The sequence below is a fragment of the Shewanella sp. SR1 genome, assembly GCF_020447145.1.
In the GTDB taxonomy this organism is placed as follows: domain Bacteria; phylum Pseudomonadota; class Gammaproteobacteria; order Enterobacterales; family Shewanellaceae; genus Shewanella; species Shewanella baltica.
This window is the reverse complement of the sequence record NZ_JAJAEF010000008.1, coordinates 1-57,671: the sequence shown is the minus strand read 5'-3', so window position 1 is coordinate 57,671 and position 57,671 is coordinate 1. Positions and strand designations below refer to the sequence as shown.

Here is a 57,671-nt window from a genome sequence, read left to right as displayed (position 1 = left end):
ACAGCTGTTTAATTGTCTAGTTTTATCTTGTGCATCATTTTCAGCGTTGGCGAGCGTGATAGTGACCGAAGGTCATGTACGCGCCATGCCTGAGACAGTACCAAATACTGCCGCCTACTTTACGCTTGAAAACCACACAGATAAAGCGGTTCGTCTTATCGGCGTCAGTACTACTGTGGCAAAGGATGCCCAATTACACACGATTATCGAAGATCAAGGCATGGTGAAGATGCGCCATGTTGAAGGTTTTGATATCCCATCCCATGGCACATTAACGTTAACGCCGTCAGGGGATCACGTCATGTTGCTAGGCTTAAAAGCGCCATTGGTGTTAGAGCAGCAAGTTGAACTGCAATTAGAGTTTGACGATGGCGAGAAAATGGCGATTACACTGCCTGTTAGTAAAGAAGCAGAAAACGCCGCAGAGCAAGAGCATCATCACCATCATTAAGGAGTCGCTTGATGCAAATTACATGGAAAAAAGTTACCGGTGTCGGTTTATTTTTAGTATTAATCGGTTATGGCCTGAGTGTGTGGTGGAGTATCGAGCCCGATCCTATCAATCCTCAACAATTGACGGCTACCGATAAAAATGTGGTCGGATACGCAACCACCACTTCGCTGATCCTCACGGTCGAAACATTACTGGATAAGCAAGGCGGTTGGTTATCAAACGATGTGATGCCACCTTCCATTTTTATGGATAACATGCCCGCATTTGAATACGGCGCATTAGAACAAGCCCGCGATTTAGCCTTGATTATGCGTAAAGAGTTTAGTCGCTCACAGTCTCAATCTGCAGCGGATAAAGATTTAGGCGAAGCCCAGTCTAAGCTCAATATTGATCACACGAGCTGGTTAGTGCCAAGTGCCGAAAGCGAATACCGCGATGCCATTAAATTGCTGAAGCTTTACCGTGCTCGCATGATGGACCCTAGCAATCAAGATGCACAGTTTTATGCTCGCGCCGACAACCTCAATGAATGGTTGAAAGAAGTGCAGAAACGTCTGGGCAGCATGTCACAACGTTTATCGGCCAGTGTTGGCCAAGAGCGTTTAAATACCGATTTAGCCGGCGATAATGCGGCGCGTCAATCCACGCCTAACTTGGCAAGCCATCAGGTGAAAACCAGCTGGTGGAAAATTGATGATGTTTTCTATGAGAGTCGTGGTGCTTCATGGGCCTTGCTGAACTTTATGCGCGCCGTTGAAGTCGATTTTGCCGATGTCTTAAAGAAGAAAAATGCTGAAGTGAGCCTAAGACAGATCATTCGTGAACTGGAGGCGACTCAGCAAACTGTCTGGAGCCCTGTTGTGCTTAATGGCAGCGGTTTTGGCTTAGTCGCTAATCATTCATTGGTTATGGCTAACTATGTGTCGCGTGCGAATGCCGCGGTGATTGATTTAACGAACTTGCTATCTCAAGGTTAATTATGAAAAAAACTCTCCTCGCCAGTGCGGTATTAGGATTATGCATGGCCACATCAGCCCAAGCGGCCACTGTGGTCGGTTTCACAATAGGCGGTGACTACTGGCGCGCCGATACTAGCGGTACTTTTGCCGATAAAGGTCAACCACAGCAAACATTTGATTACAGTTCATCGGCTCAAGGTAGCTACTGGATTGCGGTTGAGCATCCATTGCCATTTGTCCCTAATATTAAAATTCGTGAAAATAGCTTAGATCAGAAAGGCAGCATGTCTGGTGCTGATTTCAACTTCAATGGTCATGATTTTAAAGGTAATGTGACTGCTTATACCGATTTGAGTAACACAGATTTCGTGCTGTATTACGAAATATTGGATAACGATATAGTGTCATTGGATCTCGGTGCCGCTTACAAGTTAATGAATGGCTCCCTGCGCGTGCAAGATCCTGGTCACCCTGAAGAGAAAGATGTCGATAGCGGCATTGTAATGGGTTATGCCAGTACGCATGTGGGCATGCCTGGCTTAGGTTTATACGGTTTTGCTGATTTGATGCAGGGCGTAAATGAATCAAGCGTTCACGACTATGCGATTGGTTTAGGTTGGCAGTTCGATGGTTTGGCTGTCGATACCCGTGTACGTGTAGGCTACCGTGAGTTTTTATTCGACGTGAGTAACTTCTCGGGTGTGAGTGCCGATACTAAATTTAAAGGTTACTTCGCAGGTGTTGAAATCAACTTCTAATCTGTTGATTTAGCGTTTGAGTATAAAAAACCGCCTATCGGCGGTTTTTTTATCTGACAACTTTTATAGCTGAGAACCGAGAGTGAGATTACTCTGCAATTAAGCCATTGTTGATGGCAATCACGTCATCTTCATTCAATGTACCCGCTGCTTGCTTCAAGGCAATGACCGAGTTGATGTAGCTATAACGTGCATCTGATAATTTACGTTTTGAGTCGTACAAGTCACGAGTACGGTTCAATACGTCAACTATAGTACGCGTACCGACTTCGAAACCCGCTTGAGTGGCTTTCAGTGCACTTTCTGATGAAATAACCGATTGCTCATAGGCTTTGATTGAGCTGATAGAAGCGCCTACGTTGTTGTAGTTATTACGGACGTTTTTCACTACACCGCGGTAAACTTGCTCAAGTTTTTCACTCGCTTCAACATATTGAAATTGCGCTTGATTAACTTGTGAGCTCACTTTAAAGCCTTCGAAAATCGGAATGCTTAAGTTGACACCGACACTGACGTTATCAAAGTCAGGCTCATTGATATTACCGGTTTTTTGCTCAAGACCTTTGTTGTAACCTGCATTCAAGCTTAAAGAAGGCATGTGGCCTGCTTGATAAAGCTTAATGGTTTCTTGAGCGATATCTTTACCGATACGTTGAGTCATCAAATCGACGCTATTGGTTTCAGCAATCTTCAACCATTCGTTTGACGACGTTGGCGCTGGCGTAACGGCCGAGAAACGGTTGGTATCTAACACGTTAATTGTCTTGTGATCGATGCCAGTGATTTCACGTAAGGCTTCATAGCTATTAGCGAGTGTGTTTTCAGCTAAAATTTCAGTGGCTGAGGCTAAGTCATATTGAGCTTGGGCTTCATGCACATCGGTAATTGCGGTTAACCCCACTGCAAAACGTTGTTTAGTTTGTTCAAGTTGGCGTTCGATCGCGCGTTTTTCTGCACCTTGGAACTCGTAGTTGTCTTTCGCCGTTAATACGTTGAAATAGGCTGTAGTGATACGAGTAATCAGGTTTTGTAATGCTGAAGCATACGCAGAATCAGCTTGAGAAGCGGCTTTCTCAGCAAGGCTTAAACCGACCCAAGCACTGTGATCATAGATAACTTGATTTAATTTCAGGCTACCTACTAGACCACTTGAATCATCCTTCGGATCATTCCAAGCTTTGTCGTAACCGACGTTTGCACTAATGGTTGGCAACAGCGGTGCACGGTTTTGTTCAATTTGTTCAAACAAACCATTACGCTGGGCTTGGGCTTGCAATACGAGCGGGTCGCTGGTCAGTGCTTGTTGATAAATTTGCAACAAATCATCTGCTTGCACCGCTGAAGCGGAAGCCGCAAGTGTTAATGCTGCGCATAAATTATGGATCTTAAATTTCATTTGCTGTCCTTATTAGACAAAATCCCCCCACGGAGGAATATTTTAACTTCGTTTAGACTAAGTAATGCCTTTACCAAGGCGGTTTGCGCTTCCCGACGCTTCCCGATACAGCTAAAACTTAATGACCTAGAGTCTAAGAACTCTGACACTTTCAAGTCAAATTCGAAGTGTAACAGATTTTATTTTAAAAATGTGCTCAAATTGCCTTGATTATAAGCGCAAATTCAACTTTTAAGGATAGAGTATGAAACCCCCTGTTTTTTCGCAAACGGATATTGAGATCTTAGAAAAAAAATCCCTTTACCAAGGATTTTTCTCAATGGACGAATACACTTTCAAACATAAATTATTCGCTGGCGGCTGGAGCAAACCTGTTACCCGCGAAGTGTTTGAACGGGGTCATGCCGTGGTTGTTCTGCCCTATGATGCCAGACAAGATAAAGTGGTACTCATCGAACAGGTGCGTTTTCCTGCATTAGCAACCACTAAATCTCCTTGGCTTCTCGAGTTGGTCGCGGGTATGATTGCGCCCGAAGAAACGCCTCTGGACGTTGCGCACCGCGAATTAATGGAAGAAACCGGCTTAGTTGCTAAGCAAATGCACAGCGTGAATAGTTATCTTGCCAGCCCAGGTGGCAGCACAGAACGTTTCTATTTCTATTGGGCCGATGTCGATTCGAACGACGCCCGTGGATTGCATGGATTAGCAGAAGAGCACGAAGATATTCGATTGCATGTCATGAGCCGCGAGCAAGCTTATAATAGTGTGGTTGCGGGCGAGATCGATAATGCGTCGACCGTCATTGGATTACAATGGTTACAATTAAACTATCAACAACTGGTTTAAGTTGGGATGAATTTGGCTACTTCGAGTCTAAAACAGCGCTATAAACCTAACGTCAGTGACTTTTTAGCACTGTGCGGGCGAAATTATGGTTACATGTTGAAATGGTTACCGTTAGAGATAGCTATCGGTGAGTCATGGCGACTCGAAGGTGAGTTTGGTATATTAGTAGTACGAATTTTAGAAAATACCAAATATACTCAATTAGTTGAGATATCTCGTCCCATCGCAATCAAGGAGTTTGTCAATACTCCCAAGGTGTTAGTGAGAATTTATCACGATGCTAAATTAGCAGAAGTGTTAACTGGTCAACAGATTTACCAATTACGCCCAGTGTATGATTATCCCAATGTCCGTATGTATCAAAGTGATGAAAAGTACCAGGTGAATGCATTCCTGGAAGAGTTATTAAAGATTGGTTACCACCATAGTGTCGTGTGCCAGTCTTAGAATTGGGTATTCAATGTGCTGAAAGAGGCTGTCTCTTACTCCATAGCTGAAGGGGAAAGCGTGCGTATCGTGCAAGTCACAGATCCGCATCTTTTTGCTGATCCTGAAGCTCAGCTATTAGGAGTCAATACTGGCAAGAGTTTTGATGCCGTATTAAATACAATTAGAGCTGTGGACTATCCCGCTCATTTGATGCTTGCCACGGGTGACTTAAGTCAAGACTACTCGGCTGAGTCCTATCAGCAATTCGTGAAAGCCGTCACGCCTGTTGGTTTACCTTGTCATTATCTTCCTGGAAATCATGATGATCCGCGGATCATGTATCTGCATATGCAGGGTGAACAGATTTTTGGACAGCAGCGTATTCTGGCGGGAAACTGGCAAATCCTCATGTTGGATTCAACCGTGCGGGGAAAGCCCGGCGGCAATATGGCCGAGACTCAGTTTGAATTAATTGACGAAGCCATTGCCGCACATCCCGAATGCCACACTTTATTGGTGATGCACCACAATCCCATCGTCGTGAATTGCACTTGGCTGGATCAGCATTGCATGGACAATGGCGCTGAGTTTATTGCGCGAGTGGCAAAGTATCCGCAGGTCAAAGGATTGCTCTGGGGCCATGTGCACCAATGTATCGATACCCACCACAACGGCCCCCATGGCAGCATGCAGCTGATGGCGACGCCTTCCACTTGTATTCAATTTAAGCCGTTATCGCCTTATTTTGCCTTGGATAGCGTCCAACCTGGTTATCGTTTGCTGGAGTTGAAAGCCGATGGTAGCATCAACACTAAAGTGTATCGCGTACCGGGTAACCATTTTTCCCCCGACAACAACTCTAGCGGTTATTAACGCGAATAACCGCAGCCTGAGGAAATATGCTGCTTTATATTCACGGATTTAATAGCTCACCCTTTTCAGATAAAGCTGTGATGACGGCTAAGTACATGGCGCAGCATCACCCGAGTGTGCTCTTTCATCAGCCGCAATTGCCCAATACACCCAAGGCAGCCATGGCGCTGTTAACCACTTATGTTGAGGCGGCTCTCGATGCCAAAGAGCCATTAGCTTACATAGGCTCATCGTTAGGCGGATATTTTGCCAGCTATTTAGCCGAAACTTATGGCGGCAAAGCAGTGTTAGTCAATCCAGCGGTAAAACCCTTTGAATTGTTTGATGAGTTTATGGGGCCGCAATTTAATCCCTATACCGAACAGCATTATCTTGTCGTGCCCGAGCATAAGCGGGAAGTTGCTGAATTTAATACGGCTGTTATCCGCAATCCGGATCGTTTTTTGGTATTATTGCAGACGGGTGATGAAGTGCTGGATTATCGAGAAGCGGTCAATAAGTACCATCACTGCCAATTGCGAATTGAAGCGGGAGGCGATCACAGTTTTGTTGGCTACGAATCGCATCTGCAAACTGTAAGCCAATTTTTACACTTACCTTGACAAACAGACATGCCGAGCCGCAACATGGCCGGATATAACAACCTATAGCGTGCCCTATGACGAATCAATACACCTCTGACGCCATTGAAGTTCTCAACGGACTCGATCCTGTTAAACGCCGTCCAGGTATGTATACCGACACCTCCAGACCGAACCATTTGGGCCAAGAGGTCATAGACAACAGTGTCGATGAAGCATTAGCGGGCCACGCGACCAAAATTGAAGTTGTTCTACATACAGATAACTCCCTCGAAGTCACCGATGATGGCCGTGGTATGCCGGTGGATATCCACCCAGAAGAAGGCATTCCTGGGGTCGAGTTAATTCTGACCAAATTGCATGCCGGCGGTAAATTTTCGAATAAAAACTACCAGTTCTCTGGCGGTTTGCATGGTGTGGGGATTTCAGTCGTTAACGCGCTGTCGCGCCGTGTTGAAGTGACAGTTCGCCGTGATGGCCAAGTGTATGATATCGCATTTGAAAATGGCTTTAAGGTTGAAGAGTTACGCCCAACGGGAACTTGTGGTCGTCGCAATACCGGAACACGAGTGCATTTTTGGCCCGACGCCAGCTATTTTGATTCGGCTAACTTCTCAAATTCAAAATTGATTTATCTGCTGCGGGCCAAAGCGGTACTGTGCCCAGGCTTACGGATTAAATTCACCAACAAACAGACAAATGAAGTCCATGAATGGTTCTATGAAAGCGGCCTAACTGATTATTTGAAGGCGGCGATTGGCGACAATTTAAGGTTGCCAGACGAGCCGTTTGTCGGCTGTTTTAAGGGCCAGCTAGAAGCCGCTGATTGGGCAATTACTTGGCTGCCAGAAGGCGGTGAATCCATTGGCGAAAGTTATGTTAACTTAATTCCGACTCCGCTCGGTGGTACCCATGTGAATGGTTTCCGCCAAGGCTTATTGGAGTCAATGCGCGAATTTTGTGAGTTCAGAAACTTAATTCCTCGCGGCATTAAACTTTCACCCGAAGACATTTGGGATCGCGCCGCATTTATTTTGTCGGTGAAGATGCAAGAACCGCAGTTTGCTGGCCAAACCAAAGAAAAGCTTTCGAGCCGTCAATGCGCCGCATTTGTGTCTGGCGTAGTACGTGATGCTTTTTCACTCTGGTTGAACTCAAATACTGAACTCGCTGAATCGTTAGCCGAAATGTGCATTAATAATGCCCAGAGTCGGTTAAAGGCCGCCAAAAAAGTTGCTCGTAAAAAGGTGACTTCAGGGCCTGCTCTGCCGGGTAAGCTAACGGACTGTAGTGGCCAAGATCCAATGCGCGGAGAGTTATTCCTCGTGGAAGGGGATTCTGCGGGTGGCAGTGCGAAACAAGCTCGCGATCGTGAGTTTCAAGCCATCATGCCGCTGCGTGGGAAAATCTTAAACACCTGGGAAGTCGATGCTTCACAAGTATTAGCCTCGCAGGAAGTCCATGATATTTCGGTCGCAATTGGTTGCGATCCCGATAGTAGTGATATTTCAGAACTACGTTATGGCAAGATTTGTATCCTTGCGGATGCCGACTCGGACGGACTGCACATTGCTACCTTGTTATGCGCGCTATTTTTGAAGCATTACCGTATCTTGGTTGAACAGGGTCATGTGTATATTGCCATGCCGCCGTTGTTCCGTATCGATATCGGCAAAGAGGTGTATTACGCCTTAGATGAGGCCGAAAGAGCGGGGATTTTAGATCGCATTGCCGCTGAGAATAAAAAGGGTAAGGTACAAGTCACCCGCTTTAAGGGCTTGGGTGAGATGAATCCTTTACAACTTCGTGAAACAACGATGGATCCAAACACCCGTCGTTTAGTACAGTTGACGATAGATGACATCGAAGAAACGGATGCTTTGATGGATATGTTGCTCGCTAAGAAGCGTTCGCCGGACCGTAAAAACTGGCTTGAAGATAAGGGTGACATGGCTTTACTTTAATGTTGTGCACTATTGCCGATAACAATAAAACATAGGCATAAAGAAAATTACAATGTTGTATATTAAAACTAATAATTATAATTGCTTAAAGGTATTTTCTGCCGGTTTTACGCTCTTAGTGAGTGTAACGTTATTGTTCTGCAATAGCGCCTTTGCGGGTTCCCAATCGATCATGATTACCGTCGCTAAGGGTTTTGGTTTATCGCTTTATGCCTCGGATATTGGCGATGCTAAGCAGATGGCGATGGGGGCTAATGGCACTTTATTTGTCGGTTCCAATAAGAGCGGCACTATCCATGCTCTCGTTGATAGTAATCAAGATGGTCGTGTCGATAAGCGCTATGTGATAGCCAAAGGGCTTGAATCACCCGATGCGATTGCATTCCACAATGGTGACTTGTTTGTCGCCACTGAAAATCAAATCGTGCGCTTTGTTGATATTGAGCAAAGATTGCGCCGCCCGAGTCGACCCAAAGAGATTTACAGTGACTTGCCTTACTCAGAGAAGAAAAGTTCTCGGGCAATTAATTTTGGCCCAGATGGCCGTTTATATGTGTCTATTGGTGCGCCCTGTAACGTCTGTGAAGCGCCAGTGCCTTACAGTAGTATCATAGCGATCAATGTTGATACAGGCGCGAGTGAGCAGATTGCGGCTGGTGTGCGTGATGCAAGTGGATTTGATTGGTCGCCAATAGACAAAAAATTATGGTTTGCCGATCAAGGCCGTGATTGGATGGGGGACAACTTGCCACCCGATGAGATTAACCGCATCGATGTGATAGGGAGTCATTATGGCTTCCCTTATTTACATGCCAGTACTGTGGTTGAGCCTGCCTATGAAAAGCCAAAAAATCTAAAAATTACGCTGCCAGTATATGAACTGCCAGCCCATGTTGCACCCACGGGGCTCGCCTTTTATCGTGGCAGTCAGTTTCCAAATATTTACCATAATCAGTTGTTTGTCGCCGAAAATGGCTCGTGGAATCGTTCGAGTAAAGTCGGTTACCAAGTGGTTATGCTTAAGATTGAAGATCAAAAAGTGGTGAGTCGTGAAACGGTTGTCAGTTTCCTTGACGGTGAATTTCCCGTCGCTCGTCCCTTTGCGCTGTTATCGGCAGCCGACGGAGCTATGTACATCTCAGATGATTTAAAAGGTAACGTGTATCGCTTGTTCTACAAGGGCGATAGTACTGAAGAACCACAGGAACTAGAAGAAAATGAGTGACGCTATCAAGTTAAGTCTCGATGGGGTAGAGCAAATGCCATTACGGCGCTTTACCGAAGAGGCTTATCTGAATTATTCCATGTACGTCATTATGGACCGAGCTCTGCCACACATTGGTGATGGGCTTAAACCGGTACAGCGTCGAATTATCTATGCGATGAGTGAGTTAGGTTTATCGGCTCAATCTAAGCATAAAAAGTCGGCACGTACGGTCGGTGACGTATTAGGTAAATACCATCCCCACGGCGATAGCGCCTGTTATGAGGCTATGGTATTGATGGCGCAGCCATTCTCCTATCGCTATCCGTTAGTCGATGGTCAAGGTAACTGGGGGGCGCCCGATGATCCTAAGTCATTTGCGGCCATGCGTTACACCGAAGCGCGTTTATCTAAATTCTCAGAAGTGTTGCTCAGCGAGCTGGGACAAGGCACGGTCGAGTGGGGCGCTAACTTTGATGGTACGTTAAAAGAGCCAAAAGTACTGCCGGCACGTTTACCGCATATTTTACTTAATGGTATTACCGGTATTGCCGTGGGCATGGCGACGGATATTCCGCCGCATAACGTCAGGGAATTAGTCTCGGCCTGCGTAGCATTGCTTGATGATCCTAAGCTTGAACTCGAGCAATTGATGGCCTTTGTACCTGGGCCTGATTATCCGACCGAAGCCGAGATCATTACCCCGTCTGCCGATATTGCAAAAATTTATGAATCGGGCCGTGGGTCATTAAGAGCGCGCGCGGTTTACACAGTCGATGGTGGTGAAATCATCATTACTGCGCTGCCGCATCAAGCCAGTAGCGGTAAAATTTTAGAGCAAATCGCCGGCCAAATGCAGGCGAAGAAATTGCCTATGGTGGCCGATTTACGCGATGAGTCGGATCATGAAAACCCAGTGCGGCTGGTGGTCGTGCCGCGCTCAAATCGTGTCGATTGCGATCAACTGATGGCGCATTTGTTTGCTACCACGGACTTAGAAAAGAGCTTTAGAGTTAACTTAAACGTGTTGGGTCTTGATGGTCGTCCACGGGTTAAAGGGCTAAAAACCTTATTAACTGAGTGGTTAGAGTTCCGAGTCGACACGGTTAAACGTCGTCTGGAATATCGTCTAGATAAAGTCGTATCGCGGTTACACATACTCGAAGCGTTAATGATCGCTTTTCTCAACATTGATGAAGTGATTGAGATTATTCGTTTTCACGATGAGCCTAAAGCCGAGTTAATGGCCCGTTTCTCACTCAGTGATAAACAAGCTGAATCGATCCTCGAGTTAAAGTTACGTCATTTAGCTAAGTTAGAAGAATTTAAGATCACGGCCGAGCAGAATGAGCTTGAAGCCGAGCGCGAGAAACTCGAGCAGTTATTGGGTTCAGAGCGTCGCTTGAAGACCTTGATCAAGAAAGAATTAATTCAAGATGCCGAAACCTACGGTGATGATCGTCGCTCTCCAATAGTGCTGCGCAACGAGTCTCGCGCCTTAACGGAACAAGAGTTAACGCCGACTGAGGCTGTGACAGTGGTCTTGTCTGAGAAAGGTTGGGTGCGTTGTGCTAAGGGCCACGATATCGATCCGTTATCGCTCTCCTATAAGTCTGGCGACCAATATCTGTGTAGCGCCATAGGGCGTAGTAATCAGGCGGCGGTGTTTATTGATTCGTCTGGGCGGGCATTTGCGACCGACAGTCATACTTTACCATCGGCACGCAGCCAAGGCGAGCCTATCACGACTCGCTTCAATATGGCGCCTGGCGAAACCATGCAGCATGTATTGATGGGTGAGGAAGACCAATGTTACCTGTTGGCAACTGACGCGGGTTACGGTTTTATTTGCTCGTACAATGATATGGTGTCGCGCAATAAGGCGGGTAAGGCCTTGCTGAGTTTGCCGACAAACGCTAAGTCATTAACGCCTAAGTTGATTGATCGCACGAAGGAAATGTCGCTCTTGGCGATCACGAACGAAGGTCGAATGTTGTTGTTCTCCCTTGAAGCCTTACCGCAATTATCTAAGGGGAAAGGTAACAAGATTATCGGCATTCCTACGGAAAGAGCCAAGAACCGTGAAGAGCTGATGACGCACTTACAATTAGTGCCGAGTGATACGCCAGTCACCTTGTGGGCGGGTAAGCGCAAACTCACACTTAAGCCTAGCGATCTTGAGCATTATCGTGGAGAACGTGGTCGTCGTGGCGCTAAGTTGCCTAGAGGCTTACAACGTGTTGATAGCGTTGAATTAGGTGACGGCGGCGAGCCATTACCGAGCATTTAATATTTTGATGGGCTCAATGCTATAAAGCATTGAAGACATAAATGAAAGCCACCTGAGTTTACTTGGTGGCTTTTTTGTTTTTATCGCCTGAGTCTCGACTGCTTTTAGATTCGAGACATAAAAAAACCTACTGTATCGCTACAGTAGGTTTTTAATTATCTCTTGGTTAAGAGATTAGAAGTCGTAACGTACGCCTACAGAGAATACGTTGTCATCTTCTAGGTCAAACTTAGCACCGGCATCTTTATAATCACCTTTGTACATAGCGTATTGGCCATATATCATAGTTGATTTAGCTAAACGATAGTCGGCACCAACGTTGAAGTTGTTCACGCTAATATCATCAGCACCAGCTTGACCTAAAGCGCCGTAATATTTACCAAAACCAGCTTCGTCATAACCATATTCAGCCTTCAGGTTTACGCCGTTCAGGTCATAAGAAACGTTAACGAAGTAAGTGTTACCATCAACTGAGCTATTATCAACTTTTTCAGAGTTTTGGAATAAACCACCAACTTTGAATTGGCCTAATTTCACCTGAGCTACACCACGGTATGCATCAATACCACCGATACCTTTATTATAGGCAACCGCTAAATAGTAGTTTTGATCTTTAAACGCTTTATCGCCTAAAGTTGCGCTCAGAGCGTATAAGCTTTCGCTAGTAGCAGGCGCTGGTTTTTTGTCGATTTGATCGTCATTATTATCGTCAAATAGGTAAGTTGCGTTTAATGTTACTAAGTTAGCAATCTTAGGCGAGTAGTACCACACACCGTCTGCACTACGAGTTTGGCCACTGATCAAACGGTCGATATCTGCGTTAGTGTTACCGAAAATATCCACGCCGCCTTCGGCTTGTTTGAATACTGTGTCGTTACGACCCACTAACACAGTACCTGCATTAGTTTTTAAACCTACATAAGTATTACGCGCTTTGAAAACATCGCCAGAACCAGAAGTGTTTTCAACTTGGAATTCCATTTGATAGATAGCTTCAAAACCATCAGCGATTTTTTCTGAGCCTTTAACGCCTAGTAGAGAGAAGTTGTTTTCTAAATAAGTGCCGTCTTCACCAACAGTAACACCATTAGTTCCAGATTGTAGAGTGGCACCAGTGTCAGTATGGGTTAAAGCAAGCTCTAAACGACCATAAAAGCTTGGGCCTTCGGCTAGCGCACCGAATGAAGCCAATGCCAATACTGATGCAACTGATGCAGAGATGAATGTCTTTTTCATGTTTTGTGCTCCCTCGAACCTAAGTTCTTTTCCATTTTTCATGGTTTTTGTGTGGTTTAACGCATTTGTTACCTGAGTCGGTAACAAAGTTGCAGCCGATTTTTACAGTTTTACGACTCGCAGGCTGTGGTGCAGATCATGTTTTTGGCTCTCCTTGTCCATATTCGGGCTATTTCTAGGATATTTCCTTATACCTTGACTGCAAATTTACCTGAAAGGTGCAAAACTGTATTTTTCACTTACTACTTAAGTGGTAGGTAAGGCGGATTGCCTTAGACAGTGGGTCGGCGAGGGTAACTGTAGCATATACTAATACTGTAGCAAGTCTGTCATATCGGCTATGGATATGTGTTTGGGGACGATATCTAAGCAGAAAAAGCGGCCGAAGCCGCTTTTTTATCAAGAAATAACCTTGTGGTTAGTTTATTAATCTATTTAAAAATCAACGCGTAAACCAACAGTAAAGATGTTGTCATTAAGGTCTTGCTTCACATCGGCTAACATAAGATCACCATCGAAGCGCGTGTAGTGACCATAGACCATAGTCTTAGTGCTCAGACGGTAATCTGCACCCACACTGAACTGTTGCAGGTCGACATCGCGAACCTGTTCCAAACCGCTGTTGTTTTGGTCACCGACATAACGGCTCACGTATTTACCTAAACCTGAGTCATCTTTGCCGTACATCATCTTCAATTTCAAGTCGCCAATTAAGTAAGCCGCGTTGACGAAGTAGGTATCACCTGAGAGGTTGGCAAACTTATCATCCACATGTTCGCTGTGTTGATATAAGGCACCTAAGATCACGTCACCGAATTTAGCTTGGGCCACACCACGGTAGGCTTCAACGTTATCAATACCATCACTATAGGCGGCAGCGACATAGTAGTTTTGTGCTTTAAAGGCTTTATCCCCTAAGGTGGCGCTCAGAGCATACATGTGATCTTTGCTGTACACCTCGTCGCCATTGCTATCGACTTGATCATAGTTATCGCTCATCAGATAGGTGGCATTAAGCGTCACCAGATCGGTAATTTTAGGTGAATAGTAAGAAATGCCATCGGCGGAGCGAGTTTGGCCTGCAACCAGCAAGTCGATATCGGCGTTGGTGTTGCCAAAGAGATCGAAGCTACCTTCTGCTGCTTTAAATACTGTGTCGTTACGGCCCACTAAGGCAGTACCAGCCGCGCTTCTGATACCAAGGAAAGTATTACGGGCGTTGAACGTCTTGTTTGAGTTATCAAAGTTTTCGACGCCAAATTCCATTTGATAAATGATGTCAAAATAGGGGCTTACAGCCTCAGAACCTTTTACGCCTAACCATGAGAAGTTGTTTTCAAGAACAGTGCCGTCCTTTTGGTTCTGAGTTGCGTAACCTGTGTCTGAGTTGGTAATAGCAAGATCAGCATGACCATAGAATTCAGGGCCATCGGCGAGTGCTGTGAATGAATAGAGTGTGAGGCTAGAAATAATAGCCGTAGTCAGCAGAGTCTTTTTCATCTTCATTTTCCTGTGCTTATCGCTGTTATATGCATGGATAACTTAAGTATCTATGCATGCTGTTGAGCTTTTGTGTGGCAAAGTCTGCACAGACTTTCAGTAATAAAGTGTGATCTGGATCAAGTTTCATATAAAGAGCGGTTTATTCAACATATTGTTTTACAAGTAAAATACAGCTTTTAATTATGTTGATTACCGAGTTGTTCGGTCATGCATTATGAGTCTTTGCATTTATTACGCTTGCTTGGCAATCGTATCCTTTTGCATCTGGCGTTATGTGTCTGCGGATCTGATTTCGATTTATGTCCAGATCGTTTAGAATCCACCGCACATTTCTGGTGTTGCTATTAAGCTGCCCCTGTTGGCATCCATTCGATGCTAGGGCAAGCGCTCCTGCTGTTATTGGGTAATATAAGGTAAGTATTTATGACTGAGGCCTATCTAAATCGATTTGGCGGAATTGGCCGTTTGTATGGACAAAAGGCTCTGGCTAAATTTGCCACATCCCACGTGGTGGTGATTGGTATTGGTGGCGTAGGTACTTGGGCGGCAGAGGCCTTAGCGAGAAGCGGCATCGGACAGATAAGCTTGATGGATTTAGACGATATCTGTGTCACTAACACTAACCGTCAAATTCACGCGCTCAGTTCCACTATCGGCAGCTCTAAAGTCGCTGTGATGGCGCAGCGGATCCGTGAAATTAATCCTGATTGCCAAGTGAATGAAATAGAAGATTTTATTACATTGGATAATCTAGGCGAGTATTTGCTCGGGGCTAAAGAGGGCGGCAACATTGATTATGTTATTGACTGTATTGATGCCGTTAAGCAAAAGGCTGCGTTAATTGCCTGGTGTAAACGTCAAAAAATCAAGATTGTTACGGTAGGCGGTGCGGGTGGGCAGACAGATCCGACTCAAATTCAGTTAACTGATCTCGCTAAAACTTACCAAGATCCTTTGTTAGCCAAAGTGCGCAATATTTTGCGCCGCGAATATAACTTCTCTAAAAATGTGCAACGCCGATTTGCGATAGATGCGGTTTTTTCCAGTGAGCAGTTAGTTTATCCACAAGCCGATGGTTCTGTTTGTGGTACTAAAGCGGCGGCCGATGGCAGCATGAGAATGGATTGTGCTTCAGGTTTTGGCGCTGTCACTATGGTCACTGGAACATTTGGCTTTGTGGCGGCAAGCCGAGTATTAGCACGCTTAGCACTGCAGGCTCAAGAAACGCTTTAAAGGGTTAACGTTTTTCTACTGATGATTTCACCGCTCGTATGAGCGGTGAGTATCACTGCAATATTGTGTCATTCCACTGCGTTATATCTAGATATAAAAATCTTGTTGGCCATTGAGGACCGTAGGCTCACATTGAGTGTATGGAAATTTGATATCAAATTGCGGGCCGCCAAGTTTTGAGTCTGCGCGATAACTCATAGTGCCTTTCAATAGCGTCGCGGCATTAAAGGCCGCTGATAATCCTAAGCCCGTGCCGCCTTTATTACGATTCGTAGTGAAAAATGGCTCGAACATGTGTTCAGCAACATCGGCTGGAATTTCTAAGCCATTATTTTGAATGCTAATTAGAATCGACTCTTCGTCCACTGTGGCGCTGATGTGGATGAGATTATCTTCACGTCCTTGGAAGGCATGGGTAAAGGCGTTCGACAGAATATTGCTGACGATTTGATTCAATAAACTGATATTGGTTTGAATATAGAGTGTGGGTTCTACGCTGATTTCAGTGACGGCGTTGACATGCGGATGCATAATTAATGTCGACTCTAAAATCTCGTGGAGTTGCTGACTTAAGTTACAAGGTTGGTGTTCTTCATGACTGCGATCGATGGCGATCGTTTTGAATTTTTGGATCAAACTACTGGCTTTGGTGATATTGCGGACAATGAGTTCGCAGCTTTCTTGATACTCATTAAGGATCTCATTGATTTCATCTAAGGTGGCTTGATCGCTGTGGATCAGGTCGATCAGTTCTTCAATATGGCTCAGCTGCGCACTCGCCGCCGTCAAACAAATGCCAATCGGCGTGTTTATCTCGTGGGCAACGCCCGACACAAGTCCACCCAAGGCCGCCATTTTTTCTTGCTCAACCAGCACTTGTTGCGCCCGTTTTAGCGCGCTAAGGGATTGTTCTAACTCTATGGTTCTCTCTTTAACTTGCCTGGCGAGTTCTTCTTTATAGCTACGTTCGAGTTTGAGTAGCCGCTCTCTGTCTTCCAGGGCCGTTTGCAGTTCAGTCTTCGATTTCTTTAAGGCGCCAAAGGAGCTTCTCAGTTGCACTTGCATACTATTGATGGAATCGGCGACTTGTTTGAACTCATCAATTTTTTCTTGGCGGGCAAATTGCAGTGGCTCGTATTCTTGATCGAGGTCGATATTTTTACAGTATTGGCTGAGTTTATCTAAGTGTTTGGTGATATTGAACCATACTAAAAATAGAATAAATCCAGCAACTAAGAAGGTTTTTATTCCGTTAGAGAGCAAAATGATAATGGCTTTATCATACAAGCGCTGATAGATGGCATCGACATCGACTTGTATTTCGAGTGTGCCGACATTAATACTCTCGGTCGGGGATTTATAAACTAAAGGAAAGGTTTTATCTAAGGAGTGTTCTTGCTTTTGCACGCCCGCATTCCACGCTTGGCCGCTGTCATCTTTAATCGAAATGTAGTTAATATCGGGCAACTGAATTAAGCCATTGAGCTGAGTGTTAATGAGCCGCTCGTCAATCACCCAAATACTGGCGGCGAGCACATCTAAGTTCACCTTTTCCATATTGGAAAACACTCTGTCGATGCGCACAACGTCATTGCGATAATCACTGATCAACTGATACGCAGTGGTGATTAAGGTGATAACAGAGCTAAAAAGTACAATAGACAAGGTAAGGTGCCTGCCTATGGGACTTTTGATAAGTTGGCTAAAGAATGTCAGCATCTTAAATTTTCTTTATGCAATAGCGGCTTGAGATGCTTATAAGCATAGACCTACAGATCCATAAAGTGCATTTTCTTGCGAATAAAATCAACGAAATATCTCTTCATTTATGGCATTGAATTTGCTTATTAGCCGATAAGTTCAATTTTTTGTCACTGGGATAGCACTATGTTTAAACTCAAGCTGGATTCAGTTAAGTTTGTTAGTCCAAAGAAAATGATGTTCAGAGTCATGCTGTGGCTAATGGTGAGTTGTACTGTCTTACTCCTTATTCCCCCGAACGTGTTGGCAGTGCTGGCGCTCGATAAATTTGTGCCGGAACATGCGCAGTTTGTTGGATTAGGCCTAATCATATCTATCGCCTATTTTTTGAGCCAGTTGATTAACTTAGGCTTAGATGAATCAATTCGTCATTTAAGTGATAAGCGTGTTATTGAGACGATTGAAGCTAAAGTGAACCTGCTTGATCCCGCAGAGCGAGCGTTAGTCAGAGAGTTCTTTCTTCAGGGCGCCACAATTTTGACTCTGCCGCAAAATGAAACCGCAGTGAAAAGTTTATTGAATGCCTGCATCTTAGAAAAACTCGGTAACGAGCGCCATTATGCGATTCAGGGACCGACAGCCGATTATAAGATTGCCATGAAAGCCCGCATGTATCTCAACCGCGATGTGCTGCGATTGCCTGCGGGTGAGCCGAGCCAAGAAGAGATGCAGTCGTTGATTAAAGCGCGTCCACAGTTTTTAAATGGTCTAGTACAAAACAGAAAACACGCTGCATAGGCGTGTTTTGTCTCGCTCGGATGAGTGCTGGCTTTAGATGAGTTGCAGTATTCTGAAAAGCGAGACAACAAAAAATGGGGGTGATAAAAACCCCCTAGATTTTGCATTTATACAAGAACATGAAGAACAACTGGAGCAAAAACTATTGTTTCGGTGCCGACTTCACAATGAACATCCAAGTGATATAAGACACTATCCCTATTGTGCTAAAGATAACGATCATTGAAAGTAAGCCTATGGGGTTACCAAACATTAGATCTAACCAAAATGCCATGACTGAAATCCTCTTTCCTGTGAAGTCCTCTCTAAATTAGCGGTATTCGATAGCTAAAATACTGATCTTGATCAATAAAGAATCGACATAGGAATACAAAGTCATAACCCTTAGTTAACTCTGTGATCTTGGTCATATTCCTGTGGGTGTTTAACTGGGATGAGTTCAAATAATTTAGCTTTGTTTGTTCTTCAGTTAGCGTCTAGGATTAATCTACTTAACCAGATCGATATTTTGTTATCGCACCATGCTATTTATTTGTTCTTGTTTTTTTAGATGAATGCTGTGATATCAGTTTTTTAAAGGAGTAAAAAATGGATTCTAATAAAGGTCGGAAGGATTCAATGGGATATAATTCTATCTTTGCGCCACTGCTGTTGCTGATTTATCCACTCTATTGTTTAGTGATCACAGGGCACTTTGTCGCCATCCTGTGTTTAAGCGCGCTCGCCGGCATTTTAATTTTCAACATCAATAAATTAATTCGCAATTTAAGACAGCTTGAACGTGCCGCCCATCATTTAGGCGAGGGAGATTTAAGCTATCAATTAGAAGAGAAAGATGCGGGCGTGTTCATTAAGGTCGTGCATAGCATCAACCGCATGGGCGAGGATGTCAGCCGCACGATTTTATCTTTGTCTGATACCTGCGAAGGGATGAAAAAAGTGGCCTCGGATATCAAGGTCATCAGTGAACAGGCAAAACAAGGGGTGTTAGAGCAAGAGCATCAAACGGAACTGGCCGCCAGTGCGATGACGCAAATGGTATCAAGCGTGCAAGCGGTGTCGCAAAATGCCGTGAGTGCGGCCAAGGCTGCCGATATTGCCCAAAGTTCTGCCAAGCATGGCGACCAAATCATGAATGGCATAGTGACTAAAATTGGCGCTATGTCAGCACAGATCCATGACACTCGAACTGTAATTGAACACTTGGCCGCCGACAGCAACAATATCAGTAGTATTATCGAAACGATTTCGCAGGTGGCTGAGCAAACCAACTTACTCGCCTTAAACGCCGCCATTGAAAGTGCGAGAGCCGGTGAGCATGGTCGCGGCTTTGCCGTTGTCGCCGATGAAGTGCGTAATCTTGCGAAACGGACATCTGAAGCCACGGTTGAGATCCAACAACAAATCGCCGCATTACAAAAAGGTGCACAACATGGCGTTGAAGTCATGTTGAAAAACGTGGTCATTGCCGACGAAACCGCTGAGATGGTGAATCAAGCCCACAGCGCGCTCGGACAAATCGTCACGCAGGTGGAGACCATTACCGATATGTCCCATCAAATCGCCACGGCATCGGGGCAACAACACACAGTTGCTGAAGAAATTAATAAAAATATCACTGTGATGGCAGAGCTCGCCCTGAGTAATGCGTCACACACCAACAACACTAACTTATCGAGTTTGAAAGTGTATAACATGTCGCAGGAAATCGGCTCCTTGCTGCACCGATTCCATGTGAATGCGGCATTCTTTAACTCGACTCAGGCGCAAAATAAACTGTTTGTGAAATGGGGGCCTGAGTTAGACATAGGGATGCCAGAGATCAATCGTCAACATCAACGATTAGTGTCGCTGATCAATGAACTGCATCGCACATTAAACGAAGAGTATGGACTCGAAGCCATCAAACGTATCGTGCAAGGGTTGGTGGATTACACCGCCAATCACTTTGCCTATGAAGAAGAGCTCTTTGCCCGCTTTGGTTACCCACAAACCGACAGTCATAAGGAAAAGCACGGCAAGTTAGTCGGGCAAGTACTTGATTTTCAAAAGCGGGTTGTAAAAGGGGAAGATGTTGCCGACGAATTAATGACTTTCTTGAAGGCTTGGTTGGTTAATCATATCCAAAAAAGTGATAAAGAATATACCGCCTTTTTGTTATCCCATGGTGCAGAATAACCCCAAGAGCATGATTTTTGAGCGGTTAAATGCAATTTGTATTAAAGTCGCGGCAAAAGACTTGCCATTGTCATGGGCAAAGGTATAATTCCCAGCACTTAGAGACAGCCAGTTGTTTTGATTGCTTCTAAGTGCATATTTGATATGCCAGTGTGGTGAAATCGGTAGACACACGGGATTCAAAATCCCGCGCCCTTAAAAGCGTGCCAGTTCGAGTCTGGCCACTGGTACCAAATCCTTCTTAATGAAGGAACTAAACCGACCTAGCGTCGGTTTTTTTGTACCTGAAATTTGAGATGTGAGGGTATTGTGCGTTCTGATTGCGCTATTGCGAATACGTTAATATTGGACTAATCGCAGTCTAACTTTTGCAGATTCAGTTTGCCAATGTATACGTCTGCTGAGCGATAAGGCTCAAGAATTGCTCTTCTGACAATACTTCTTTATCAAGCAGCGCCTGCGCCACCATATAAATTTGATCCCAATATTGCACTACTAATTGATCTGTTTTTGTGGTTGCATCATCCAGCCATTGTTTGATGAGTAACTCTGTATGGCTTTTGAAATAAGCTTCGTTTGTCCATTGATTCAGTACCGTCACATCCATGTTATAGCTTTCAGGATGCATACCGTATTTGGCTACGGCAGACCAAGCCGACCACATTGCGCTCTTTAAATCACTACCGGCACTAGTATCAAGACCAGCTTCGCCAAATTGTTTTATTTGCGCGGCTCGGCCAGCAAGTGCGACACAGGTTTGTGAAAACCAATAGTTTTTTGTGTAGTCGATATTTTGATCGTTACTGAATGCCACCATTCCTAGTGCCTGTTCTCGAGGAACCACGCTAATTTGTTCAATCACCCGTTCTGGCATTAGTATGTGAGAAATCACAGCATGACCGGCTTCATGATAGGCTGTTTCAGCAAGCCACTTTTCACTGTTATCTAATGAACGCTTGGCGCCATATTTAAGAATGTTGATCTCTTCGACTAACGAATTTTGGGTAATTTTATTGTTGTTTTCACTTAGTGCTTTAAGTACAGCTTCTCGATGGATTCTCTTTAAATCTGCGCCGCTCATTCCCGATGTTAGTGATACAACTAATTCAACATCGATATCTTCTTCATACCCATCGTATTGCAAAAACTTATCGATAAACCATCGGCGGGCATCTTTATCCAAAAAAGGAACATGCACATGAAGATCTAGCCTTCCAGAGCGCAGCAGTGCTTCATCAAGTTTATCCAGCCTATTTGTCGCAGCCACGATAAATATCGGTTCTTTGCTTTGATTAAACCCATCAATTTCAGTAAGTAATTGATTCATTAGCGCGTCTGCCTTAGCGCCTGCTTCCCCTCGTTTGGGCAGTGCATCTATTTCGTCAATAAACAAAATACAGGGTGCGTATTTTCTTACGCGTAAAAACAGCTCTTTCATAAAATTGTCGGACAATAACTCATTGCCTGAACAAGTGGCGATTGGCATACCTGCTTCACTGGCCAATGCCCTCGCCAATGTTGTTTTCCCTGTGCCTGGGGGGCCAAAAAGTACCATGCCTTTTGGTGGGCTAATACCGGCCTGCTCAAGTTGATCTCGATGATGAAGAATTCTAAGCGTTTCCCTAAGTCGGCTTTTGACCGCATCATGCCCAGCAACATCGTTAAAACGAATGTTAGGCATATCGAGAACGATACCGCCACTCTCGCCCATATCGTCTACATGCATTAATAACTCTCGACTAGGAGTTGAGAACGTCAGTGTAAGTTGGTTGTCACAAATGCTACACGTTGAATCAAAACATAGAACTTCACCACGAATCTTGAGTGCTTTAATTTGGGTTTCACAAGTTTCGGTTGTCAACATGTTGCTTATATCTTCACTGAGCAACACTGATACCTGTTTAAAGGTTGATTCAGGATTAGCTCTAATGAAGTCTGTCACTGGGTCGATCACTTTTGCAGTGATGTTAGACTTGATATCTCGCACATCAAAAAATGGTGCAAAAGAGGTTAATAGCAAACGCACCAAGTGCTGATGAAATGGCAATAAATCAATTCGACTTTTTTGCATAAAATGCTTCAAGTCGGTATTTAGCTGCTTTTCTGCTACCCGCACAAGTTCGGCCACCCCAAGGGATTTAAACAGAATGATGCTTCCTTGGGATAGGCGTGACAGAAATTCAGGCGGAATTGCTTTGACCAACTGGTCTCGTTCCAATTTGGTCTCGGTGCGTAAATGAGAAATCATTGCTGCACGTGCTTGCTCGGGTTTGGTATCAATGGTCTCTAGATAGTTTTGTTTGTTGTAAACCGCACTTCCTAAGTTAGACGTAAACACCACAATTGTTTGTCTAAAATCAACATCGAATTCGGTATATTCATCAGTGATGAAGCCAGCAGAAAGCATACGAAGCAATGCCAATAATACCTGCGTGTGCGCTTTCTCGAACTCGTCAAATACAATGATGGATTTGGGGTGCTTTTTTACAAAAGTGGTAAGCTGTCCTGGTGCTGAATCATCGTAGGTTTTTTTTGCTCCCACTAACCCAAAGCTTTCGTTTGCATTAGTGTACTGAGTCATATCAAACGCTTTGTAGTAATATTCTTCACTGAGGTGATTGGCAAATCGCTCTGCTAAAAAGGTTTTGCCACAAGCAGGTGGTCCAGTAAAGAAAAACACCCCAATAGGTCGATTTTGCTGCGATTGCCAAACTCCTTTCACCATATTGTCTATCAAATGTTCCACAGCGTGATCTTGACCAAACACTTCTTGCAGTAAAGTTACCTTCAATTGCTCAAATTTTTTAAGGGTTTCAAAATAATCGGCAGCGGTTCCCGGAATTACAAACAGTTCAATATTATTGACCCAATCATCCCCTGATGCTACCGGACGATGGACTCTCAATAAGTCTGCTACTGCTTCAGAAAAAGCCAGTACGGGCTTTTCAGCTGTAGTCTTTAGCAATCCATGGCTTAAGTCATGTTGGTATCGATGAGCTAGAGCACTAACGGTGGGATCTGTCGCGTCAAACTGCACTCGGAGTTTCTGAAATACCGCATTAGATTCATCTGCGACAAATGCGGATAAATACCACAAAGCAGCAGCAACATGCTGGGGAGATATTTCGTCATCTTTTTCGTTAAGCGCGATATGTTTGGCAAATAGCAGGAGATTCTTCAAGGCTAATTATCCTAGTAATATTTTAAGCGATAGTACCGAGAGAGTGGCATGCCGTGTTTTTTGTTTTAATAGTTTATGTTATTGATATTGGTGTTATATCAATAAACTTATTGAATAGATAGTAATTTTCTCGTCTAATAAGATAAGTGAATTGTCTGTTTTTAATTATGTTATTGGTACTTTCCGACCCAGTATCAATTTAACCACATGTCCTCTTGTTATCTTGAAAGGAATCGTTAATGAGCTCAATCCAAGAATATACCTACCTTCTAACCAAAGTTGCACAACAGCGTGAAGAGTGGTCAGTCACTGCAGATAAACCCTTTACAATATCTCGTCAGCATCAAGACAACGCGTTACCGTTAGCCATTAGTGTGCATAGTAATGAAAGCAAGGCTCATCTGTTTATCAATCTCTATGATGACTCTGAGCTCGCTGATGTAGCGCAAAAATTCCTGCGTATTAAACGTGAAAAACTAATTCAACATAAGGATGATTCCGGTCTAGTTATTTATATCGATGAAGAAGGGTTCGCCGTTGTTTATGACGTAACAGATGTCAGCACCGAAGAGTTCAGCGCCCAATTTGATAATATTATTGATAATGCTGAAGAATTGTTATCAAAATCAATATCCTATGCATTAGAAGACCTAAAGAGTGCATCTAACGAGAGCAATCGACCTATAGAACAAGTAGTAGAGCAATATCTGGAAAAAAAATATAAATTTCAGCATGATGAAGATGGTAAACGTTTCATTCTAGGTTTTGCCACTGATAGCTATATCAACAAAGAGGGGGACAAAAGTCTTCTAGTGGCTATTAGCTATGCGGATAAAGAGCGATTATGCATTCAAACCCCTTTGATGTACATTTTCGATCTGAATAAAACTGATTATAGCCTGATCGCAATGGTGATTGCTTGGTATCAGTTTGAGTATAAATTTTTATCTATGTCGCTGGATCCTGAAGATGGTGAGCTAAAAATCTCGATTGACTTACCTTTGGGACAAGGCACCCTTCATCACAGTCAAATTGACCGTATCGTATCGTTTATTCAGCAGTTTTCTGAAGAGACTTATAGTGAGTTGTTTTCACTGTTGCTCACCGATAGCGATTCAGCGAAGAAAATACTGAATGAGAAGATCGATGAACATAAAGCGAATCGACGCAGCCGCAGTTGGCTCCAATCGATCCAAAAGCAGTTGACACAATCGACTGATGAACAAAAAGCGGCAATACAAAAAATTCTATCTCAAGGCAAATCGACCAACGAGCAAGGTGGAATTTAATGGCGAACTCGACATTAAAACCTGAAAAAACTGAATTTATGATCAGGCTTAGAGATTGGCTTTCTAATCCAGTTTTTCAGCTGATTTACATGACGTTAGTATTTGGCATGCTTACATTTGGCCTTTTCTGGTTAACTATCAAGTTTCATTTGCTGCCTATCGAGCTGATGAAGCCAGATTTGTCCCAGGAAGATACCGGACTTTTTAGTGCGCTTGGCGGATGGGCGATTGGTTTTGCTGGTGCAATTGTTGCAATTCGTATAGCGGGGATTGCCAAAAACATCCAGTTAAATGATTCAATCAGGGAGGAAATGAAATTATGGGAAGTGCACGTAGAGCGTATTTCAGACTTGAACTCGAGACTCACGCGCTCAATTTTTGATTGTAAGCGTGCTTGTGCTGCTGTTTTACTTCATGCCAAAGAAAGCTCTGTTGGTGCACAATCCCGTCCGCATATGTTTAATCCAATGCCGAATAAATCAGTGGCGGCAACCAAGGCCATTGAAGCTGATGATCCGGAAAAAACATTGCAGGAAAATCTGAAAAAAAAATTAGAACAGCTTGTTGAAACTATCGAAGAAGTCCTTCAAGACTCAGTATTTCGTTCAGTTTTAACGGTTTCGGCGGAATCTGAAAATGATTACTTATTGTTTGAGTCTTGGATGATGGAATCTGAAGACTGTGACTCAGCTTCAAAGCTTTCGGAGGAATGTAACTTTGTCGAAGCCTTTTTTAAAGAAGCAGCCGCTAGAAATGCGGTGAAAGAGATTGTGGCTCAAGATAATAGGTTTATAAATACCAGAACCCTTGAAAAAGGCTTTAATCGTGGTGCTAGAAATTTTGGGATTGGGTTGGTCGAACTTGGAGCGATGCGTTTAATGACCCACTTTCGCGAAGATCTTTGGCGGCTCACTAAATATCAGCAGCAAAAGGAACAGCAAAAGGAAAATTTTGAAATTTCCGATGTGGCGTGGTTATTTATGGGGTTGTTGCTGTCAAGGGCGAAGAAGGATTCTGACGCAAGCCGGAACGACGGATTTATTATGATTGCACTTTTACTGGGGACGTTGCCGACGGAAGATTCCATCAAGCGCTATCTCGACGGTAAATTAAAGAAAGTTGAAAAAATTTATTCAGCTGAAGGCAAAAAAACGATGGAGACTGCAATAGAAGAGCTTTCTAAAAGATGCTTTTTTATAAAGGGTCAAGAGCTATCTGAACTTGCCGCTTTGATTGAAATATGTGGTAATAATCTCGAATATCTTGACGTGCTAACGAAGAGTTCAGGAGTTAGTGCTGCTTTCGATAAGAATGTGCAGACAAAGAACTCTGAGAGTGGAAATGAAAAAAGCGCTAAGTCAGGAGGGGATGGCTCGCTTGATAATGAAGTAATTACCAATACAAATCAATCAGATAGTGATGGTGATAATAAAAAGAAATAGACGTTATCCCTGACTAGAGCTCAAATACCAACTATTACTTAGCCCTAATGTTATATCGATAGAATAGAAAAACCAGCATCGCTAATGCCGATCAGTTAAGACAGATCGCTTGACGATCTCGCTGAAAAGATCAAAATCCGATGACCTCTTGTCATCGGATTTTTTTATGCAACTCTCAGAAGCACTCGCCCGCACTCATATTACCCGCCTAACCGAATTCACCTGCTTAGCTGATGTGTTAGAACCTGAGTAAATTCAATCTTGTTTGGACTCTCAGGGCGTTGCGACATTAAGACGGCGTAAATTGCCGATGGATGCGATGATTTGGGCCGTTATCGGAATGGCTTTGTTCCGAGGGGAGTCTATTCGGTCACTCATCAACAAACTCGACATTGTTTTGCCGCAAGAGATTGATTATGTTGCACGCAGCGCCGTGACTCAGGCTCGAAAACGATTGGGCAGCGAGGTTATTCGAGAAGTGTTTAGTCGCAGCGCTAATACCTGGCACGCGAGAGCTGAACACCCTCATTGGTGCGGTCTTAACTTGTATGGTGTTGACGGTGTAGTGTGGCGGACACCCGATAGTGTCCAAAATCAAGCCGCCTTTGCGCGTACCGCAAACGCTTCAGGCGAAGCGGCTTATCCGCAAATTCGCATGGTTTGCTTGATGGAGTTAAGCAGCCATTTGTTGGTCAACAGCGCCTTTGATTCGGTTGCCGAAAATGAAATGAACTTAGCATCTCAGCTCATTCCTAGCATTCCCAATCACAGCCTAACCCTATTTGACCGAGGATTTTACTCGCTCGGCCTTCTGCACGCTTGGCAGCAAGCGCAACCTGACAGCCACTGGCTGTTGCCATTGAAGAAAGGCACTCAATATGAGGTAGTGCGAACGCTGGGGAAACATGACCAGTGGGTGAAACTCACCACCACGCCTCAAGCCAGAAAGAAATGGCCGCAGCTCCCTGATACCCTTGAAGCGCGTTTACTCACTAAGACAGTGAAAGGTAAGTCAGTCGCCATTTTGACCTCGTTGACTGACCCGATGCGTTACCCCAGCGAAGACATCGTCGACTTATATGCCCATCGATGGGAAATCGAACTGGGCTACAGAGAGATGAAACAACATCTGTTGGAGAGTCGTTTTACGCTACGCAGTCAACTACCGGAGCTGGTGACTCAAGAGCTGTGGGGCGTGCTGCTGGCCTATAATCTCATTAGATACAAGATGTTAATGATGGACAAAGCGTGCCAGTTCGAGTCTGGCCACTGGTACCAAATCCTTCTGATGAAGGAACTAAACCGACCTAGCGTCGGTTTTTTTGTACCTGAAATTTGGCTGTGTTTGAAGTGGAGCTTTAGGCATAAGTCAGACCTTAGCAAATGACAACTAAATCCACATCGTGTAGTGATAAATTAGCTTGTATTAAGCTATTGATAAATATTTATTTGCCATTAGCACTCACTGCGATTGCAGTGCTGTAGGTTGAGACTGTACTCGACAAGTTTAGTCAATTCTTAAGGGTTTACAGCTTTAATTAGAAAAATTAAATGTAGAGATTGTTTTTCAGATCTCGTGTCGGTAAAGCGTTCATAAACATTGCGATTCACTTCAGATGTCCTTACTTATTAATACGCTTGGGTAGTCTATTTTGCTTAAGATTGTTAACTGCTTCAGTTGAAAAATCATTTGATTAATTTATTTTTTACTATTCGTTACGCCCTTTTGATTGAATTACGTATCTTCCTTAAGTTATTTATCTCGTTAAGCTAAATTCATTCCAGATTGGCTCAATCTATAATACTTAAAAAATAGTATTGAAGTGTCAACACTAATGGTGCCCAAGCGGCAGTATGCTGTTCACTATACCAAGGACGTTAACTTATCAATGGAGAGAATATGTTTAAGTTTTTAGTACCATTATCATTATTGCTTGTTTCAAGCATTGCTATAGCTCAAAGCCCTGCAACAGTCTCTGATGTAGTTCAGCTTCAAGGCCCTTATAATGCGACTATTGAGCAGGTACAAGAGAGTGTGGTCAATATGTATTTGCCAGATGATGGTGTTGCTGTAATTGATCTAATTGGGCAAGATAGGTTTGTAAGCTATACGATTAACACAAATTATTTTGAAGTATTTATAAAATCATCAGGGAAGACGGTTGCGATTAAAAATAATTTGCCTGATGGATCTACGCAAAGCTTAGCACTTGAAACCTTATGTGGACGCTCAGTGTCGGTCAATATTATTAGCATTTCATCCAAAGCAACCCCAGATATGATTAAACCGAAATTGTTAATTTCAGCGCCAAGCTGTTAATCTGGCTTGCTTATTACCTTATCAAAATCATAAATCATAAACAGGTATATTAAATGGAAAATCAAAGTCTTGCTGGTCGCTCTGGTGCCAGCGCTTTTGGTAATTCTAGGGTAATGAATAAATTAGGTGCCACATTTTTTTTGATGTTTCTTATTGGTACCTTTTTGCCCTTGACAGATTTAGCTGGATGGTCAAATAAAACGATAAGTTTATACTCACTTGCTAACCCAAAACTTCTCATTTTTTTAGCCGTTATAGGTTGTATTGTTAATATTACGGGCATAAATCGTACTGCAGCTAGGCTTGTTTCTTTATCCTTTATTGTGATTGTTGCCGGTTGGTGTTTTGCGCAGCTGTATGATATCTATGACGTGGCTAAGAAAACAGCTGCGTTCACTGGTCGTAATTTTGATCTAAATAATTTGTCTATTTCATTTGAAGATATTACTAGAATGATACCTGTTAGAGGTAGAGATCTTGTTTCTGTTGCGAGTATTCTATTGGTTACATCTTTTTTTGGTATTTTTTGCTGTATTTTTTCACCACGCTATAAAGAAATTCAGTCGATAAACGTTACAGATAAGTCAATTGGTAAAGTAAAGCCAAGCTTCAATGCTGAAGAGTCTCAGATTCATGTGAATAATGCTTTGAGTAAGTTAAAAAATATCTTGTTATTAATTACTGTTACAGTGATTGGTTTTATTAAGTATGTTTATAAAGTGATTTATCCTCTTGTTGATGCTTTATTGAATAAAGCAACTGACGCGATTTGTGAGAAACAGGAGAGTCTAAAGCGTGAACATGTGAAAATGGTATTACTTGCCATGTTAGTTGTACTGATTTATATGATCTTTTTTTAAAAATTTCTTTGTATCAGCTAGGAACGGAGTTTTTCATTTCTAACTTTAAAACCTGATTTATAAGGAAAGAAAACCGACCTAGCGTCGGTTTTTTTGTACCTGAAATTTGGCTCTAGGTCGATTTAGTGGGATTCGGCGATATCCATTTGCGTCATAGTCACACCTTTGATTTGTGCATAAATCGCTTTGCCATGGGTGAGTTGCAGTTCATCGCAGGCCCAAGGGGTGATGTTGGCCCAAAGTTCATCGCGGCCTAGGGCGATTTTTAATTGGATTTGCTCGCCATTATCACTGGGGTATAACTCTTTAATTTCTCCCTTCAATAGGTTACGGATACTCGATCCTTTGGGGATCTCAGTGCAAACCGAGACATGGTTTGCCTGAATACGCACTTTGAGTTTCTTTGTCGTTTCAGCCAAATAGCCACTTACCCATAGATAATTACCATCATCCATCACGAGTCGCGTCATGGGGTAGTCGAGATGTCTGTCGGCAACCTTAGCACTGAGGAGTGAGCTGAGTTCCTGCAATGGCACCCAAGGGCGCATTTGCTCGCTATTCCACACTTCACTTAAGGCGCCTTGGGCGATCAATTTCCCCTGATGCAGCACTAGCATATAATCCGCCAGTTGTAAGATCTCATCTAAGCTGTGGCTCACATACACAATCGGCAGTTTTAGTTCCTGCGATAAGGTTTGCAGGTAGGGCAGTAACTCGCGTTTACGGGGTAAATCGAGTGACGCCAGCGGCTCATCCATCAACAGCATGTCGGGCGATGTTAGCAGGGCACGGCCAATGGCAACCCGTTGTTTTTCACCGCCCGATAGCGTGCTGGGATAGCGAATGAGCAGTTTTTCAATTCCCAGTAACTGCACAATTTTGTTGAATAACACTGGGTTGGCTTTACGCACACCGTAGTTGAGATTGCCCTTTACGCTATAGTGTGGAAACAGCCGTGCCTCTTGAAATACATAGCCAATATGGCGCTTTTCTGGGGGAAGGTTCACTTTGCCTTGCTGATAAAGCAGTTTGTCACCGAGGCGGATTTCACCGCTATCTGGGGTCGAAAGCCCGCCGAGCAGGTTCACGAGCGAGGTTTTACCCGCACCCGAGCGGCCAAAAACGGCTGTCACGCCTTGCAATGGCAATTGGGTGTCGACTTTTAGTTGCAGTTGTCCGAGCCGTTTCTCAATATTAATCCTTAGCATACGCTTGCTGTCCTCTGCAGGGCTTTTTTACTCAGCCATTGGGAGGCAAGTAAAGATGCTAGTGCGATCACTATCGAGATAATGCACAAACGCATCGCCTGATATTCGGCCCCTGGGGTTTCAATAAAAGAGTACATGGCGAGCGGAATCGTACGGGTTTCACCGGGGATATTGGAGACGAAGGTAATGGTCGAACCAAATTCCCCTAGGCTGCGGGCAAAGGCGATAATCATGCCCGACACTATCCCTGGAGAGGTGAGCGGCAGTGTGATGGTGAGAAATACCCGCCATCGACTGCTACCTAACGTGCGTGCGGCCTGCTCGAGTCGAATATCTACAGTTTCAAAGGATTGGCGTATGGCTCTGACCATCAAAGGGAATGACACTATCGCCGCCGCGAGGGCCGCACCGCGCCAACTAAAGCTAAAACTGATGCCAAACCAATTATATAACCACTGGCCGATAAAGCCTTGGCGGCCCATGCTGATCAGCAGGAGGTAACCCACTACCACGGGCGGTAACACCAGTGGTAGATGGAGCACACTGTCGAATATAGCCTTGCCAGGAAACTCGACTCTGGCCAGCACCCAAGCGCATAAAATGCCCAAGGGTAAACTGGCGATAACGGCAACGGATGACACCTTTAAGCTGAGCAGCAGTGCGGCAATTTCATAGTCGCTTAAAAGAGAGCCGCTTAGTAGAGAACCACTCAGCACCCTAATTCACTCCAAAGCCATATTTTTCAAACACATTTTTTGCGCTTGGACCTTGCAGATACTCATTGAACGCTTTGGCGCTTGCCGTCGATTCTTGTTTGACTAAGGCGATAGGGTATTCAATTGGGCTGTAGCTCGTCTCTGGGAAGGTGGCCACGATTTTGATCTTCTGGGCGACTTTCGCATCGGTTGAATACACTATGCCTAGCGGCGCTTCACCTTGTTCAACTAAGGCGAGTGCGGCGCGGACATTGTTAGCGCGGGCGAGTAATGGCTCAGCAGCTTGCCACAGCTTGAGATTTTCTAGGGCTTGCTTGGCATATTGTCCTGCGGGCACATGATCAGGATCGCCAACTGCCATACGGCTGCCTTTTAATGCGGTTTTGATATCCCAATCGCCATTGAGCACCACCTCTGTGATGGGGCTATTTTTTTCGGCAATCAAGACTAAGGTGTTTTTTAGCAAGGTTTTACGGCTGTTAACATCGACCGCTTTGGCATCGACCAGATAATCCATCCACTTTTGATTGGCCGAGACAAACAGATCGGCGGGCGCACCATTGGCCACTTGTTTTGCCAGTGTTGAAGAAGAGGCGAAGGAGAAAACCACCTTAGTATTGTGTTCCTTTTCATATTGCTGGCCGATTTCGTTAAGTGCATTGGTGAGTGATGCCGCAGCAAAAACAGTCACTTGCTCATTGTCTGCCGCAAAACTTGGGCTAGATGTCAGTGCCATTGTAAATAATGCAGCCGTGGTAAAACGCAGTAATTGCTTAAGGTGAATGAATTTCATTCTGTTCCTCCGTGATAAAAAGTGATCGTTATATACCAATCTATATATCGATTATTCAAGCCCTAAGCAATCAATTAGTGATCTGTGTGCGGTTTCTTGCGGATTAATGGCATTATACCAATCGTATTAAATATCTGTTCATTCAGCGGGAATTCAACGCGCTTTAGGCAAGGCGAAGGCTTGAAAGCATAGTGGTGCTCTGTCGAAAGCCTTGAACGCAGTATAAAGCGCGTTGCCATGTCGTTAACATCAGCCGCCCTTCGGGAGCCTCACAGGCATCCCACTCCCGTGTTGCATTGACTTAAAAGGGAATAACCATTTCTGCGTCAATGCGCCTCGGATTGAAATACCTGTGAGGCTCTGAACTGATTAGATATTTAATGTGATTGGTATTGATCCGCTGAAATATCTCGGCAATCTTATTGGTATCCTCAAGGTGATGAAGGACAATAGGGCTCAAGTCAGACTTGGGTGCGGGATAAACGATGGATTTACATGCATTACTTACGCTTTCCCTTGGGGATAAGCCCTTCGCTAATCCTAGGCGGATAAGCCTGCTCGAGCAGGTCGCCAGCACAGGCTCGATAAGCCAAGGCGCCAAGCTTGCGGGGATCAGTTATAAAGCGGCGTGGGACGCGATCAATGAGATGAACACCGCCATGCCCGAACCCGTAGTGTGTAGCGAAAAGGGCGGCAAAGGCGGTGGTGGCGCTAAACTCACCGAATTTGGCGAGCGGTTGCTCAAGGTGTATTCCATCACCTCCCAAGTACAAGAAATGGCCTTGGCCGCCTTGCTCGATGAGTCCGTCGACATGCACAGTTTATTAGATGTGATGGCGCATTTCTCCCTCAATACTAGTGCCCGCAATCAGTTAACGGGTCGTATCAATGGCATTGATTCATATGGATTAAATGACAACATCAGCGTGACCTTAGCGGGCGGACAACAGATTCAGATTTCAGTGACCCATTCGAGCCGCGAGCGCTTACAGTTAGCCTTAGATAAATCCGTATTGTTACTGTTTAAAGCCCCCGCGGTACTGGCGACGACTCATGCCTGCGAAGTGGATGGGCAAAATTGCCTCAGCGGCCGTTTGCTGAGCGTGACTGAACTTGGCGACAAGGCCGAATTAGCCATAGATATTGATGGTAAAGACATCATCTATTCAGTGATGCCACTCACCCAAATGCAGGCGTTGGCTGTCGGCGAACCATGTTTCGCCTGTTTTGATGCCACGCAGGTTATCCTCGCCAGCATGAATTAGCCGAATGGAGTGATTCATTCGGTTAATCATTGGTCATTCACTGGGGATGGCCTGTGACTTGGTGTTATTGTTTTCGCAATGGGTTGGTGGGGAATCTAATGGTTTCTTTCGTTTGCAAACACGACGTTGATTTTTATTGAAAAATAATTAAGCGAAGAATAACGAGTATTGCTTAAATTATACGACTGTAAAATATAGACCCCGACAATTGACCACCTAACGATTTGGTATCGCACTAAATCGGCATTGCAGCCTAAGCCCCACTCAGCCGTACTTGGCATGTAAATTTCTACACAGATATTTGCAAATCTTTACCTGTTAACGACACTTCCTTCGTCTACTGTCTTTGGCTAACTCTATATACTGTTGGAACAATTTCAGTTCCTTAGCAAGATGAATGCTTGCTGTCTTTAGCATTGATGGACACGACAATACCGATGAAAAAATCCTCAAAGCGTAAATTGCTGCTCGCGTTAAGCGGCTTAATCCTCCTGGGTGGCGGTGCTTATTTTATGTGGCATAAGCCTGAAACGGCACCTGCCTATGTGACAGAAGTGGTGCGCCGTGGCGATATCGAAAACTCAGTGCTGGCCAATGGCATGTTGCAGGCCTCTAAACTGGTGAGTGTGGGTGCGCAGGTATCGGGGCAAATCTTAAGTTTGCCGCTGGCACTGGGGGATGAAGTAAAGAAAGGCGATTTGATTGCTCAAATTGACAGCCTAGCGCAACAGAATAATTTGAAGGATGCCCTCGCATCACTCAAGAGTATCAATGCCCAGTTCCGCGCCAAACAGGCGCAGATCCGCCAAGCCAAGTTGGAGTTTAGCCGCCAGCAGCAAATGCTTGCCGACAAGGCCAGTTCCCGCGCCGATTATGAATTGGCCGATGCTAATCTAACGGTTTATCAAGCCGAGCTTGAGCAATTAGAAGCGCAAAAACAACAGGCTGAGATTAACGTCGACAGTGCCCGAATCGATTTAGGTTATACCAAAATCACCGCGCCTATGGATGGCACTGTGGTGTATTCGGCGGTGGAAGTGGGGCAAACCGTTAACGCCAATCAAACGACGCCGACAATCGTGGAAATGGCGCAGCTGGATACCATGACAGTTAAAGCACAGATTTCCGAAGCCGATGTCGTCAATGTCCATCCGGGTCAAGCCGTATATTTCACGGTTCTTGGCAAACCGAATCATCCCTACCGTGGCATCTTGAGGGCGATTGAACCGGGGCCGATTTCGATGGATGGCGACGATAGCAATATGAGCTCTAGCGACTCAGACGCCATTTATTACCATGGGTTATTCGATGTTGAAAACCCAGACCGCACCTTGCGTATCGGGATGACGGCGCAGGTGTCCATAGTGTTAGCTAAGGCCGATGATGCGCTATTAGTGCCTGCGCAGATATTACGTATAAAGCCGAGGGAGAAATCAGCGGCGCCAGAGGCTAAGTCTGGCGAGCGTAAAGTCCGCAGTGGCCCACAATATCAAGTGCCTGTATTAGTCGATAACCAAGTGCAATATGTGGATGTCACGGTTGGTATCAACAACAAAATCAATGCCGAAATCATCGCGGGTTTGAAGGAGGGCGATCAGGTTGTGCTTGGCATGCCGTCCGCCGATGATGGCAGCAGCAAATTCCGTCGTCAACCTAGCGTGAGGTTTTAACAGTGACAACGGCATTACTTGAAATTTCAGGTTGTTATCGCACTTTTCAGGCGGGTGAGCAACAACTTACTGTGCTAAAAGATGTGAACCTGTCGATTGGCCGTGGCGAGATGGTGGCGATAGTGGGCGCCTCTGGCTCGGGTAAATCGACCCTAATGAACATTCTTGGTTGTTTAGATAAGCCGTCAAAGGGCGCGTATTTTATCAATGGCCTAGATACCTCAACGATGGACGTGGATGAGCTAGCGCAGCTGCGCCGCGAGCACTTTGGTTTTATCTTTCAGCGTTATCATTTGCTGGGCGATTTAACCGCCATAGGTAACGTCGAGGTGCCTGCTGTGTATGCGGGTAAAGAACGCACGGTGCGTAAAGACAGAGCCGAGCATTTGTTGACGCGTTTAGGCCTTGGCGACAGGCTTGACCATAAACCCAATCAGCTCAGTGGTGGTCAACAGCAGCGGGTCAGTGTGGCGCGCGCCTTGATGAATGGCGGCGATGTGATCCTTGCCGATGAGCCGACTGGTGCGCTGGATAGTCACAGTGGTGAAGAAATGATGCAGCTGTTGCAGGAGCTGCACAGTGACGGTCACACCATCATTATCGTGACCCACGATATGCACGTGGCCCAATATGCCGACCGCATTATCGAAATCAAAGACGGCGTGATCATCAGCGATGAGCGCAGTCAGGATAAACAGACGGCTAAGCCGCAAAGCTCGACATCACAAAACACGACCTCACAAAATACGGCGTCACAAAAGCCTAACGGCACTGTGGTCGCCAAAACAGTGGCAGCAAAAGACAGCTCGCGTGCGCGGGTGGCTTCGTGGGACAGATATGTCGAGGCGCTTAAAATGGCGCTGGTGGCGATGTCGACCCACAGGTTACGTACTTTCTTGACTATGCTCGGGATTATTATCGGTATCGCCTCTGTGGTTTCTGTGGTGGCCTTAGGTGAAGGCTCACAGCAGGCCATTCTCAAAAGTATCAGTTCGATGGGAACCAATACAATTGATATTCGCCCAGGTTCAGGTTTTGGCGATCGACGCTCGGCGCGGGTGCGTACTTTAACGGCGACCGATGCCAATGCCCTTAAAAATCTGCCCTATGTCGATAGCGTGACCCCTAGTATTGGCTCTAGCGCGACGGTGCGTTTTGGCAATAAAGCGGTATCGGCCTCGGTGAATGGGGTGGGGCCTGAGTTCTTTCGCGTGAGAGGTTACGAGTTAGCGCAGGGGCAATTTTGGGATGATGCCAGCGTTGCAACACTCGCCCAAGATGCGGTGATTGATGACAACACCCGTAAGGAGCTCTTTCCTAGCAGTACTGGCGATAATAACTCGGCCATCGGCCAAGTGATTTTCCTCGGGGATTTACCCGTGCGCATCATAGGTGTGACGCAGCCAAAAGAAAGCGCCTTTGGTAACAGCGATGCGCTCAATGTGTGGGTGCCTTACACCACAGTTTCTGGCCGTATGATAGGTAAAAACTATTTGGATGGCATCACAGTGCGACTCGATGAAACTGTGCCGAGTAATGCGGCGGAGCAGGGCATTATCGCGCTGCTTAAAATGCGCCACGGCACTCAAGATTTCTTTACCATCAATACCGATACCATTAGGCAGAACATCGAAAAAACCACAGCAACCATGACCTTACTGATCTCGGCGATCGCGGTAATTTCCCTTGTCGTTGGCGGAATTGGGGTGATGAACATTATGTTAGTGTCTGTGACTGAACGGACCCGTGAAATCGGGGTACGTATGGCAGTGGGCGCGCGTCAGAGTGATATTTTGCGCCAGTTCCTTATCGAAGCCATCTTAGTGTGTTTGTGTGGCGGAACCTTAGGCATTGCTTTGTCCTACTTAATTGGCGTGGTGTTTGCGCAAACGGGAGGCAGTTTCCAAATGATTTACTCCACCACCTCCATCGTTGCCGCCTTTGCCTGTTCGACCTTAATTGGTGTGCTATTTGGTTTCTTACCCGCCCGCAATGCGGCGCAGTTAGATCCCGTTGACGCATTAGCCAGAGAGTAATAACACCATGAATACAAAAATATTTCATCGACCCTTTTCGCCTCGTAGCTGCGCGATTGCTGTGGGCATGGCTTTAGGAATCGCCTTGCTGAGTGGCTGTGGCAGTTTGATGCGTTCAGACTTTGAACCGCCCGCATTGGCGATTCCTGAACAGTGGCAAAACACCACAGTGAACGAGCAAGTAAAGGTCGATCCTTGGTGGCAGCAGTTTCATCAGCCCGAGCTCGATAAGCTGGTTAGCCAAGTATTGAGTACCAACAATGACTTAACGCTGGCGACCTTAACCCTGCGTAAAGCGCGCTTGCAGGCAGGGCTAACGCGGGACGATCTGTACCCGCAACTATCGGCCAATCTTGGCGCTTCCCGTAATCAGCCACTTGATGGTGGTGACGCGACTAAGAGTTACCAAGCTAACTTGTCTGTCAGTTATGAGGTGGATTTGTGGGGCAAAGTGTCGGCCAATATCGACCAAGCCCAATGGGCGGCGCTGGCGAGCGCCGAAGATAGGGAAAGCACCACCCAAAGCCTAGTGGCGACCACTGCATCCTTGTATTGGCAGATAGGTTATTTAAATCAACGGGTTGATTTGAGCCAAAAGAGCATAGCGTACAGCAAGCAAACGCTGGCTTTAACCCAAAGGCAGTATGATTCTGGCGCCGTGACGCAAGTGAATGTGCTCGAAGCGCAGCGCAGCATGGCTGGACAAGAGGCGGCCCATAGTCAGCTTATCCAGCAATTAACTGTGGCTAAAAATGCCCTCGCGATATTACTCAATCAGGCACCAGCTGCTGATCCAGCGCAGAGTTTAGCCTCAGGGGAGACTTGGGTTGAGATTAAGCAACTCCCTGACGTGGCAGTGCCGGACGTTAGCGTGGGTGTACCAGCAGATTTGTTAGTCAGACGCCCAGATGTGAAGGCTTCCTTGTATCAACTGCGCTCCGCCTTGGCGAGTAAAGACGCTACCTATGCGAGTTATTTCCCAAGCCTGAGTTTAACGGGTGGTATTGGAGAGTCGACCTCAGAGTTAAAAGAGCTGTTACGCAATCCTGTTGGCAGTTTAGGCGCAGGGCTTGTCTTGCCCTTTTTGCAGTGGAATCAAATGCAAATCAATAACGACATTGCCGATATTGATTATCAAACCGCTGTGGTGAATTATCGCAAGACGCTCTATTCCGCCTTTGAAGATGTCGATAACGCGATTTCGGCTAAGCAGCAATATCGCTATCAAGGGGATAAGTTGGCGCAACAATTTAGCGCCGCGGCAGCCGTTGAAGCCATTTATGAGAGTCAGTACCGCAATGGCGCTATCGGTATTCAGAATTGGATTGATGCCCAAGAGAATCGTCGCAGCGCCGAGGCGGCTTTGCTCGAGAATCGTTACAACCAACTCACCGCCCAAGCGACGCTTTATCAAGCCCTTGGTGGCAGTGATATCGCCCCGCCTTTGGCAAAGGAATAACGCATTGTTGTAAAGCATCACAGCACTATAGAAAAACAAAAACCGCTATTAATAGCGGTTTTTGTTTTTCTATAACTCAGGCAAGCGCAAGCCTCTGAGTTGCTAGTGCCTTTGCGCTGCGTTTAGCCGTTTAGCCGTTAAGCAGAATTAGCTGCGTAATATTTGCAGCGGCAAACTGAGCATATCATCGCCGGTTCCGGCTAAGTGCCAGATGATGCCGACTAAAGCGCCAACCGTGAGCAAGTACCAAATCACCGAGAAGATTTGTCCGTATCTGTCTAATGGCAACAGGTGGCTTTGATGGCGTGTGCGCCACTCGAAAATGATTTCTAAGCTACCGATCAACAGCAAGAATCCCAATAAGGCTAAGCCTAAGGTGTAGCTGATATACACACCGAAAGCGGCACCGGCGGCGCAGGCGACCAAGCCCATGATGCTGTTCATCGAAAAGCTGATGCTCTTTAAAATATGGCCGCCATCGAGTGGTAAAATTGGCAATAAATTAAATAGGTTAAGCAGCGCATTAAAGGCGGCTAGGCCAGCAAAAAACACATTGCCCGTTACGTGGTAAGCAATCAATGACGCGATGGACATCAGGAGTCCAAAGGTTGGCCCCATGATGGAAATCACCACATCTTGCCAACGCGTATTAATTTTTTCATCGGAGAGCGCGAGCCCACCCATAAAGGGAATAAGGTAAATTCCTTTGGTTTTCATCCCAAAATATTTCATCGCGCGGATATGGCCGTATTCGTGGAATACCAAGCAGGCGATGAGCGCGAGGGCGAATTGGAAGGAGAATAGCCAAGAATAAGCTGCAACGCTGGCGCCCGCTAATACCACTTTTATGACTTTGGCGCTTTTTAACAGTTTAAAACCAAGGGAGGCGAGTCCAACCATGCTCAGTTTTTGCTGCTTAACGATGGGCGTTTCTGGAGTTTGGCGTTCGATATCTTTTTCGGTGCGTCGGCCTTGGTCGATAATTTTGTCATCCTGCAGCAAGCAGTAATCGAGGCGGAAAGGCTGCCAAACGAGATCGGTTTCGAGGCGAACTTGAATTTTATTTTCTGTCATGGCGATGGCTTGCTCGCCACTTTCTGTCGCCAATGGACTGCTGTGGTGGGTGAGCTCAAAGACATGAACCTTGAGGCCGCCATTGTCGACGGAAGCTTCTTTTTGTGAGACTAAGGTGTTGTCCCAGAAGAGTTGTTGCCAGCCCGCGAGTGAGCCTTCTAAGCGCAGTTGTTTGCCTAAGCAGTCAATCTTAAGTAGTTCCAATTTCGGTTCCATCTGTTTGTATATTTAGTGCCAACTTAAACGTCATCCCTTGAGTCGACGCTGAAAATGGTCATTTTGAAGTGTATTTTAGCTGCGCTTTGCCAGTTGACTCGGCGCTGCTACACAGCGGCAAATTATGCCTGTGAATTCACTATGAGGATATTAGCTTTTAAGGTCATAGTGTTTTTTATTGAGCAACTGAGTTGTTGGTAGATAGTATCTCAGCTGCTTGCCGTTTATTCATCGAGGGTGCGTACAATTTCAATCCCTTGGGAAATCGTTGTGAAAGCCAGCTTAGCGACGCAGCATTGCCCCAGTGCTTGGGCATGGTTTTGAACCCACTTGATAAATTCATTGAGCGGCAAATCTTGTTTTTGGCGCAGTAATTGCGGCAGTTCGCCGACGGGGTCTTCATGGATTTTCTGCGGACAGGCACTGATTAGATAACGCTGGCCTTTTGAGTCGAGTAATTGATCGGTATCGATAAAATGATGCTGATAGAGACAGGCGAGTTCGAGCCAATCCCTTTGGTGTTCTAGGTAAAGTAATTCGTCACTTTGAGTCAGTTTTACAATGGCTGGCCATTCAATACTCGACATCTTAACGCTAGTCATTTCAGATCCTTAGGAAGTTTAAAATGGGCTCTGAGACAGTCTCTGAGAACAATCGGCGGCAGTAGACAAGGATTAGGATTATACAAGAAGATACTTGGCATGCTGCTGCGTGAGTTTATCTGACAGCAGTATGCCACGCTGAGGGAAGATTGATAGAGGCCAGAACAAGTTCACTGAGTCTGGCTGAATGAGGAAGGCGTGACGACTGAGTCATCACTCCTAGCCAAGATTATGCGGTCGGTGCGGCTTTGGCTTTGGCGTTATAGTCAAAGTTAATCTCTTGACTGACATTGGCAATGCAGCAAGTGCCGTGTTCACGGGCGGTGCGATGATTCGCTGGACCTATATGTAACTCAACGTTAAGGAATACGTGTTTAAGCACTTCGATACGGTATTTCTCGTAATAGCCTTCGACCTCTTGTTTGAAGGTATCGAACTCGAGTTCTTCGCGGGTGCGTTCATCCATAATGCGATTCTTCTCATCGAGCATCATCTTGATTTGCTCGATCATCGCCGCGTCGCCTTGCCATTCTGATTTAGGCGGTAGCTTATTGAGGCGAGCCTCGATATCTAAACTGGCGACGACCATAGCTTTAACGCTTTCATCGAGCAGCTTGAGATCTTGTTTGAGTTCGGCATGTTCCATCGCGCAATAAACGTCGGTTTTGGTTCCCGCCGTTGCCCCTATGACAACCGCCGTGATGCCTTTCTCAGCACGCGCGACACCGCCTACCAGATCGCCACGACGACCACTCGGATCGCTGACCGTTAAACTGCCGGCGGTTTTGGTATGGCTGTGTAGCAACTGTTTAGTGACTAAGATATTGCCCTTGGCTACCAAATTGGAATATTGCACAAACTGGGCGCTGATTTGGCCTTGAGAATGGATATTGGTAGAGTATTCATTGGCTTTGATTTGTCTGCCAATGATGCCTTTACTGACTGTGACATCACCTTCAGCCTCTAGGGTAGCGGAGTCCACAAAGCCCATCACGGTAATATCGCCCGAGCTTTTAACGACCATGCCCTCGTGGACATCGCCTGTGATTAAAATACTGCCCTTAAAGCTGATATGACCTGTGCCGATGTCGACATCTTTAAGCTGTAAAATATCATCGACATTCATACCAGTACGGGTTTCGACGGGTTGCCCTGGTACTGTGGCGATGAGTTTATTGGGATCTTTGGGATGAAAATCTGTGCCTGTACCGGCTTGAAGCACGGCATCTTTACCCGGTTTTTGTTTAAGCACTTCGCCCTTGATGTTGTAACCCGGCGTGCCTTCGGTGGCGGGGTGCTTAACCATCAAGAGATCATTGGCTTTGACGACGATAAGCGAGCCGAGATTGCGCATATCGACACTGCCATCTTCCCGCTCTTGTGGCTGGAGTAAGCGTTCGCGCGCGAGGAACACTTTGCGTTCTAATACCGCATTGAGTCCATTGACTGGCGCTTTACCTTGGGCGATGTCACTTTGGCAAACTTCGCCGGCCTTGAGCGTACCGAGTTGTTTCAGTAGGGCTTGAATTTTGAGTTTGCTCAACCCCATGCAGACGTTGTTCTTTTTGAGATGGGTAAGGATCTCTGGCAAATCTATCTGTTTACCGCCCCATGCTGCGGTCAGTTTTAGGCTGGCTTGCATTTTATCTGGGCTAATTTCGATTGCTATGGTGCCATCGCGGCGTTCAGCCAAAGTGGCGTAGAGCTCAAATTTCCCGTCGTCTTGACTGCACAGAGAGTTGATTTTAGCGACGGTTTTAGTAATGGCAGGCTCTAGCGGAAACAGGGAGGCGAATTCAGGTAAAGACAACAGGCGCATTATATCTTCATGGGTGACTGGGCCATGGACATTAGGGATCAGGCGCAATTCAGCTTTGGTCTTATCGCTGTTTAGCTCAATGAGTTCAGGGTCCAGCATAGGGGCATTCCTAGTAATTGCGTTTTATTATTGTTTAAGAAGCTGATTTGAGTATAACAGTAGAAACTTAGGGTAAAGAAGCCTTTTTGGCTGCAAAAACAGCAAATGTTGGCATTTTGTTGTTAATGGTCTATAGGGTAGTTTTTAAATAGTTTTTTATAAGAAATTGAATGGGATAAGCAGTGTTATCTCTGGTTTAATTGTACTAATAGCAGTGTAAGCCGCAACTTAATGCTAACTTTCGATTTGGCCATTATTTTGATGTTTTAAATCAAATCCCTATGCTAGGAACGGCAGTTTGATGTAAATGAAAGCGTGTTTACCGGAATTGCTGACATGCGGCAGATCACAATATTGAGTTTTGTAACACGAGGAAAGATAAGCTTTATCTGAAAAAACAGGGATAGTGATACGAGTGAGTATGAGGCGTAGTCAATAACGCGCCTAAAACCAAAGCCTAAGCGCGTTCTCGATAGCGGTTTTACTTGTGCTGGAAGTAATACAGCTTGTACTTGTTGTTATCGGCAACCACTTTTAATTGGCCAAATTCGGCGGCAATGATATCGGAATAGGGCAAGTGGCGGTTGGCGACGATTTGCCAAATGCCGTTATGTTGTAATTGCTTGGCACTATCAGTGACAAAGTTCTGCGCTATGCTGGTGGTGCTTGCAAGGCCATCGTGGAACGGCGGATTAGAGATAATGCCGTTAAATTTCCCTGTGGTTTGCGCGAGTCCATCTGAAGGATAGACTTTGGCCGTCATGCCATTGGCGGCTAAGGTGAGTTCGCAGGAAGCCAAGGCCATCGCATTAATATCGACACACTCTAAGGATAAGCTCGGCTGCGCCTTGAGCAGGGCAGCGGCAATCACGCCGGCGCCGCAACCAAAATCGAGCACTCTGCCCGAGAGTGTCGGCAGGTGTGACAGTAACAATTCAGTGCCCAGATCTAAGCGTTTTTCGCTAAACACCCCAACTAAATTGCAGATACTGATTTCGCCCTGTGGTGTAGTCAGTTGATACTGACTGACCCAGTCGCTGAGCTTCATCGCTGGTGCGCTGCCTTCTAAGCTGCTGCCAAATAACAGGCAGTGGCGAGCGTTATCGAGCTTCATCCCAGTCGCAAAATACTCAGGTAAAAGCTTCACTAAAGACTTAATCCCGCCTTTGTTTTCTCCAACGACTAACAGTTGGCCGTTAGGCACAAGATGATTGGCGGCGAGGTTAAACAGATAAGGTGCTAAGGGTTTGGCTTTGGGGAAATAAACAATAACCGTATCGTACTTTTCTCGTTCAAGCGGGTCTTGGTGCGGCAGGTCATGGCCGAAATAGCAACGCAGCTTTGTGTTGGCGTGCGGCGCTAAGTGTAAGTAATGGTGGTAATCCAAGGCGAGTGCATCGACCGACGCCGCGACATCGAGCAGGGCTTCTGGCAGTAGATCGGCTTCATGATTGAGCACTAGCACCTTATGTTGGCTTAGGCTGTCTTGATTACGAATAATGACTTGCGATGGATTGGTTAACACAGTTACAGGCACCTATAAACTTAAGTGTGGGCATTATACCCGTTATTCACGCCTGAGCCAGTTTGCATCGAATCCCTGCGCTAAGACCTAATAAAATCCCTAATAAAAAGACCCAATAAAAAAGGCAACTGCATTATGCGGTTGCCTTTAGTGAACGGTATCGATTAACGCTTAGTTTTTAGGTTTCTTCGGTTTAGGTAATAAGCTAAAAATCTTATTGGCGATATCGGTATTGTCCTGATGGCCGTTAAACAGCTCAGATGCCGGACCTGCGGCAAATACTTGTACGTCTGTGCCTGTGTGGCCGTCGGTTGTCCAACCTGTATCAGTACGTTTATCAATAAGATGGCGAATCGCCACCGCCATGGTTTCTAATCCCTGCATTCTGGCGACGTTTAATTTTGCGACTTCTTCTTCGCTAAGCTCAAAGCCTAAACCACGGGCGAGATCGGCTTGCCATTGTTCACCAGTGATGGCGGCTAAGGCCAAAGTGTCTGTGCTGGCCGAGATATTACGCAGGATTTCAGGGTTCCAGCTGTAGTTGCCATCGACGCCAATCGATAGACCACCGGTATTGTGGTCGGCGGTGATCACCATCAGGGTATCTGGATGTTCACGCACAAATTGCTCAACCACTTCAATGGCATTGGAGAATTCATCCATCTCACCCATGGCAGTGGCGATATCGTTATTGTGGCCCGCCCAGTCGATGAGACTCCCTTCGACTAACAGCACAAAACCTTGGTCATTTTGCGACAGTAAGCTGAGTGCCTTTTGGGTTAAGGTGCTGAGTTTTCTTGCATCTTTCTCATCAATCGCCCAAGGCAATTGTACTTCAGCAAACAGGCCCAACACTTTTGGTTGGGTGATGCTGGCGAGATCCTCAAAACGGCTGATGTGTTGATAGCCCTTGGCTTTAAACTGCTCTAACAGCGCAGGAGGAAAATACTTTTGACCACCGCCTAAAAATACATCGGCGTTGGTTTCTAAATAGCTGAGTGCCAGAGCGTCGTAATTTTTACGGCTTTCGTTGTGGGCCAAAAAGGCCGCTGGCGTAGCGTGGTTGATTTGTGATGTTACCGCGACACCTGTGCTGAGGCCAAGGGATTTGGCTTTTTCGAGTATGGTCGGCAGCGGTTGTTTTTGGGTATCGACCGAAATCGCCCCATTATAAGATTTAACCCCTGTGGCTAGCGCTGTCGCGGCCGCGGCTGAATCAGTCACATAACCACTGACGCTCGCGGGGTAGGTGCTTGCCATGCCCACCAGTAAACGGTCGAATACGGTTTGCTCGACTTCTTCAGTGTCAGGATTATCTTTGTAGTAGCGGTAGGCGCTAGTGTAAGACGGCCCCATACCATCACCTATCATGATGACGATATTTTTCGGTCGCGATGGCGCTTTCGTTGGACCCGTTTCATCAGCCCAAACTGGCGTAGATAACAGCAAACTGATGCCGAGTAACAAGAGTGGCGCTTTGGTGAAACTCATATCACATCCCTAGAAGTGGTTCGGCGCTCGCGATTTGCTCGCGCCTTACAATCAACAAACTCGTTGGTAAATTCTTATGCTTTGGCGTTAATGCGTGCTTCGATAGCATCCATTAACATGCCCGTGATGTCGACATCAAATGCCGCTTGGATTTCACGGATACAGGTTGGGCTCGTCACATTGATCTCAGTCAGCTTGTCACCAATCACGTCTAACCCGACAAAAATCAGTCCACGTTTTTTAAGCTCAGGGCCAATGGCGCGGGCAATTGTCCAATCGCTGTCGGATAAAGGCTGCGCCACACCGCTACCGCCAGCGGCTAAGTTGCCACGGGTTTCGCCTTTCATTGGGATACGTGCCAATGCGTAAGGTACAGGCTCGCCATCGACCACTAAAATGCGTTTATCGCCTTTGGTAATTTCAGGGATAAAGGCTTGCGCCATCGCATATTGTTGGCCATAACTGGTCAAGGTCTCGATGATCACCCCAAGGTTTGGGTCGTCCTGCTTCACGCGGAAAATCGAGGTGCCGCCCATGCCATCTAAAGGTTTAAGAATGATATCGCCCTTCGCTTGGTGGAAGGCGCGGATACGTTTGGCATCGCGGGTCACGATAGTTTCTGGGGTGAATTCGCTAAACCATGCGGTGAACAGCTTTTCGTTAGCATCGCGTAGGCTTTGCGGCTTGTTGACGATTAATACACCTTGTTCTTCGGCGCGCTCAAGCATGTAAGTGGCGTAGATGAACTCAGTATCAAATGGCGGGTCTTTACGCATTAAGATCACGTCGAGTTCGCTCATTGGCGTGTCTTGAGATTCGCCTAGCTCATACCATTTACTCGCATCATTGATAACAGTTAACGGACGCATATTGGCCATCGCCACGCCGTTGACCATGGCAAGATCGGCCATTTCCATATAAAACAGCTGATAACCTCTGTCCTGCGCGGCCATTAACATGGCAAAACTGGAGTCTTTCTTAATGTTGATCTCACTGATGGGGTCCATCACTATGCCGAGTTTTATCATTAATCTGTTCCTTATTTGTCGCCGTTTGCAGGCAAAAAAGCATTTATTGGATAATGGGGTCTGTCATGCCAGCGCAGCTTGCGGCTGCGGTTTAGCCTAAATCACCAAATCTGAGTTGCAGCGCTGTAATGGCCGTGAGCGAGGCGGTTTCAGTGCGAAGCACTCTGGGGCCAAGCAACACATCGGTAAATTGATAGGTTTCTGTCATGGCGATTTCTTCCGCCGACAAACCACCTTCTGGGCCAATTAACAGGCGCACGCGTGTGTGCGCTAAATCTAAGCCATTGATACCGTGTGCTGCACGTGGATGTAAATTGAGTTTCAGTGCCGAGGTTGGCTCACTGCACCAATCGTGTAAGTCCATCGCTGGGCGAACCACGGGCACTTGGCTGCGCCCCGATTGTTCACAGGCGCTCACAACGATTTTCTGCCATTGCTGAATTTTTTTCTCTAGGCGCTCGCCATTGAGTTTTACGCCGCAGCGATCGGAAAACAGCGGCGTAATGGTATTCACACCCAGCTCGACCGATTTTTGAATGGTGAATTCCATTCTATCACCACGGGAAATTACTTGGCCTAAGTGCAAGTTGAGTGGCGACTCAGATAAATTGGCCTCACAGGAAAGCAGTTTTACTGTGACATGCTTTTTACCTGCATCGACAATTTCAGCAAGATAATCATGGCCATCGCCATTGAATAGGCTGATATGTTCGCCGTTACCCATGCGCAGCACTTTGCCGATATGGGCCGCGCCATCTTCGTCTAAGTTCAGCTGTTGATTGATGGCTAATGGCTGAGGTTGATAAATTCTTGGGACTCTCATTGTCGACCTTACTCGGCTAATTGTTGACGCAGTGGTGGCGCATTACAGGCATTCTGCACAAAGGGGTTATGGTTGCCTTGAGTTTGCGCTATAGCGTTATCGCGTTTGCACTCAATAGTATCAACTGGATAGGTTTTATCCCATGCCTTAAACAATTTTAATTGGCTCGACGCGATTTTAAGCCCATAGGTCTGCTGCATATAAAGGTAGGTTCTGGCTATCTTACCGCGGGCATTGACGGGCGGCTGCGCCTGACGATTCTTAAAATCGACCACCATAGCGCATTGGCCATATTGGTCGGCTTTACCGTTCCATTGGCTAAAGCGGAAGTTACTGCGATCGCCGTTCACTTCACCGATGGCGGGCACTAAGTTGTGCATGTCCGCTTCCATCTTATTAAATTCGTTACTGTTATCGGCGCAGTTTTTACGCCCGCCCTTTTGCCAGCATTGGAGCTGATGGCCAAATTCCCAGGCGGGCACTATGTGTTCCCACTCGATACGATTGGCGCGGGTTTCCTGTTTACGGACTTGATAACCGCAGCTGGCGAGATCGGGTTTCCACGATTTGCCTTTGATCTGAATATCGCAGCCACAGTAAAAACTGGTGGCGGGTAGAGTGCCTTGGCGACTTCCGGCGTAGAGCGCCTGCGACTTAGTTTTCGCTTGGCTGAAACTGCTGGGGTGTGACACTGAGGCGCTAGCGGGCACAGATGAGGTCGCGGCCCAAGTGATTAGGCACAACAAAAGTCGCCGCGAATTAACGGTTAAAGAAGTTTTATTCAAAATTTATCCCACAATAACAAACACTACGCGAGCCTTTGGCTCGTCTTTTATGGCGTGATGGTAAGGGAAATGCCGCTGCTTATGCAAATTGCGTCGTACTTTTTACTCACGCAATCCCCAAATGCTGAAATTCGAATTGTGGAGTGGGTGTGAGGATTGTGCGCGAAGAGTGCTTAGATCGCCGTTAAATGGGTCTTGCAGCGTTTACAGATGTAACGGCTTTCACCGCGTAGCACCTTGTTATGGCGGCGAATACTCAACCGAATCGGTCCACAGGCGCAGCGATACTCCACGTCTTTACCAGCAACAGAAGTGGTATTGAAGCTGTGGGTGGTACTCGGATTGACCTTAAATACCGTTAACATTAAAGATTGCCATTCTTTACCGTGGGGCTTGGTTTTGCCAAAAAGCTGAAAACACAATAAATGACAAATTTCGTGCGGTACAACTTCAGTTAGAAAAGCTTCGCTGTTTTCGCGTAGCAACACGGCATTGAATCGCAAACGATTCTGCTGCAGATGAGCCGTACCCGCGCTCTTTCCCCTGAGACTAAATTGAGTGACTGGGCGTGGGAAAGCGCGCTTAAGCGATATCTCCGCTTCTTGATAACAAGCTTCAATTCGCTCTAGTACTTGTATTTGCAGTGACGAGAGTGGACGTGATGAACCGGTGAAAATATGTGCCTGAGCCGTATCTTGTACTGGTGGACTCGTTATCAGCTGCGACTTATCTTGGCTTTGGCCTAAGGCTGCGTATGTCGATTTTGTCAGTGGGGCGAGTGCTTCACTGCTGCGACGACGTAAAGCGTTGAGTAAGTCTGCAGGTTTCAACATAGGTTAGCGTTGGATCTCGTCGGTTAAAGGTAAACATTGAGTGCTTAACACTCATTTAGCCATAGAAGTATCAGTTATGAAGCCAATCCTAAGTATGGCGCTTGGCTTCTGCGTTCTAACGCTTGTTCTTGTTATCCGCTCTTATACTCAGCCTTCCAAATCAGCGCTTGAAATAAGAGTCAGGCCAAGCGTTCGCATCATAGCGAACGCTATCTGACAATGCCAGTTTCAGCCAGTGTGGCTTGGTTATAAACTCGCCGCCGCTTGCATCACCATAGTGCGCACTTGTTCGACTATGGCTTGCTCTGTATCGGCGTCATAGCCTTTGACTCTTGGGGTGTGAATGTGGCCGACTTTCGCATGGCTATTGAACTTTTGCTGCAACACTATGGCGCGATAGGAAATTTCATTAGAAAGATAACCGCCGCCAGATCCTTCGACTGACGTTTCGTTTTGCAGCTCATTCAATGATGTTGCACTAAACTCGCCGCGGGCAAGGGTAGTGACAGTGTGGTTATCGTTGACTTTCCATTGGCCATCTTTTACTTGCATGGCGGCAACCGGCAGCGAGAATTCGACAAATTGCGGGCCGATAAAATCTTTGCCATTGAGCTTAGGGGCAACCGGTGCGGTTTTAGTGCCGCCAGTGAGGACATTTTGGTTATCGGGCGCCGCTGCACTGCGATTGCGGGCAGGGAAGCGTTCAATATCAAAGTCAGTTCGGCCCATGCTGACGGTAAATACAAATTGGGTTTTAGGATCGCGGTATATCGGGCTCAGTAGTGATTCGATAAGTCCTTGGTCAAAATCTTCAAAACGCACTGGCACCATAGCGGTCTCGATTTGTGCCGTTTTACCATCAACCTCAAAACGGAAACCATCCAAGGCGAGGGCGACTAAGCCAGAAGGATTACTCTGGGTGATATCTTTATCGAGGAAGAAGGGATCGAAACCCGTGAGGAATATTTTGATTTGGACATCATCAGCATATTGAATATCGCTAAATCCCCGTGAGGCCTTTTCAACTGCACTCATTAATATGTCATTTTGCCAATCGGCCATTTTAAAGTTGGCGCTGGTGCTCTTAAGACTATTAAGCATGGCAAGGCGCGCCCAATATAAAGGTCGGTCGTCAACATGACCTGACTGCACATCGCGTACCGCCTGTTGCCATAATCTGTGACCTTGGCGCGCGGCTAATTGGGTGGCATCGACTTCGTTTTTCTTGGAAATTAACTGCTGGGCCAGGCCATCATCGAGTGCTTGATAACGAGTCACGACTTCGCCCATGGTTTTTTCGGCTGTGGGTAGGCGGGAAACTTCAACATCACCAAATAGCTGCACAGCACTGGCCGTATTGATCAAGCTGCTGGCGAGGATTAGCGTTAACACTGGCTTCAACATTTTTGATTTCCCTGTAGTGATTAGACGTTATTGATTGGAAATGATGTTCATCTCGTCCTGCGGAAGGCTCTTATGCCAAAAAGTATGCACTACAAGCTGAGGGTAATAAAGTTATGCTCAGTGATCTTCGTCATTTTATGCCAATATCTTCTATCTCAACATCTTCTATTTCAAAGGCGGCGGAGCTGGCATCAGTCCTTCTATGGCAGAACTTACTTGCCTCTTTTTTGCCACAATTGGTCAGCAGTTTGCTAGGGCATGCAAACACGCTAAGTGATAGCCTTAAGCACTTTTTTAGTTCATTGGATTTTTTGTTTTCTACAAGGAGACTTTATGCGTTCGTTCGCCATATCGACTGTGTTGGTGATGTCCTCACTGTTAACGTCGTCAATCTTTGCTGCCCCGACATTTGCCTCAACAGCGGCGAAGAAGGAGTGGCAAGAAACCCGCAGTTGGGATGCCATTTTTACTCAGCACCAAGTTGAACCGCAACAAGCTAAGCAACAACAAGCTAAACCGCAAAAAACTAAGTCCCAACAAGCCTCGGGCGTAGTGGTGCTGTGGAACGAAAACAAGCAACAGGGATATACCAACAATCTCAAACGTGCCAATCAAGGTTTTTTACCGGCATCGACCTTTAAAATCCCCAATAGCTTGATTGCGCTCGAGCTGGGTGTGGTGAAGGATGAGCACCAAGTGTTTAAATGGGATGGTAAAAGTCGTGATATCGCCACTTGGAATCGTGACCACAACTTGATTACCGGGATGAAGTATTCGGTTGTGCCCGTCTATCAAGAGTTTGCCCGCCAAATTGGTGAGGCGCGGATGTCGAAGATGATCGCCTCCTTCGATTATGGCAATGAGGATATCTCGGGTAACTTAGATAGCTTTTGGCTCGATGGCGGTATTCGGATTTCGGCCACTGAGCAAATTGATTTCCTGCGTCGGCTTTATCACAACAAGATCCATGCCTCAGAGCGCAGTCAACGAATCGTTAAGCAGGCTATGCTCACAGAGGCGAATTCTGACTATATTATTCGCGCAAAAACCGGCTATGCGGTCAGAGCTGATCCAAGTATTGGCTGGTGGGTAGGTTGGGTAGAACTCGATGATAATGTGTGGTTTTTTGCAATGAATATGGATATTCCCGACGCCGTAGGTTTGCCATTGCGTCAAGCCATCACTAAAGAAGTTTTAAAACTGGAACAGGTTATTCCTTAGGTCGCGTAAGCATCGCGTATCTAAACCTTGCGAGAATTGCGTATGAAGCTGCCTACTTGGCTGACATGAATCGTGATGCTAAAAGCTTAGACTCAGATCTAGGCTTTTTTATTAGGCTTTTTTATTGGGCTTTTTTGAAACAAGTTTCCTTGATGCGACGGGAAACTCTAACCCATGAGGGATTGCAGGCTTTCTTGGCTGCTGAAGCGTTTTACGAAGAAGTCTAAGAAGACGCTGATGTTGGTGGCCAGTTGACGTCGACTCGAATAAACCCCGTAAACCTTAAAGGGTTCAATCGGCCATTCCTGTAAAATCGGTACTAGTTGTCCATTGGCAAGTTCGGTCTTACAGGCCGAATTGGATAACATGGCGATGCCAAAATCATCCATGGCTAATTGCTTCACCATGATCGGGCTATTGACCCGCACTTTACGCTGGAAGTTCGCCATGGTTTTACGCGAACCTTTACCCAGTGGCCAAATCGGCGCCGAGCGAGAAGTCCCCAATAAAATACCACTGTGCAGGCTGAGTTCTTTTGGCGTTGCTGGCGTGCCTTTGAGTTTTAAGTAACCTGGGCTCGCGACTAAAATCGGTTGGCGTTCAAACAGTAATCGTGCGACTAAGTCCGATGATTGAAGTGGGCCATATTTGATGGCTATATCATATCCTTCGCCGACCAAACCAATATCGTTGTCGGTAAACTGGACATCTAATTCAACATTGGGATATAAACGCATAAATCCGCTACAGAGGTTAGCGATTAATTCTTGGCTAAATGACACCGGGATCGCAATCCGTAATGATCCTGACACATCATCGTGAGTATTCTCGATAACAGCCTTGGCCGCTTCCACCTCATTGCGAATGGAATCACAGTGTTGGTAAAAGAGTGCCCCGACTTGGGTCAGGCTCAAGTTACGGGTGTCGCGCTGTAGTAATCGCACGCCAAGTTGTTCTTCAAGCTGCGCGATTTTGCGACTTATGGTGGATTTTGGGTGGCCGGTTTCACGTGCAGCTTGGGAGAATCCCTTAGCTCTAACTACGGCTGCAAATAGCATCATACCGTTTAAATCTGGCATGTTTTTCCCACTGTCTCATATTTGGAACATAGCGTCTTATGCAGTTTAATGGCATTTGACGGGATAACAAAGTTATATTTATTGGCTAAAAATTTTCAGAGGCTAAGCAGAGGATCTTTTGATGACCAGCAATAATCAGCCCACACACATGACTCAAGCCCAAACGCCCGATCCGCTTTTTTTACAAGCCGAGCATTTGGCAAAGGATTTTTCTCTGTTTCCTAAGCACAGCAAACAGAGTTTATCGGAAGAAATTAAAGGTCTTTTAAATGAGGATGCCATTCAGGCAAACTTGAAAGACTTGGCATCGTTAGATGTCGACGGTTACGTTGCTAAAGTGATCCAGCCGACCCAAGATAAAGGTCGTCCTGGTGCAAAACGTATCATTGCCGATCTTAAAGGTCGCTTGATTACTGAAACTCACTTGGGCTCTTTTTACAGTGCTGAGGTCGAGCTGAACTTCGGTTCACGCACTCGTCGTATTGGCTTTATCGCCCAAGAACGCACTACCGCAAATGGTGCTTGGATGCCTGAGCATCATTACGCCGCCTGTAAAGCAATTCGTCATTTTGCCGAATTGTCTATGCCAATTATCTATTTAATTGATACTCCTGGGGCGGATGCTGGTGAAATCGCTAACAGCCAAAACCAAGCGCATTCAATTTCTAAAGCTATCGCAGAAAGCGCCAACGTTGACGTACCGACAGTCGGTATTGTGATCGGTGCCGGTTATTCTGGCGGTGCGATTCCATTAGCGGCGGCGAACATTCTGTTGTCGTTGCGTGACGGTATTTTCAACACGATCCAGCCACAAGGTCTGCAAAGTATTGCCCGTAAGTACAACTTATCTTGGCAAGAATGTGCGAAATCTGTGGGTGTATCGCCAGAAGAGCTTTATACCTCAGGTTGTATCGACGGTATTATCGACTTTTCACCGGGCGACCGTGATGAGCGTCAGCACAATCTGCGCCGCGCCATTATTAGCAGCGTTGAAGCGGTTGAGCGTGCAGCGATGAATTTTGTGCGTGAATCTAAAGATTTACGTGAACATTATGATCGCAGCTTAACCCGTTTCCTAAATCCATCTAAAAACCTGATGGCTTTGGAACTGAACGCAGAATTGGCTGTGGCAACGAGCCCGACCAGTCACCACAACCTGTTCGGTAGCGCCTATCGTTATCTGCGTTATTTAACGCTGCGTAGCCGTATCCATTCGATTTCTCAAGAACAGTATGGTCGTCTGTCACGTGCTAGCGTGCCAGAAGGTGATCTGTTGGCGCGTATCCAACAGGAACAAGACCGTGTGTTCCAAGCTTGGTTATCTAACCCAGATAAACTGGTTTATGACGAAGAACTGAACAAATTGTGGACTACCTTTGTCGCTAAGCGTGATGAAGTGTCTACCGAGCGTAACATGTTGACTCGTTTGATTTTGGGTGAACCAAAAGAGAACTATAAAAAAGCACGTAAGGCGCTGTTATTTAACATCAGCTGGTCTTTGTATCACCGCTGGAAGAGCAATGCGGCCAACAACTTTAAAGGGCTTATTCAGCACTTAGAAAGTTTGCCAAAGTCTGTGACTCAAGCTAAATGGCCTGAGCTGAATCAGCTGACCGTACTCGATGTGGTTGTGAATGAAGAGCTGCGTGAAGACTTTATTTGGCAATGCCACAACATTCTGATCTTCAATGCCTTGTACGACAACGTTGTCGGCAGCTTAGCGTCAATCGCGAAAGAAGCCATGATGTCGAAGAGTTTGTCACGTAATTCAGTGAACAACCTGCTGCACAAGTCAATTGACCATGCAATGTCGACACAAGATACCTCGAACGACAAAGCTAAGTTCTACAAGTGGCTTAAATACTTCATGGGTCAATCGAACCGTGCAGATTTATTAGTCCGCGTAGAACAGTGGAAGAGTGTGGGTTTCCCGCAGCTTAACGACAGTCTATTCGTGGTACTGACTTACTTCTTCGAACGTTTACTGCCTGAGTATTTCGATAGCGAAAGCGATACCAGCAAGTACACTGGCGCGATCAACCCTGTGCGTATCGGTCGTCGTAAGGACTTCTGGAACCGCTTGACTATGGGTTATCAGGATCTATTGATCCAAAAAGTGCTGCGTGACGAAAAACGTAAAGGCAACATGACTTGGGAAAATGTGGTTAAGCAGTTCTTTACCCATTTCGAAGAGATCAATGGCGACAAAATGTCGGCCAACCTGTTGAACTTCCCAGGCTTCCGTTTATCGATTGAAGACGCGTTAGATAAAGGCATTCGCCCATGTGGTTTGATCACAGGTATTGCTGACTTTAAAGAAAAAGGTCAAAAAGTGCGTGTGGGTGTGGCTGTGTCTAACACCGCATTCCAAGCTGGTGCATTCGATATGGCCAGTGCCGAGAAATTCTCTGCGCTGTTGATCGAGTGTGCTAAGCGTAAATTACCTGTCGTGTGCTTTATCAGTTCAGGCGGGATGCAGACTAAAGAAGGTGCAGCGGCGCTATTCTCTATGGCTGTGGTGAACGACCGTATCACGCGCTTTGTTCGTGATAACGAATTGCCAGTATTGATGTTTGGTTTTGGTGACTGTACCGGTGGTGCGCAGGCGAGTTTTGTGACTCACCCATTAGTGCAAACTTACTACCTGTCTGGTACTAACATGCCGTTCGCGGGTCAAATGGTGGTGCCAGCTTACTTACCATCAACGGCAACGCTGTCTAACTACTTGTCAAAAGTACCTGGCGCAATGGCGGGCTTAGTCCATAACCCATTCAGCGACAATTTAGACACTCAGTTAGCGGGTATCGATCCTCTGATGCCAATGCCTTCGGCAAAAATTAACGACGTGATCATCAATGCACTATCGACCTTAGTGGTTGAAGCTGCTGTTGAAGAAGATGTGATCGTACAGAACGATCCACGCCAGTTAATGAAGCCAATTAACAAAGTATTGGTTCACGCCCGTGGTTGTACTGCGGTGAAACTGATCCGTAAGGCTCACGACAATAATATCAATGTGGTATTAGTGGCGTCTGATCCTGATATGACGTCAGTACCAGCCGACATGTTGAAAGACACCGACAAGTTAGTTTGTTTAGGGGGGAATACCTCGGACGAAAGTTACTTGAACGCATACTCAGTGCTGAAAGTAGCCGAGTATGAGCAAGTGGATGCATTGCACCCAGGTATCGGTTTCTTATCTGAAAGCCCGCAGTTTGCTGCCTTATGTGTGAATAACGGTGTTAACTTTGTTGGCCCTAGCGTGCATTCAATGACGACTATGGGTAACAAGTCGAACGCCATTAAGACATCACAAGCGCAAAATGTACCTGTAGTGCCTGGTTCTCACGGCATTCTGACTAATGCTGAGCAAGCCATAAACGTGGCGAGCGAAATCGGCTATCCAGTACTGCTTAAAGCGGTACAAGGTGGTGGCGGTAAAGGTATTCAGGTAGTGAAACGTCCTGAAGACATGATTGGTCTATTCCAAAAAACGGCAACCGAAGCGGCTGCTGCCTTTGGTAACGGTGACTTGTACCTAGAGAAATATGTGACATCACTGCGTCACATCGAAGTGCAGTTACTGCGTGACAAGTTCGGCAACGCCAAAGTATTAGGTTTGCGTGACTGTTCGGTTCAACGTAACAACCAAAAAGTAGTCGAAGAGTCTGGTTCAACTATGTTGCCAGATGAGCTGAAGAAACAAGTACTGGCTTATACCCGTGCTTTAGGTGACGCGACCGATTACATGGGCGCAGGTACCGTTGAGTTCATCTATAACTTAGATGCGAACGAAGTCTACTTCATGGAAATGAACACGCGTCTGCAGGTTGAGCATCCAGTAACGGAAGCCACTTCAGGTATTGATATCGTTAGCGCGCAGTTTGATATTGCCGCTGGCCGTTCAATTGAAGCGTTAGAGCCGAAAGAAATTGGTTATGCGATGGAAGTACGTGTGACGGCTGAGAAAGCGGCGCTCGATAGCCATGGCATACTGCAGCTGATCCCAAATCCAGGCAAGATCACTGAATGTGTGTTCCCAGATCATCCAGATGTGGAAATCATTTCGATTGCTGCGCCAGGTAAAGAAGTATCGCCATACTACGATAGCTTAATTGCACAAATCATCATGCGCGGTGAAAACCGTGAAGATGTCATTGCCAAACTGTACGAATACTTAGACAGCGTAGTGCTGAAAGGCATCGCGACTAACATTCCGTTACTCAAGCTTATCCTGAAAGACGGCACCTTCAACGAAGGGGTTTACGATACTAACTATCTGCCACGTTTAATGGCTGAGCTGGACATTCCTGCGTTGATCGCTGAAATGGAAGCCGCTGCTGAAACTGTGGAAGTGGACACTGAGTCACTGCGTGTTGGTGAAAGTAACGAACTGAAAGTGTTAGCCCAAGGCGCAGGTATCTTCTATACCTCTTCTGCACCGGGTGAAGCGGATTTTGTGAAAGAAGGTGACATAGTCACAGTCGATCAAACGCTAGCACTAACAGAAGCGATGAAGATGTTCTCGCAAGTGACCTTAGCCGGCTTTAACCGTCAGAGCGCTATTCTGTACCCTGAGGATAAGAAGTATCGCATCGAGCGCATCCTGAACAGCAATGGTCAGCAAGTGTCTCAAGGTGACTTACTCTTCGTGGTCTCGCCAGTTGAAGAATAAGCTCAGCGTTTAACGCAATAGCTGAATGAGAAAATACCCGCCACTGGCGTAATGCCGTTCACTTAAGAGTGAACGGCATTTTTCTTTGGTCTAACCGGAAACTTGTTTTTGCTCATTTTAAGGACTCGTGGATAAGCCCTTTCCCGTTTACCATCCAACTTAAATTGCCGTGCATTGCGTTCTATATCCAATACGTCTCTCGGGACATTCCCCGGCGTTTGTGATGGCAGTTGCGTCAACTTAAAGATGATATAACTCGCCGCATCCCTAAAACTCAGTTGATTAGGATGGACCGATGGCAAGCTTTTAGCCATCAGCAACATCTTATATCTAATGAGATTATAGGCCAGCAGC

Annotated in this window: 43 protein-coding genes, 1 tRNA gene and 2 pseudogenes (1 of these 46 running past the window's edge); 25 read left to right on the top strand and 21 right to left on the bottom strand. The window is 45.9% G+C overall.

Features of this window, described 5'->3' with window-relative positions:
* The 3 genes in view from KV201_RS09475 to KV201_RS09465 are tightly spaced (at most 11 nt apart) and all read left to right on the top strand, a layout consistent with a single transcriptional unit that may run on beyond the window.
* Nucleotides 1–451: the 3' portion of a copper chaperone PCu(A)C gene (locus tag KV201_RS09475; protein WP_115335495.1), read on the top strand. 32 nt of this gene lie to the left of the window's left edge; the window shows 451 of its 483 coding nt (coding positions 33–483); its start codon lies beyond the left edge, outside the window; it ends in the stop codon at nt 449–451.
* Nucleotides 452–462: 11 nt separating this feature from the next.
* On the top strand, nt 463–1,431 hold the full coding sequence (locus KV201_RS09470) for a DUF2333 family protein (protein WP_226059164.1): 969 nt from the start codon (nt 463–465) through the stop codon (nt 1,429–1,431).
* A 2-nt stretch (nt 1,432–1,433) separates the two neighbouring features.
* Entirely contained in the window at nt 1,434–2,171 is a 738-nt protein-coding gene (locus KV201_RS09465; protein WP_006083028.1) for a TIGR04219 family outer membrane beta-barrel protein, read from the top strand.
* Between the two features lie 88 nt (nt 2,172–2,259).
* On the opposite strand, the gene tolC is transcribed toward KV201_RS09465, so the two are convergent.
* Nucleotides 2,260–3,567, bottom strand: a complete 1,308-nt coding sequence (gene tolC, locus KV201_RS09460; protein ID WP_006086047.1) for an outer membrane channel protein TolC — start codon at nt 3,565–3,567, stop codon at nt 2,260–2,262.
* Between the two features lie 244 nt (nt 3,568–3,811).
* Here tolC and nudF point away from each other — a divergent pair, with 244 nt between their 5' ends.
* From nudF to parC, 7 genes are read left to right on the top strand one after another with little or no spacing between them, the layout of a single operon-like run.
* Nucleotides 3,812–4,414: an ADP-ribose diphosphatase gene (nudF, locus tag KV201_RS09455; protein ID WP_006086045.1), complete on the top strand. Its 603-nt coding sequence runs from the start codon at nt 3,812–3,814 to the stop codon at nt 4,412–4,414.
* Between the two features lie 6 nt (nt 4,415–4,420).
* The gene (locus KV201_RS09450) at nt 4,421–4,861 is read left to right on the top strand and encodes a DUF1249 domain-containing protein (protein WP_006083025.1); all 441 of its coding nucleotides are present in this window, start codon (nt 4,421–4,423) and stop codon (nt 4,859–4,861) included.
* A 15-nt stretch (nt 4,862–4,876) separates the two neighbouring features.
* Entirely contained in the window at nt 4,877–5,716 is an 840-nt protein-coding gene (gene cpdA, locus KV201_RS09445; RefSeq protein WP_006083024.1) for a 3',5'-cyclic-AMP phosphodiesterase, read from the top strand.
* A gap of 26 nt (nt 5,717–5,742) precedes the next feature.
* Entirely contained in the window at nt 5,743–6,318 is a 576-nt protein-coding gene (locus tag KV201_RS09440) for a YqiA/YcfP family alpha/beta fold hydrolase (RefSeq protein ID WP_226059163.1), read from the top strand.
* 56 nt (nt 6,319–6,374) lie between these two features.
* Nucleotides 6,375–8,261 carry a DNA topoisomerase IV subunit B gene (gene parE / locus KV201_RS09435; RefSeq protein ID WP_006083022.1) on the top strand — a complete coding sequence of 629 codons (1,887 nt, stop codon included), beginning with the start codon at nt 6,375–6,377 and terminating at the stop codon, nt 8,259–8,261.
* Between the two features lie 52 nt (nt 8,262–8,313).
* Complete coding sequence (locus KV201_RS09430) at nt 8,314–9,486, top strand: sorbosone dehydrogenase family protein (RefSeq protein WP_226059162.1); 1,173 nt, start codon at nt 8,314–8,316, stop codon at nt 9,484–9,486.
* Nucleotides 9,479–11,755, top strand: coding sequence for a DNA topoisomerase IV subunit A (gene parC, locus KV201_RS09425; RefSeq protein ID WP_006083020.1), 2,277 nt, complete (start codon nt 9,479–9,481; stop codon nt 11,753–11,755). Before KV201_RS09430 ends, parC begins: the two co-directional genes overlap by 8 nt.
* 174 nt (nt 11,756–11,929) lie before the next feature.
* On the opposite strand, the gene KV201_RS09420 is transcribed toward parC, so the two are convergent.
* Both KV201_RS09420 and KV201_RS09415 read right to left on the bottom strand, forming a co-directional pair.
* Complete coding sequence (locus KV201_RS09420) at nt 11,930–12,991, bottom strand: porin (RefSeq protein ID WP_226059161.1); 1,062 nt, start codon at nt 12,989–12,991, stop codon at nt 11,930–11,932.
* A gap of 435 nt (nt 12,992–13,426) precedes the next feature.
* The gene (locus KV201_RS09415) at nt 13,427–14,491 is read right to left on the bottom strand and encodes a porin (protein WP_226059160.1); all 1,065 of its coding nucleotides are present in this window, start codon (nt 14,489–14,491) and stop codon (nt 13,427–13,429) included.
* 426 nt (nt 14,492–14,917) lie between these two features.
* On the opposite strand from KV201_RS09415, the gene tcdA reads away from it, so the two are divergent.
* Entirely contained in the window at nt 14,918–15,727 is an 810-nt protein-coding gene (gene tcdA, locus KV201_RS09410) for a tRNA cyclic N6-threonylcarbamoyladenosine(37) synthase TcdA (protein ID WP_006083017.1), read from the top strand.
* Between the two features lie 87 nt (nt 15,728–15,814).
* Here the strand turns inward: tcdA and KV201_RS09405 are convergent, their stop codons facing one another.
* Entirely contained in the window at nt 15,815–17,446 is a 1,632-nt protein-coding gene (locus tag KV201_RS09405; protein ID WP_226059159.1) for an ATP-binding protein, read from the bottom strand.
* 168 nt (nt 17,447–17,614) lie between these two features.
* Here KV201_RS09405 and KV201_RS09400 point away from each other — a divergent pair, with 168 nt between their 5' ends.
* Nucleotides 17,615–18,226: a superinfection exclusion B family protein gene (locus tag KV201_RS09400; RefSeq protein WP_006083015.1), complete on the top strand. Its 612-nt coding sequence runs from the start codon at nt 17,615–17,617 to the stop codon at nt 18,224–18,226.
* A gap of 142 nt (nt 18,227–18,368) precedes the next feature.
* Here KV201_RS09400 and KV201_RS09395 read toward each other — a convergent pair whose 3' ends face one another.
* The gene (locus tag KV201_RS09395; RefSeq protein ID WP_006083014.1) at nt 18,369–18,500 is read right to left on the bottom strand and encodes a DUF3149 domain-containing protein; all 132 of its coding nucleotides are present in this window, start codon (nt 18,498–18,500) and stop codon (nt 18,369–18,371) included.
* Nucleotides 18,501–18,814: 314 nt separating this feature from the next.
* On the opposite strand from KV201_RS09395, the gene KV201_RS09390 reads away from it, so the two are divergent.
* Nucleotides 18,815–20,404, top strand: coding sequence for a bacteriohemerythrin (locus tag KV201_RS09390; protein ID WP_226059158.1), 1,590 nt, complete (start codon nt 18,815–18,817; stop codon nt 20,402–20,404).
* 146 nt (nt 20,405–20,550) lie between these two features.
* Nucleotides 20,551–20,637, top strand: a tRNA-Leu gene (locus tag KV201_RS09385).
* Between the two features lie 143 nt (nt 20,638–20,780).
* Here KV201_RS09385 and KV201_RS09380 read toward each other — a convergent pair.
* On the bottom strand, nt 20,781–23,585 hold the full coding sequence (locus KV201_RS09380; RefSeq protein ID WP_226059157.1) for an AAA family ATPase: 2,805 nt from the start codon (nt 23,583–23,585) through the stop codon (nt 20,781–20,783).
* A 239-nt stretch (nt 23,586–23,824) separates the two neighbouring features.
* Between KV201_RS09380 and KV201_RS09375 the strand changes: the two genes are divergently transcribed.
* From KV201_RS09375 to KV201_RS09355, 5 genes and pseudogenes are all read left to right on the top strand, one after another.
* Entirely contained in the window at nt 23,825–24,874 is a 1,050-nt protein-coding gene (locus KV201_RS09375; protein WP_226059156.1) for a hypothetical protein, read from the top strand.
* Entirely contained in the window at nt 24,874–26,316 is a 1,443-nt protein-coding gene (locus tag KV201_RS09370; protein WP_226059155.1) for a hypothetical protein, read from the top strand. Before KV201_RS09375 ends, KV201_RS09370 begins: the two co-directional genes overlap by 1 nt.
* Nucleotides 26,317–26,482: 166 nt before the next feature.
* Nucleotides 26,483–27,565, top strand: a pseudogene (locus KV201_RS09365) (IS4-like element ISSba6 family transposase); the annotation flags it as partial.
* Between the two features lie 651 nt (nt 27,566–28,216).
* Nucleotides 28,217–28,636 carry a hypothetical protein gene (locus KV201_RS09360; RefSeq protein WP_226059154.1) on the top strand — a complete coding sequence of 140 codons (420 nt, stop codon included), beginning with the start codon at nt 28,217–28,219 and terminating at the stop codon, nt 28,634–28,636.
* Nucleotides 28,637–28,689: 53 nt separating this feature from the next.
* Entirely contained in the window at nt 28,690–29,496 is an 807-nt protein-coding gene (locus tag KV201_RS09355; RefSeq protein WP_226059153.1) for a hypothetical protein, read from the top strand.
* 122 nt (nt 29,497–29,618) lie between these two features.
* Here the strand turns inward: KV201_RS09355 and modC are convergent, their stop codons facing one another.
* Genes modC through modA form a run of 3 tightly spaced genes read right to left on the bottom strand, consistent with a single transcriptional unit; the run spans nt 29,619 to nt 32,213 of the window.
* Nucleotides 29,619–30,704 carry a molybdenum ABC transporter ATP-binding protein ModC gene (gene modC / locus KV201_RS09350; protein ID WP_226059152.1) on the bottom strand — a complete coding sequence of 362 codons (1,086 nt, stop codon included), beginning with the start codon at nt 30,702–30,704 and terminating at the stop codon, nt 29,619–29,621.
* A complete protein-coding gene (gene modB, locus KV201_RS09345; RefSeq protein WP_126491185.1) occupies nt 30,698–31,420 on the bottom strand; it encodes a molybdate ABC transporter permease subunit in 723 nt (240 codons plus the stop codon). Before modB ends, modC begins: the two co-directional genes overlap by 7 nt.
* 1 nt (nt 31,421) lies before the next feature.
* On the bottom strand, nt 31,422–32,213 hold the full coding sequence (gene modA, locus KV201_RS09340; protein ID WP_226059151.1) for a molybdate ABC transporter substrate-binding protein: 792 nt from the start codon (nt 32,211–32,213) through the stop codon (nt 31,422–31,424).
* Between the two features lie 485 nt (nt 32,214–32,698).
* On the opposite strand from modA, the gene KV201_RS09335 reads away from it, so the two are divergent.
* From KV201_RS09335 to KV201_RS09320, 4 genes are all read left to right on the top strand, one after another.
* Complete coding sequence (locus KV201_RS09335; protein WP_226059150.1) at nt 32,699–33,478, top strand: TOBE domain-containing protein; 780 nt, start codon at nt 32,699–32,701, stop codon at nt 33,476–33,478.
* Nucleotides 33,479–33,915: 437 nt separating this feature from the next.
* On the top strand, nt 33,916–35,148 hold the full coding sequence (locus KV201_RS09330; protein WP_126491190.1) for an efflux RND transporter periplasmic adaptor subunit: 1,233 nt from the start codon (nt 33,916–33,918) through the stop codon (nt 35,146–35,148).
* A 2-nt stretch (nt 35,149–35,150) separates the two neighbouring features.
* Nucleotides 35,151–37,184, top strand: a complete 2,034-nt coding sequence (locus KV201_RS09325) for a MacB family efflux pump subunit (RefSeq protein WP_226059149.1) — start codon at nt 35,151–35,153, stop codon at nt 37,182–37,184.
* A 7-nt stretch (nt 37,185–37,191) separates the two neighbouring features.
* Nucleotides 37,192–38,643 (top strand): efflux transporter outer membrane subunit, encoded by a 1,452-nt coding sequence (locus KV201_RS09320; protein ID WP_226059148.1) that lies wholly within the window; start codon nt 37,192–37,194, stop codon nt 38,641–38,643.
* A 147-nt stretch (nt 38,644–38,790) separates the two neighbouring features.
* Here KV201_RS09320 and KV201_RS09315 read toward each other — a convergent pair whose 3' ends face one another.
* The 10 genes from KV201_RS09315 to KV201_RS09270 all read right to left on the bottom strand — a co-directional run bounded on the left by KV201_RS09315 (nt 38,791) and on the right by KV201_RS09270 (nt 50,342).
* A complete protein-coding gene (locus tag KV201_RS09315) occupies nt 38,791–39,933 on the bottom strand; it encodes a site-2 protease family protein (protein WP_226059147.1) in 1,143 nt (380 codons plus the stop codon).
* A 224-nt stretch (nt 39,934–40,157) separates the two neighbouring features.
* Nucleotides 40,158–40,535: a DUF4144 family protein gene (locus KV201_RS09310; protein ID WP_006083004.1), complete on the bottom strand. Its 378-nt coding sequence runs from the start codon at nt 40,533–40,535 to the stop codon at nt 40,158–40,160.
* A 229-nt stretch (nt 40,536–40,764) separates the two neighbouring features.
* Nucleotides 40,765–42,453, bottom strand: a complete 1,689-nt coding sequence (locus tag KV201_RS09305) for a DUF342 domain-containing protein (RefSeq protein WP_006086026.1) — start codon at nt 42,451–42,453, stop codon at nt 40,765–40,767.
* Nucleotides 42,454–42,934: 481 nt separating this feature from the next.
* Nucleotides 42,935–43,978 (bottom strand): methyltransferase, encoded by a 1,044-nt coding sequence (locus KV201_RS09300; protein WP_226059146.1) that lies wholly within the window; start codon nt 43,976–43,978, stop codon nt 42,935–42,937.
* A 171-nt stretch (nt 43,979–44,149) separates the two neighbouring features.
* Nucleotides 44,150–45,469, bottom strand: a complete 1,320-nt coding sequence (locus KV201_RS09295; RefSeq protein ID WP_226059145.1) for an alkaline phosphatase — start codon at nt 45,467–45,469, stop codon at nt 44,150–44,152.
* 74 nt (nt 45,470–45,543) lie between these two features.
* Nucleotides 45,544–46,497, bottom strand: a complete 954-nt coding sequence (gene gshB / locus KV201_RS09290) for a glutathione synthase (protein WP_226059144.1) — start codon at nt 46,495–46,497, stop codon at nt 45,544–45,546.
* A gap of 91 nt (nt 46,498–46,588) precedes the next feature.
* Nucleotides 46,589–47,320 carry a 16S rRNA (uracil(1498)-N(3))-methyltransferase gene (gene rsmE, locus KV201_RS09285; protein ID WP_006082999.1) on the bottom strand — a complete coding sequence of 244 codons (732 nt, stop codon included), beginning with the start codon at nt 47,318–47,320 and terminating at the stop codon, nt 46,589–46,591.
* A gap of 8 nt (nt 47,321–47,328) precedes the next feature.
* A complete protein-coding gene (gene endA, locus KV201_RS09280) occupies nt 47,329–48,108 on the bottom strand; it encodes an endonuclease EndA (RefSeq protein ID WP_086010611.1) in 780 nt (259 codons plus the stop codon).
* A 170-nt stretch (nt 48,109–48,278) separates the two neighbouring features.
* Nucleotides 48,279–48,938: a SprT family zinc-dependent metalloprotease gene (locus KV201_RS09275; RefSeq protein WP_226059143.1), complete on the bottom strand. Its 660-nt coding sequence runs from the start codon at nt 48,936–48,938 to the stop codon at nt 48,279–48,281.
* Between the two features lie 246 nt (nt 48,939–49,184).
* Nucleotides 49,185–50,342, bottom strand: a complete 1,158-nt coding sequence (locus KV201_RS09270) for a hypothetical protein (protein ID WP_226059142.1) — start codon at nt 50,340–50,342, stop codon at nt 49,185–49,187.
* Nucleotides 50,343–50,675: 333 nt separating this feature from the next.
* Between KV201_RS09270 and blaOXA the strand changes: the two genes are divergently transcribed.
* The gene (gene blaOXA, locus KV201_RS09265; RefSeq protein WP_226059141.1) at nt 50,676–51,563 is read left to right on the top strand and encodes an OXA-548 family class D beta-lactamase; all 888 of its coding nucleotides are present in this window, start codon (nt 50,676–50,678) and stop codon (nt 51,561–51,563) included.
* Nucleotides 51,564–51,730: 167 nt separating this feature from the next.
* On the opposite strand, the gene KV201_RS09260 is transcribed toward blaOXA, so the two are convergent.
* On the bottom strand, nt 51,731–52,642 hold the full coding sequence (locus tag KV201_RS09260; RefSeq protein ID WP_006082994.1) for a LysR family transcriptional regulator: 912 nt from the start codon (nt 52,640–52,642) through the stop codon (nt 51,731–51,733).
* A 121-nt stretch (nt 52,643–52,763) separates the two neighbouring features.
* On the opposite strand from KV201_RS09260, the gene KV201_RS09255 reads away from it, so the two are divergent.
* The gene (locus KV201_RS09255) at nt 52,764–57,317 is read left to right on the top strand and encodes a biotin carboxylase N-terminal domain-containing protein (protein ID WP_012586850.1); all 4,554 of its coding nucleotides are present in this window, start codon (nt 52,764–52,766) and stop codon (nt 57,315–57,317) included.
* Nucleotides 57,318–57,379: 62 nt separating this feature from the next.
* Here the strand turns inward: KV201_RS09255 and KV201_RS09250 are convergent.
* Nucleotides 57,380–57,671 (bottom strand): annotated as a pseudogene (locus KV201_RS09250) (IS4 family transposase); the annotation flags it as partial.

Bases quoted from the DNA above. Each gene is read 5' to 3' on its own strand.
- KV201_RS09470 (WP_226059164.1), top strand. From the start codon at position 463: ATGCAAATTACATGGAAAAAAGTTACCGGTGTCGGTTTATTTTTAGTA.
- KV201_RS09465 (WP_006083028.1), top strand. From the start codon at position 1,434: ATGAAAAAAACTCTCCTCGCCAGTGCGGTATTAGGATTATGCATGGCC.
- tolC (WP_006086047.1), bottom strand. From the start codon at position 3,567: ATGAAATTTAAGATCCATAATTTATGCGCAGCATTAACACTTGCGGCT.
- nudF (WP_006086045.1), top strand. From the start codon at position 3,812: ATGAAACCCCCTGTTTTTTCGCAAACGGATATTGAGATCTTAGAAAAA.
- KV201_RS09450 (WP_006083025.1), top strand. From the start codon at position 4,421: ATGAATTTGGCTACTTCGAGTCTAAAACAGCGCTATAAACCTAACGTC.
- KV201_RS09440 (WP_226059163.1), top strand. From the start codon at position 5,743: ATGCTGCTTTATATTCACGGATTTAATAGCTCACCCTTTTCAGATAAA.
- parE (WP_006083022.1), top strand. From the start codon at position 6,375: ATGACGAATCAATACACCTCTGACGCCATTGAAGTTCTCAACGGACTC.
- KV201_RS09430 (WP_226059162.1), top strand. From the start codon at position 8,314: ATGTTGTATATTAAAACTAATAATTATAATTGCTTAAAGGTATTTTCT.
- parC (WP_006083020.1), top strand. From the start codon at position 9,479: ATGAGTGACGCTATCAAGTTAAGTCTCGATGGGGTAGAGCAAATGCCA.
- KV201_RS09420 (WP_226059161.1), bottom strand. From the start codon at position 12,991: ATGAAAAAGACATTCATCTCTGCATCAGTTGCATCAGTATTGGCATTG.
- KV201_RS09415 (WP_226059160.1), bottom strand. From the start codon at position 14,491: ATGAAAAAGACTCTGCTGACTACGGCTATTATTTCTAGCCTCACACTC.
- tcdA (WP_006083017.1), top strand. From the start codon at position 14,918: ATGACTGAGGCCTATCTAAATCGATTTGGCGGAATTGGCCGTTTGTAT.
- KV201_RS09405 (WP_226059159.1), bottom strand. From the start codon at position 17,446: ATGCTGACATTCTTTAGCCAACTTATCAAAAGTCCCATAGGCAGGCAC.
- KV201_RS09400 (WP_006083015.1), top strand. From the start codon at position 17,615: ATGTTTAAACTCAAGCTGGATTCAGTTAAGTTTGTTAGTCCAAAGAAA.
- KV201_RS09395 (WP_006083014.1), bottom strand. From the start codon at position 18,500: ATGGCATTTTGGTTAGATCTAATGTTTGGTAACCCCATAGGCTTACTT.
- KV201_RS09390 (WP_226059158.1), top strand. From the start codon at position 18,815: ATGGATTCTAATAAAGGTCGGAAGGATTCAATGGGATATAATTCTATC.
- KV201_RS09375 (WP_226059156.1), top strand. From the start codon at position 23,825: ATGAGCTCAATCCAAGAATATACCTACCTTCTAACCAAAGTTGCACAA.
- KV201_RS09370 (WP_226059155.1), top strand. From the start codon at position 24,874: ATGGCGAACTCGACATTAAAACCTGAAAAAACTGAATTTATGATCAGG.
- KV201_RS09360 (WP_226059154.1), top strand. From the start codon at position 28,217: ATGTTTAAGTTTTTAGTACCATTATCATTATTGCTTGTTTCAAGCATT.
- KV201_RS09355 (WP_226059153.1), top strand. From the start codon at position 28,690: ATGGAAAATCAAAGTCTTGCTGGTCGCTCTGGTGCCAGCGCTTTTGGT.
- modC (WP_226059152.1), bottom strand. From the start codon at position 30,704: ATGCTAAGGATTAATATTGAGAAACGGCTCGGACAACTGCAACTAAAA.
- modA (WP_226059151.1), bottom strand. From the start codon at position 32,213: ATGAAATTCATTCACCTTAAGCAATTACTGCGTTTTACCACGGCTGCA.
- KV201_RS09335 (WP_226059150.1), top strand. From the start codon at position 32,699: ATGGATTTACATGCATTACTTACGCTTTCCCTTGGGGATAAGCCCTTC.
- KV201_RS09330 (WP_126491190.1), top strand. From the start codon at position 33,916: ATGAAAAAATCCTCAAAGCGTAAATTGCTGCTCGCGTTAAGCGGCTTA.
- KV201_RS09320 (WP_226059148.1), top strand. From the start codon at position 37,192: ATGAATACAAAAATATTTCATCGACCCTTTTCGCCTCGTAGCTGCGCG.
- KV201_RS09315 (WP_226059147.1), bottom strand. From the start codon at position 39,933: ATGGAACCGAAATTGGAACTACTTAAGATTGACTGCTTAGGCAAACAA.
- KV201_RS09310 (WP_006083004.1), bottom strand. From the start codon at position 40,535: ATGACTAGCGTTAAGATGTCGAGTATTGAATGGCCAGCCATTGTAAAA.
- KV201_RS09305 (WP_006086026.1), bottom strand. From the start codon at position 42,453: ATGCTGGACCCTGAACTCATTGAGCTAAACAGCGATAAGACCAAAGCT.
- KV201_RS09295 (WP_226059145.1), bottom strand. From the start codon at position 45,469: ATGAGTTTCACCAAAGCGCCACTCTTGTTACTCGGCATCAGTTTGCTG.
- gshB (WP_226059144.1), bottom strand. From the start codon at position 46,497: ATGATAAAACTCGGCATAGTGATGGACCCCATCAGTGAGATCAACATT.
- rsmE (WP_006082999.1), bottom strand. From the start codon at position 47,320: ATGAGAGTCCCAAGAATTTATCAACCTCAGCCATTAGCCATCAATCAA.
- KV201_RS09275 (WP_226059143.1), bottom strand. From the start codon at position 48,938: ATGTTGAAACCTGCAGACTTACTCAACGCTTTACGTCGTCGCAGCAGT.
- KV201_RS09270 (WP_226059142.1), bottom strand. From the start codon at position 50,342: ATGTTGAAGCCAGTGTTAACGCTAATCCTCGCCAGCAGCTTGATCAAT.
- blaOXA (WP_226059141.1), top strand. From the start codon at position 50,676: ATGCGTTCGTTCGCCATATCGACTGTGTTGGTGATGTCCTCACTGTTA.
- KV201_RS09260 (WP_006082994.1), bottom strand. From the start codon at position 52,642: ATGCCAGATTTAAACGGTATGATGCTATTTGCAGCCGTAGTTAGAGCT.
- KV201_RS09255 (WP_012586850.1), top strand. From the start codon at position 52,764: ATGACCAGCAATAATCAGCCCACACACATGACTCAAGCCCAAACGCCC.